This is a genomic window from Mesorhizobium sp. M0664, from assembly GCF_040320565.1.
Classification (GTDB): domain Bacteria; phylum Pseudomonadota; class Alphaproteobacteria; order Rhizobiales; family Rhizobiaceae; genus Mesorhizobium.
In genome coordinates, this window is sequence record NZ_JAMYPW010000011.1 from 1 (window position 1) to 54,060 (window position 54,060).

62 protein-coding genes and 1 pseudogene (1 of these 63 only partly in view) are annotated in these 54,060 nt (G+C 63.2%); 30 read left to right on the forward strand and 33 right to left on the reverse strand.

Annotated elements, in window-relative coordinates; translation table 11 throughout:
* Window positions 1-518: 518 nt before the first annotated feature.
* From NKI39_RS13520 to NKI39_RS13535, 4 genes are all read left to right on the forward strand, one after another.
* Window positions 519-902, forward strand: coding sequence for a RidA family protein (locus tag NKI39_RS13520; protein WP_352450222.1), 384 nt, complete (start codon window positions 519-521; stop codon window positions 900-902).
* Window positions 903-950: 48 nt separating this feature from the next.
* Window positions 951-1,304, forward strand: coding sequence for a VOC family protein (locus NKI39_RS13525; protein WP_352470852.1), 354 nt, complete (start codon window positions 951-953; stop codon window positions 1,302-1,304).
* A gap of 136 nt (window positions 1,305-1,440) precedes the next feature.
* Window positions 1,441-2,544, forward strand: coding sequence for a 3-isopropylmalate dehydrogenase (leuB, locus tag NKI39_RS13530; protein ID WP_352541965.1), 1,104 nt, complete (start codon window positions 1,441-1,443; stop codon window positions 2,542-2,544).
* A 7-nt stretch (window positions 2,545-2,551) separates the two neighbouring features.
* Window positions 2,552-2,908 (forward strand): hypothetical protein, encoded by a 357-nt coding sequence (locus tag NKI39_RS13535; protein ID WP_352832318.1) that lies wholly within the window; start codon window positions 2,552-2,554, stop codon window positions 2,906-2,908.
* A gap of 20 nt (window positions 2,909-2,928) precedes the next feature.
* Here NKI39_RS13535 and NKI39_RS13540 read toward each other — a convergent pair whose 3' ends face one another.
* Together NKI39_RS13540 and NKI39_RS13545 are read right to left on the reverse strand one after the other, a co-directional pair.
* Window positions 2,929-3,645 (reverse strand): DUF805 domain-containing protein, encoded by a 717-nt coding sequence (locus tag NKI39_RS13540; RefSeq protein WP_352832321.1) that lies wholly within the window; start codon window positions 3,643-3,645, stop codon window positions 2,929-2,931.
* An 88-nt stretch (window positions 3,646-3,733) separates the two neighbouring features.
* Window positions 3,734-5,566: a DEAD/DEAH box helicase gene (locus tag NKI39_RS13545; protein ID WP_352832323.1), complete on the reverse strand. Its 1,833-nt coding sequence runs from the start codon at window positions 5,564-5,566 to the stop codon at window positions 3,734-3,736.
* 202 nt (window positions 5,567-5,768) lie between these two features.
* Between NKI39_RS13545 and NKI39_RS13550 the strand changes: the two genes are divergently transcribed.
* Window positions 5,769-5,918: a hypothetical protein gene (locus NKI39_RS13550; protein WP_352450216.1), complete on the forward strand. Its 150-nt coding sequence runs from the start codon at window positions 5,769-5,771 to the stop codon at window positions 5,916-5,918.
* A 106-nt stretch (window positions 5,919-6,024) separates the two neighbouring features.
* The gene (locus NKI39_RS13555; protein ID WP_023680535.1) at window positions 6,025-7,059 is read left to right on the forward strand and encodes an aspartate-semialdehyde dehydrogenase; all 1,035 of its coding nucleotides are present in this window, start codon (window positions 6,025-6,027) and stop codon (window positions 7,057-7,059) included.
* Between the two features lie 282 nt (window positions 7,060-7,341).
* Here the strand turns inward: NKI39_RS13555 and NKI39_RS13560 are convergent, their stop codons facing one another.
* Window positions 7,342-7,749 carry an ACT domain-containing protein gene (locus tag NKI39_RS13560; protein WP_352832326.1) on the reverse strand — a complete coding sequence of 136 codons (408 nt, stop codon included), beginning with the start codon at window positions 7,747-7,749 and terminating at the stop codon, window positions 7,342-7,344.
* Window positions 7,750-8,008: 259 nt separating this feature from the next.
* Between NKI39_RS13560 and NKI39_RS13565 the strand changes: the two genes are divergently transcribed.
* Together NKI39_RS13565 and NKI39_RS13570 are read left to right on the forward strand one after the other, a co-directional pair.
* Window positions 8,009-8,419 (forward strand): DoxX family protein, encoded by a 411-nt coding sequence (locus tag NKI39_RS13565; RefSeq protein WP_023680735.1) that lies wholly within the window; start codon window positions 8,009-8,011, stop codon window positions 8,417-8,419.
* A 191-nt stretch (window positions 8,420-8,610) separates the two neighbouring features.
* A complete protein-coding gene (locus tag NKI39_RS13570; RefSeq protein WP_023680734.1) occupies window positions 8,611-8,874 on the forward strand; it encodes a YMGG-like glycine zipper-containing protein in 264 nt (87 codons plus the stop codon).
* Between the two features lie 72 nt (window positions 8,875-8,946).
* Here NKI39_RS13570 and rpsP read toward each other — a convergent pair whose 3' ends face one another.
* From rpsP to NKI39_RS13605, 7 genes are all read right to left on the reverse strand, one after another.
* Complete coding sequence (rpsP, locus tag NKI39_RS13575) at window positions 8,947-9,348, reverse strand: 30S ribosomal protein S16 (RefSeq protein ID WP_352450212.1); 402 nt, start codon at window positions 9,346-9,348, stop codon at window positions 8,947-8,949.
* Between the two features lie 50 nt (window positions 9,349-9,398).
* On the reverse strand, window positions 9,399-9,725 hold the full coding sequence (locus NKI39_RS13580; protein ID WP_352450211.1) for a chorismate mutase: 327 nt from the start codon (window positions 9,723-9,725) through the stop codon (window positions 9,399-9,401).
* A 7-nt stretch (window positions 9,726-9,732) separates the two neighbouring features.
* On the reverse strand, window positions 9,733-11,361 hold the full coding sequence (gene ffh / locus NKI39_RS13585) for a signal recognition particle protein (protein WP_352541973.1): 1,629 nt from the start codon (window positions 11,359-11,361) through the stop codon (window positions 9,733-9,735).
* A 409-nt stretch (window positions 11,362-11,770) separates the two neighbouring features.
* On the reverse strand, window positions 11,771-12,739 hold the full coding sequence (locus NKI39_RS13590) for a CPBP family intramembrane glutamic endopeptidase (RefSeq protein WP_352832330.1): 969 nt from the start codon (window positions 12,737-12,739) through the stop codon (window positions 11,771-11,773).
* A gap of 147 nt (window positions 12,740-12,886) precedes the next feature.
* Window positions 12,887-13,489, reverse strand: coding sequence for a DUF1236 domain-containing protein (locus NKI39_RS13595; RefSeq protein ID WP_292664090.1), 603 nt, complete (start codon window positions 13,487-13,489; stop codon window positions 12,887-12,889).
* Window positions 13,490-13,552: 63 nt separating this feature from the next.
* Window positions 13,553-14,647 (reverse strand): zinc-binding metallopeptidase family protein, encoded by a 1,095-nt coding sequence (locus NKI39_RS13600; protein WP_352832331.1) that lies wholly within the window; start codon window positions 14,645-14,647, stop codon window positions 13,553-13,555.
* Window positions 14,648-14,737: 90 nt separating this feature from the next.
* Window positions 14,738-14,974, reverse strand: a complete 237-nt coding sequence (locus NKI39_RS13605; protein WP_352832332.1) for a hypothetical protein — start codon at window positions 14,972-14,974, stop codon at window positions 14,738-14,740.
* Window positions 14,975-15,159: 185 nt separating this feature from the next.
* On the opposite strand from NKI39_RS13605, the gene NKI39_RS13610 reads away from it, so the two are divergent.
* The 3 genes and pseudogenes from NKI39_RS13610 (at window position 15,160) to NKI39_RS13620 (ending at window position 17,328) form a co-directional block, all read left to right on the forward strand.
* Entirely contained in the window at window positions 15,160-15,960 is an 801-nt protein-coding gene (locus tag NKI39_RS13610) for a lytic murein transglycosylase (protein WP_352470839.1), read from the forward strand.
* A gap of 113 nt (window positions 15,961-16,073) precedes the next feature.
* Window positions 16,074-16,496 (forward strand): DUF4279 domain-containing protein, encoded by a 423-nt coding sequence (locus tag NKI39_RS13615; RefSeq protein WP_352832335.1) that lies wholly within the window; start codon window positions 16,074-16,076, stop codon window positions 16,494-16,496.
* A 76-nt stretch (window positions 16,497-16,572) separates the two neighbouring features.
* A pseudogene (locus NKI39_RS13620) lies at window positions 16,573-17,328 on the forward strand (IS5 family transposase).
* Window positions 17,329-17,769: 441 nt separating this feature from the next.
* Here NKI39_RS13620 and NKI39_RS13625 read toward each other — a convergent pair.
* Together NKI39_RS13625 and NKI39_RS13630 are read right to left on the reverse strand one after the other, a co-directional pair.
* Entirely contained in the window at window positions 17,770-18,090 is a 321-nt protein-coding gene (locus NKI39_RS13625) for a hypothetical protein (RefSeq protein WP_352748999.1), read from the reverse strand.
* Window positions 18,091-18,253: 163 nt separating this feature from the next.
* Window positions 18,254-19,477, reverse strand: coding sequence for an argininosuccinate synthase (locus NKI39_RS13630; RefSeq protein ID WP_352770308.1), 1,224 nt, complete (start codon window positions 19,475-19,477; stop codon window positions 18,254-18,256).
* Between the two features lie 168 nt (window positions 19,478-19,645).
* Between NKI39_RS13630 and NKI39_RS13635 the strand changes: the two genes are divergently transcribed.
* Window positions 19,646-20,287, forward strand: a complete 642-nt coding sequence (locus tag NKI39_RS13635; protein ID WP_023679833.1) for a LysE family translocator — start codon at window positions 19,646-19,648, stop codon at window positions 20,285-20,287.
* Here the strand turns inward: NKI39_RS13635 and NKI39_RS13640 are convergent.
* From NKI39_RS13640 to NKI39_RS13655, 4 genes are all read right to left on the reverse strand, one after another.
* Window positions 20,259-20,738: a hypothetical protein gene (locus NKI39_RS13640; RefSeq protein WP_352540808.1), complete on the reverse strand. Its 480-nt coding sequence runs from the start codon at window positions 20,736-20,738 to the stop codon at window positions 20,259-20,261. The genes NKI39_RS13635 and NKI39_RS13640 overlap by 29 nt on opposite strands.
* Window positions 20,735-21,160, reverse strand: a complete 426-nt coding sequence (locus NKI39_RS13645) for a hypothetical protein (RefSeq protein ID WP_352470834.1) — start codon at window positions 21,158-21,160, stop codon at window positions 20,735-20,737. The genes NKI39_RS13640 and NKI39_RS13645 overlap by 4 nt, the downstream gene beginning before the upstream one ends.
* Entirely contained in the window at window positions 21,157-22,389 is a 1,233-nt protein-coding gene (gene rlmN / locus NKI39_RS13650) for a dual-specificity RNA methyltransferase RlmN (RefSeq protein ID WP_352767342.1), read from the reverse strand. Before rlmN ends, NKI39_RS13645 begins: the two co-directional genes overlap by 4 nt.
* Window positions 22,390-22,656: 267 nt before the next feature.
* Complete coding sequence (locus NKI39_RS13655) at window positions 22,657-23,163, reverse strand: invasion associated locus B family protein (RefSeq protein WP_352832338.1); 507 nt, start codon at window positions 23,161-23,163, stop codon at window positions 22,657-22,659.
* Between the two features lie 360 nt (window positions 23,164-23,523).
* On the opposite strand from NKI39_RS13655, the gene NKI39_RS13660 reads away from it, so the two are divergent.
* Window positions 23,524-24,132, forward strand: coding sequence for a methyltransferase family protein (locus NKI39_RS13660; RefSeq protein ID WP_352832341.1), 609 nt, complete (start codon window positions 23,524-23,526; stop codon window positions 24,130-24,132).
* A gap of 45 nt (window positions 24,133-24,177) precedes the next feature.
* On the opposite strand, the gene NKI39_RS13665 is transcribed toward NKI39_RS13660, so the two are convergent.
* From NKI39_RS13665 to NKI39_RS13680, 4 genes are all read right to left on the reverse strand, one after another.
* Entirely contained in the window at window positions 24,178-24,540 is a 363-nt protein-coding gene (locus tag NKI39_RS13665) for a YkvA family protein (RefSeq protein ID WP_031212728.1), read from the reverse strand.
* A 92-nt stretch (window positions 24,541-24,632) separates the two neighbouring features.
* A complete protein-coding gene (locus tag NKI39_RS13670; RefSeq protein ID WP_352470832.1) occupies window positions 24,633-24,929 on the reverse strand; it encodes a 4a-hydroxytetrahydrobiopterin dehydratase in 297 nt (98 codons plus the stop codon).
* Between the two features lie 6 nt (window positions 24,930-24,935).
* Complete coding sequence (gene thpR, locus NKI39_RS13675) at window positions 24,936-25,532, reverse strand: RNA 2',3'-cyclic phosphodiesterase (protein WP_352832344.1); 597 nt, start codon at window positions 25,530-25,532, stop codon at window positions 24,936-24,938.
* Window positions 25,533-25,669: 137 nt separating this feature from the next.
* On the reverse strand, window positions 25,670-26,314 hold the full coding sequence (locus NKI39_RS13680; RefSeq protein WP_352450197.1) for an arylesterase: 645 nt from the start codon (window positions 26,312-26,314) through the stop codon (window positions 25,670-25,672).
* Window positions 26,315-26,421: 107 nt separating this feature from the next.
* Here NKI39_RS13680 and NKI39_RS13685 point away from each other — a divergent pair, with 107 nt between their 5' ends.
* The 4 genes from NKI39_RS13685 (at window position 26,422) to NKI39_RS13700 (ending at window position 31,360) form a co-directional block, all read left to right on the forward strand.
* A complete protein-coding gene (locus tag NKI39_RS13685) occupies window positions 26,422-27,132 on the forward strand; it encodes an ABC transporter ATP-binding protein (protein ID WP_352832346.1) in 711 nt (236 codons plus the stop codon).
* Window positions 27,132-29,681, forward strand: a complete 2,550-nt coding sequence (locus NKI39_RS13690; RefSeq protein ID WP_352832428.1) for an ABC transporter permease — start codon at window positions 27,132-27,134, stop codon at window positions 29,679-29,681. The genes NKI39_RS13685 and NKI39_RS13690 overlap by 1 nt, the downstream gene beginning before the upstream one ends.
* A gap of 219 nt (window positions 29,682-29,900) precedes the next feature.
* On the forward strand, window positions 29,901-30,680 hold the full coding sequence (locus NKI39_RS13695) for a Bax inhibitor-1/YccA family protein (RefSeq protein WP_254817871.1): 780 nt from the start codon (window positions 29,901-29,903) through the stop codon (window positions 30,678-30,680).
* 110 nt (window positions 30,681-30,790) lie between these two features.
* A complete protein-coding gene (locus NKI39_RS13700) occupies window positions 30,791-31,360 on the forward strand; it encodes a GNAT family N-acetyltransferase (protein WP_352832349.1) in 570 nt (189 codons plus the stop codon).
* A 4-nt stretch (window positions 31,361-31,364) separates the two neighbouring features.
* Here NKI39_RS13700 and NKI39_RS13705 read toward each other — a convergent pair whose 3' ends face one another.
* Together NKI39_RS13705 and NKI39_RS13710 are read right to left on the reverse strand one after the other, a co-directional pair.
* On the reverse strand, window positions 31,365-31,751 hold the full coding sequence (locus NKI39_RS13705) for a DUF2794 domain-containing protein (protein ID WP_031212724.1): 387 nt from the start codon (window positions 31,749-31,751) through the stop codon (window positions 31,365-31,367).
* 580 nt (window positions 31,752-32,331) lie between these two features.
* Complete coding sequence (locus NKI39_RS13710) at window positions 32,332-33,081, reverse strand: DUF1223 domain-containing protein (protein WP_352470828.1); 750 nt, start codon at window positions 33,079-33,081, stop codon at window positions 32,332-32,334.
* A gap of 175 nt (window positions 33,082-33,256) precedes the next feature.
* Between NKI39_RS13710 and NKI39_RS13715 the strand changes: the two genes are divergently transcribed.
* A complete protein-coding gene (locus NKI39_RS13715; protein ID WP_352470827.1) occupies window positions 33,257-33,937 on the forward strand; it encodes a ceramidase domain-containing protein in 681 nt (226 codons plus the stop codon).
* Window positions 33,938-34,022: 85 nt separating this feature from the next.
* On the opposite strand, the gene acnA is transcribed toward NKI39_RS13715, so the two are convergent.
* A complete protein-coding gene (acnA, locus tag NKI39_RS13720; RefSeq protein WP_352832352.1) occupies window positions 34,023-36,713 on the reverse strand; it encodes an aconitate hydratase AcnA in 2,691 nt (896 codons plus the stop codon).
* Window positions 36,714-36,995: 282 nt separating this feature from the next.
* Between acnA and ccmA the strand changes: the two genes are divergently transcribed.
* The 6 genes from ccmA (at window position 36,996) to NKI39_RS13750 (ending at window position 40,744) form a co-directional block, all read left to right on the forward strand.
* Window positions 36,996-37,604: a heme ABC exporter ATP-binding protein CcmA gene (gene ccmA, locus NKI39_RS13725; RefSeq protein WP_352832355.1), complete on the forward strand. Its 609-nt coding sequence runs from the start codon at window positions 36,996-36,998 to the stop codon at window positions 37,602-37,604.
* 196 nt (window positions 37,605-37,800) lie between these two features.
* Window positions 37,801-38,466, forward strand: coding sequence for a heme exporter protein CcmB (ccmB, locus tag NKI39_RS13730; RefSeq protein WP_352470824.1), 666 nt, complete (start codon window positions 37,801-37,803; stop codon window positions 38,464-38,466).
* The gene (locus NKI39_RS13735) at window positions 38,466-38,843 is read left to right on the forward strand and encodes an Imm50 family immunity protein (protein ID WP_352832358.1); all 378 of its coding nucleotides are present in this window, start codon (window positions 38,466-38,468) and stop codon (window positions 38,841-38,843) included. The genes ccmB and NKI39_RS13735 overlap by 1 nt, the downstream gene beginning before the upstream one ends.
* Before the next feature lie 102 nt (window positions 38,844-38,945).
* Window positions 38,946-39,113, forward strand: a complete 168-nt coding sequence (ccmD, locus tag NKI39_RS13740) for a heme exporter protein CcmD (protein ID WP_352456348.1) — start codon at window positions 38,946-38,948, stop codon at window positions 39,111-39,113.
* Entirely contained in the window at window positions 39,110-39,685 is a 576-nt protein-coding gene (locus NKI39_RS13745; RefSeq protein WP_352491647.1) for a DsbE family thiol:disulfide interchange protein, read from the forward strand. The genes ccmD and NKI39_RS13745 overlap by 4 nt, the downstream gene beginning before the upstream one ends.
* A 15-nt stretch (window positions 39,686-39,700) precedes the next feature.
* Window positions 39,701-40,744, forward strand: coding sequence for a DUF2332 domain-containing protein (locus tag NKI39_RS13750; protein WP_352491646.1), 1,044 nt, complete (start codon window positions 39,701-39,703; stop codon window positions 40,742-40,744).
* Window positions 40,745-40,760: 16 nt separating this feature from the next.
* Here NKI39_RS13750 and NKI39_RS13755 read toward each other — a convergent pair whose 3' ends face one another.
* A complete protein-coding gene (locus tag NKI39_RS13755; protein WP_023721879.1) occupies window positions 40,761-40,928 on the reverse strand; it encodes a hypothetical protein in 168 nt (55 codons plus the stop codon).
* Window positions 40,929-41,192: 264 nt separating this feature from the next.
* On the opposite strand from NKI39_RS13755, the gene NKI39_RS13760 reads away from it, so the two are divergent.
* Both NKI39_RS13760 and NKI39_RS13765 read left to right on the forward strand, forming a co-directional pair.
* Window positions 41,193-42,110, forward strand: a complete 918-nt coding sequence (locus NKI39_RS13760; RefSeq protein WP_352767356.1) for an SMP-30/gluconolactonase/LRE family protein — start codon at window positions 41,193-41,195, stop codon at window positions 42,108-42,110.
* 32 nt (window positions 42,111-42,142) lie between these two features.
* Window positions 42,143-42,352 (forward strand): tautomerase family protein, encoded by a 210-nt coding sequence (locus NKI39_RS13765; protein WP_352540817.1) that lies wholly within the window; start codon window positions 42,143-42,145, stop codon window positions 42,350-42,352.
* Window positions 42,353-42,459: 107 nt separating this feature from the next.
* Here NKI39_RS13765 and NKI39_RS13770 read toward each other — a convergent pair whose 3' ends face one another.
* From NKI39_RS13770 to NKI39_RS13805, 8 genes are all read right to left on the reverse strand, one after another.
* A complete protein-coding gene (locus NKI39_RS13770) occupies window positions 42,460-42,993 on the reverse strand; it encodes an NADPH-dependent FMN reductase (RefSeq protein ID WP_352767671.1) in 534 nt (177 codons plus the stop codon).
* 40 nt (window positions 42,994-43,033) lie between these two features.
* Entirely contained in the window at window positions 43,034-43,654 is a 621-nt protein-coding gene (locus NKI39_RS13775) for a pyridoxamine 5'-phosphate oxidase family protein (RefSeq protein WP_352685342.1), read from the reverse strand.
* A gap of 88 nt (window positions 43,655-43,742) precedes the next feature.
* Window positions 43,743-44,408 carry a septation protein A gene (locus NKI39_RS13780; RefSeq protein ID WP_352493215.1) on the reverse strand — a complete coding sequence of 222 codons (666 nt, stop codon included), beginning with the start codon at window positions 44,406-44,408 and terminating at the stop codon, window positions 43,743-43,745.
* A gap of 60 nt (window positions 44,409-44,468) precedes the next feature.
* Complete coding sequence (gene ftsY, locus NKI39_RS13785) at window positions 44,469-46,052, reverse strand: signal recognition particle-docking protein FtsY (RefSeq protein ID WP_352832360.1); 1,584 nt, start codon at window positions 46,050-46,052, stop codon at window positions 44,469-44,471.
* 11 nt (window positions 46,053-46,063) lie between these two features.
* Window positions 46,064-47,365, reverse strand: coding sequence for a tRNA (N(6)-L-threonylcarbamoyladenosine(37)-C(2))-methylthiotransferase MtaB (gene mtaB / locus NKI39_RS13790; RefSeq protein ID WP_352832363.1), 1,302 nt, complete (start codon window positions 47,363-47,365; stop codon window positions 46,064-46,066).
* Window positions 47,365-48,249 carry a diaminopimelate epimerase gene (gene dapF, locus NKI39_RS13795; protein WP_352832365.1) on the reverse strand — a complete coding sequence of 295 codons (885 nt, stop codon included), beginning with the start codon at window positions 48,247-48,249 and terminating at the stop codon, window positions 47,365-47,367. Before dapF ends, mtaB begins: the two co-directional genes overlap by 1 nt.
* A 74-nt stretch (window positions 48,250-48,323) precedes the next feature.
* Entirely contained in the window at window positions 48,324-48,485 is a 162-nt protein-coding gene (locus NKI39_RS13800; RefSeq protein WP_031195454.1) for a DUF1328 family protein, read from the reverse strand.
* Between the two features lie 70 nt (window positions 48,486-48,555).
* Entirely contained in the window at window positions 48,556-49,566 is a 1,011-nt protein-coding gene (locus tag NKI39_RS13805) for an MBL fold metallo-hydrolase (protein WP_352832366.1), read from the reverse strand.
* Between the two features lie 305 nt (window positions 49,567-49,871).
* On the opposite strand from NKI39_RS13805, the gene NKI39_RS13810 reads away from it, so the two are divergent.
* A complete protein-coding gene (locus NKI39_RS13810; RefSeq protein ID WP_352450179.1) occupies window positions 49,872-50,411 on the forward strand; it encodes a protease inhibitor Inh/omp19 family protein in 540 nt (179 codons plus the stop codon).
* Between the two features lie 142 nt (window positions 50,412-50,553).
* A complete protein-coding gene (gene zapE, locus NKI39_RS13815; RefSeq protein WP_352832368.1) occupies window positions 50,554-51,756 on the forward strand; it encodes a cell division protein ZapE in 1,203 nt (400 codons plus the stop codon).
* Between the two features lie 34 nt (window positions 51,757-51,790).
* Here zapE and NKI39_RS13820 read toward each other — a convergent pair whose 3' ends face one another.
* Window positions 51,791-52,216, reverse strand: coding sequence for a GNAT family N-acetyltransferase (locus NKI39_RS13820; RefSeq protein WP_352832371.1), 426 nt, complete (start codon window positions 52,214-52,216; stop codon window positions 51,791-51,793).
* Between the two features lie 232 nt (window positions 52,217-52,448).
* Here NKI39_RS13820 and mdh point away from each other — a divergent pair, with 232 nt between their 5' ends.
* Window positions 52,449-53,417, forward strand: a complete 969-nt coding sequence (gene mdh, locus NKI39_RS13825; RefSeq protein WP_352456335.1) for a malate dehydrogenase — start codon at window positions 52,449-52,451, stop codon at window positions 53,415-53,417.
* Window positions 53,418-53,458: 41 nt separating this feature from the next.
* On the forward strand, window positions 53,459-54,060 hold the 5' portion of the coding sequence (gene sucC / locus NKI39_RS13830) for an ADP-forming succinate--CoA ligase subunit beta (protein ID WP_352832374.1). 592 nt of this gene lie beyond the right edge of the window; only the first 602 of its 1,194 coding nucleotides appear in the window; it begins with the start codon at window positions 53,459-53,461; its stop codon lies off the right edge, out of view.

A 54,060-nucleotide genomic window follows, 5' to 3' on the forward strand; every position in this document is an offset into this window, starting at 1 on the left:
CTCAAGGCCGCTTCGCGCCGCCTACGGCGGTGGCCTGCGGCCAGCCCTGACCGCGGCTCAGCACGGCGCTGACATGCCCGGATAGCCCGCAACGGAGGAACACCGAACACAAGCTCTTGCAACGGAAGGAAGATGGCGTGATCGATCGATCCGTGACGCGCGAAACTCCGAGGGATCCATTGGCCAACGAAACCGCTGGCATGATTGGAACGGGCGTCGCGAACCCCACCTTGGCCAGCGGCCGCAAGGACCGTGCTCAAAGGCCGGACATATGGACGCAAGCGATCGAAAACGACGCAAAACAACCGTTGCAGGCAGGGCGCCGTCCACATATGGATCCTGGGGTCTGCGCCGCGTCGCTTCGCTCCTTGCTTCGCCCCAGGATGACGGCTGGAGAGATGTTCTGGCCAATCTCCGAGGTCTGCGCTTTCCACGTCGTAACAACAATCGGTTGCCTCTGGCCCATGGCCGGGTGGACCCTATACCTTCAGGATGGCCGCAACCACTGCGAGGAAGCCATGCGAAAACTGATCTCCACCGGTTCGCCCTTCGAGAAGACCGCCGGCTATTCGCGCGCCGTGGTGCAGGGCGACTGGTGTTTCGTGTCCGGAACGACCGGCTACGATTATGCGACCATGTCGATGCCGGAGACCGTAGAGGCACAAACGCGCAATTGCTTGGCGACGATCGCCAAGGCGCTCGGGGACGGCGGCTTCGAGATGGCCGATGTGGTGCGGGCACATTACTATATTACCGATGCGGCTTTCGTGGATGTGGTGTTCCCGATCCTCGGCGAGGTCTTTGGCGAGATCAGGCCGGCGGCAACGATGATCGTGTGTCAGCTCAACAAGCCGGAGATGAAGATCGAGATCGAGGTGACGGCGCTGCGGCGCACAGCCTGATGCCTGTCACGGTTGCGACAACGACACGGTTAGCACGAGGATCGGCCCATGGCGAAGGTCAGGCGCATCGTTGCAAACATAGACACGCAGGATATCGCGGCGGCAAAACCCTTCTATCAGGATGTGCTCGGCCTCGATCTCAAGATGGATATGGGCTGGATCGCTACCTACGGCTCGCAAGAGACGATGTCCGTGCAGGTCAGTTTCATGGCCGAAGGGGGATCAGGAACGCCGGTGCCGGACATCTCTATCGAAGTCGACGACGTCGATGCCGCGCTTGAAAGCATGAGGACGGCCGGCTTTGCCATCGAATACGGTCCGGCGGACGAACCCTGGGGCGTGCGTCGCTTCTTCGTACGCGACCCGTTCGGCAGGCTGGTCAATATCCTTTCGCATCTCTAGGCATTTTGTCTTGAGCATCGGATTTTCCCAAAACCGGTTTCCACTTTTGGGTCCGATGCTCTGAACCGCAGGCTTGCGCGCCGGCCGCTTGGCGTTTAGCAAGGCCGCGGCTCACGACACAATCAGGACGGTTCTCATGGCTTCGAAAAATCTTCTCCTGCTTGCCGGCGACGGTATCGGCCCCGAGGCGATGGCCGAGGTGAAGAAATTGATCGCCGGCATGAACGACAGCCTCGGCAGCGATTTCGCCACCGACGAGGGCCTTGTCGGCGGTTGCGCTTACGACGCACATGGCGCGGCAATTTCCGATGCCGACATGGCCAAGGCAATGGCGGCTGACGCGGTGCTGTTCGGCGCCGTCGGCGGGCCGAAATGGGATGCCGTGCCTTACGAGGTGCGCCCGGAGGCGGGTCTGCTGCGGCTGCGCAAGGACATGGAGCTGTTTGCCAATCTCAGGCCGGCAATCTGCTATCCGGCACTGGCGGCGTCCTCCTCGCTCAAGCAGGAGGTGGTCGAAGGTCTCGATATCCTCATCGTGCGCGAGCTCACCGGCGGCGTCTATTTCGGCGAGCCGAAGCAGATCATCGATCTCGGCAACGGCCAGAAGCGCGGCATCGACACCCAAGTCTACGACACATTCGAGATCGAGCGCATTTCGGGCGTTGCCTTCGAGTTGGCACGCACGCGCAAGAACCACGTCACCTCGATGGAAAAGCGCAATGTGATGAAATCTGGCGTGCTGTGGAACGAGGTCGTCACCCAGACGCACAAGGCCAGGTATGCCGACGTCAAGCTCGATCACATGTTGGCCGATGCCGGCGGCATGCAGTTGGTGCGCTGGCCGAAGCAGTTCGACGTCATCGTCACCGACAATCTGTTCGGCGACATGCTGTCCGACATCGCCGCCATGCTGACCGGCTCGATCGGCATGCTGCCGTCGGCCTCGCTCGGCGCACCTGATGTCAAGACCAAGAAGCGCAAGGCGCTCTACGAGCCGGTGCACGGCTCGGCGCCCGACATCGCCGGCAAGGGCATCGCCAATCCGATCGCCATGATCGCCTCCTTCGCCATGTGCATGCGCTATTCCTTTGGCATGGTTGAAGAGGCCGACCGGCTGGAAGGCGCGATCGCCGCCGTGCTCGATCAGGGCTTGCGTACCAGGGATATTCATTCGCCGGGGATGACCGAGGTCGGCACGACCGAGATGGGCGACGCGATCATCGCCAAATTTTTGGGGTGACAGGTGTATGGGTGAGGTGCAGCGCGCCATTGAAAGGGATCTTCTCGGCGAGCACCAACGCCAGGCTGAGTTTCGCGGCGATCAACACCTCGCGCCATTGCTGCAGTTCATCTGCGACCGATATCAGGTCGAAAAGAGCGATTTCTACCTGCTAGAAGCCATTCCCGATCAATACGAGTTGTGTCTCTTGATCTGGCTTTGGCCGGATAGGGTGGTCGACTGCGAAATCGCCTATGAAGGGTCCACATTCGAGGTTGTCGGGACGGAAACGATCCAGACCCACAAGAAGACCCTTCGTGGTCATTCCGCGAAGGACTTCAAGATCATCGAACGCATCGCCTTGAGCGAACACAAGCAGCTTTAGCAGAACCAACTCAGGTGAGGTTATGCGGTCTTGATCCCCTCCGGCACCGGACCCCACTGGTTTACGCGCGGCTGCGTCGGGATCAGCGCAAAGATCAGGATGATCACGGTGCCGAAGGTCGGGATCAGGAAAAGCAGGAAGAGCCAGCCGGTCAGGCCGGTATCGTGCAGGCGACGCACGTTGAGCCCGAACCACGGCAGGGCTGTCGCCAGCAGGAAGAGACCGGAAAGGCCGACCGTCACTGCCGGCAATTCACTGTTGTCGAGATTGCCCATGGCGTCGTCGATAAAGACGCCGAGTCCTATGACCACGATCAGCGCGATCGTCCAGAACAGACAATAGCCCCAATACTCCTTGCGGCGGGCACGGCCGGCGAAGTTGAAGTAATTCTCGGTCAGACCCCACCAGAAGTAGCTCCACAGGCCAGCCGATTCAGCCGGACTTTGTTCAGCGGAACGGCCGAAATGTTGCGGCTGACGTGCCGCGGGCGCATTGCCGGCCTGAGTTGGGGCGGCGGTTGCAGTGGAGGCGTCGGCGGGCGCACTGGCAGGTTGGGCGCGGATCGAAAAAACATCGCGTGCCCGTCCGCCAGCCGGCTGGAATTCGACGGTCGTACCTCCGGCAACCGATGCTTCGCGGCGCAAATCTTCGCGCGCCAAAGTGTAGCGGTTGCCGTCGGCTCCGGTGATGAAGCCGAAACCCTGGTCTTCGTCGTAATGAAGAACTTCGCCGCGCATGTCCTGCCCACCCCCATTTCCCCGCCCCAGACTGTGCAAAGTTCCGGCAGACCGCAAGAGGCGTGCGGAAATGGAGAGTTCTGGCTATTTACCCCGGCCGTTTCTTCGATTTCTTGTGTTTCGCAGGTCCGCCTTCGAACTTCGCCTTGGCCGGTTTCCCGCCCCAGGGCTTCGCCTCGAATGCCGGGCGCTGGTCGGCCGGTGCGCGCTTCTCGAATTTGGGCGTGTTCTGATCGAAGGTGCGCTTGCCGCGGTGCGGCTTCTTGTCGGGTCGTGGTTCCTGATAGCCGGCCCGCGACAAATCCGGCGTGCCGTCCAACCGCTTGACCGCAATGTTGCCCTGCAGCTTCCGGTCGGGGCCGATCGCAGCGAGGAAACGCTCGGCCCAGTCCGCCGCGATCTGCACGAAGGTTTCCTCCTGCTGCATCTTGATGGCGCCGATCTCGCGCTTGGAAATGCCGCCTGTCCGGCACAGCATCGGGATCAGCCAGCGTGGCTCCGCATTCTGCAGGCGTCCGACCGACAGCGAGAACCAGACGCTGTCGCCGAAATCGTCGCGGCGGCTCGGTGCCTCGTCCCGGCGGGCAAATTTTTCGCCCGACGGCGTGAACGGTGCCACGTCGAGAAGATCTTCCGGCGCCGAGTGGCTGGAGCGGCACATCCGCACGAAGGCGGCGGCAACCCGTTCGGGCCCGTGCTGATCGAGAAGCGCCTCGACGAAGCCGCGCTCCTCATCCTTCATAGGCTCGCTGAAGACCGGATCAGCGAGAATGCGCTCATCGTCGCGCCGTATCACGTCGTCGGCCGACGGCGGGCTCGCCCAGGTTGCCGCAAGGCCGGCACTTTGCAGCAGCCGCTCGGTGCGCCTGCGGGCACTATTGGGCACGATCAGCGCGCTGACGCCCTTGCGTCCCGCACGACCCGTGCGTCCGCTTCGGTGCAGGAGCGTTTCCGGGTTGGTCGGCAGGTCGGCATGGATCACCAGCTCGAGATTGGGCAGGTCGATGCCGCGTGCCGCGACGTCGGTGGCGATGCAGACCTTGGCGCGGCCGTCGCGCATCGCCTGCAGCGCGTGGCTGCGCTCGTTCTGGCTAAGCTCGCCGGACAGCGCCACGACGGAAAAGTTGCGGTTGTTGAAGCGTGCCGTCAGATGGTTGACGGCGGCGCGCGTGTTGCAGAACACCAGCGCGTTCTTGGCCTCGTAATAGCGCAGCACGTTGATGATGGCGTTTTCGCGGTCCGCCTGGGCGACGCTCAGCGCCCGGTATTCGATGTCGAGATGCTGCTTTTCCTCGCCGGAGGCCGAGATGCGCACAGCATCGCGCTGGTAGCCCTTGGCCAGCGTGGCGATGGAGCGCGGCACGGTCGCGGAAAACATCAGCGTGCGGCGGTCGGCGGGCGCGGCATCGAGGATGAATTCCAGATCCTCGCGAAAGCCGAGATCGAGCATCTCGTCGGCCTCGTCGAGCACCACTGCCTTGAGCGCCGACATGTCGAGCGAATTGCGGGTGATGTGATCGCGCAGGCGGCCGGGCGTGCCCACGACGATATGGGCGCCGCGCTCCAGTGCGCGCCGTTCGGTGCGCATGTCCATGCCGCCGACGCAGGACGCCACCGTGGCGCCGGTCAGTTCGTAGAGCCATTCCAGCTCGCGCGTTACCTGCAGGGCCAACTCCCGCGTCGGCGCCACGGCCAGCGCCAGGGGTGCCGCCGCGTGGGAAAAGCGCTCCGCGCCATCGAGAAGGGTCGGCGCCAAAGCCAGACCGAAGGCGACGGTCTTGCCGGAGCCGGTCTGGGCCGAAACCAGCGCATCGGCCTGGCCAAGCTCGAGAACGGCGTTCTGCACCGGCGTCAGCTCGACATAGCCGCGTTTTTCCAGCGCCTTTGCCAGCGCGGGAACAATAGCTTCGAAGTTGGACATCTTGCTCTTTCGAAATTCGGATTCTGAATACCCGGCGACGGGTCAAATGTCGGCAAGCGCCCACAGACGGGCGCCACGAGCCAGACGATGCTCGTTCGTACTTGGTGCCGCCGTCATTGTACAGGGCGGGCGGGTCGGCCTGCTTGCGATTGACTCTAGACGTAAACCGCGTAAAAGCCGGCACCGAACGGGATAGTTTTCGATGCGCGGCCTTTTGATGGCGCTTTCTGCCTTCGACATCCCCGGCCCCAATGCGAACCATTGGGCCGGGCGCGTCGCTGCGTCTCCTCGTTCCAGCAAAATCACGTTCTTGCTCAAAAAAACCGGCAAAACGACCACCAAAACGGTCTGATTCCCTTGGCCTAACCACCCTCTCCCGGGTCCGGCCCGGGGGTTGAAACCCGCATCGGCCGGCGGGTTTTCTCCAGAAACCGAGCGGAGAGGGACAGGAGATTTCGATGAGTTTCAAGGTTGCGATCGTCGGCGCCACGGGCAATGTGGGCCGGGAAATGCTCAACATATTGGAGGAACGCGGCTTTCCGGTGAGCGAGGTGGTGGCGCTGGCCTCGCGGCGCAGCCAGGGCACGGAAGTGTCGTTCGGCGACCGCACGCTGAAGGTCAGGGCGCTCGACCAATATGATTTTTCCGACACCGACATCTGCATCATGTCGGCCGGCGGCAACGTCTCCAAGGAATGGTCGCCGAAGATCGGCAAGCAGGGCTGCGTCGTCATCGACAATTCGTCGGCCTTCCGCTACGACCAGGACGTGCCGCTGATCGTTCCGGAAGTGAACCCGGATGCGATCTCGCTGTTCACGCGCAAGAACATCATTGCCAACCCGAACTGCTCGACGGCGCAGCTGGTCGTGGCGCTGAAGCCGCTGCATGACGCGGCCACCATCAAGCGCGTCGTCGTCGCCACCTACCAGTCGGTCTCCGGCGCCGGCAAGGAAGGCATGGACGAATTGTTCACGCAGACGCGCGCGGTGTTTGTCGCAGACCAGGTCGACGTCAAGAAATTCACCAAGCGTATCGCCTTCAACGTCATCCCGCATATCGACGTCTTCCTCGACGACGGCTTCACCAAGGAAGAGTGGAAGATGGTGGCCGAGACCAAGAAGATGCTCGACCCGAAGATCAAGCTGACGGCGACCTGCGTGCGCGTGCCGGTGTTCATCGGCCATTCGGAAGCGGTCAACATCGAGTTCGAGAAGCCGATCACCGCCGATGAGGCGCGCGAGATCCTGCGCGAGGCGCCGGGCTGCCAGGTCATCGACAAGCGCGAGGACGGCGGCTACATCACGCCGCTGGAATCGGCCGGCGAGGACGCCACCTTCATCTCGCGCATCCGCGAGGACTCGACCATCGACAACGGCCTGTCGATGTGGATCGTCTCCGACAATCTGCGCAAGGGCGCGGCACTCAATGCGGTGCAGATCGCCGAGCTGCTGGTCGAGCGCGGGCTGATCCAGCCGAAGAAGAAGGCGGCATAGTTCGCTCACGGCCCTATCGCCGCTAGCGCGGCTGGCCTCCGCGGGGGCGCCGGACGACCGGCGGCCCGCAGTCGCGGGCTCGGCCTTCGGCGGTTGTTTCGCTCACGGCCGTATCGCCGCTACGCGGCTGGCCTCCGCGGGGGCGCCGGACGACCGGCGGCCTGCGGTCGCAGGCTCGGCCTTCGGCCGTTTTGCGCCCTTCTCGCCGTTCACGGGGGGAAGGTTCCGGCAGGCGTATGAGGGGCAGCGCAGGCGTCTCAAATAGGCAGCAAGGCGCCGGCGTCACAGCCGGTTCTCCTCCGCTAGGTCCAACAGCAACTCCAGCGCCTCCGCCGCCCGGTCGGCGGGCACGAACAGATGATCGTGGTAGAAGGCCGAGACCGGATTGACGCCGATGCCGGCGGTGGCCAGCCGCGCGGTGATGGCGGCGAGGAAGCCGACCGCTTCCAGCGACGAATGGATGTTCAGCGTCAGCATCCGGCAGCGGAACACGGTTTTCAGTCCAGCGGCCTTGGCATGGTCTTCAAGCACGATCAGCGTCGTGCCCTCGCGCTCGCGAAATAGCATCACCGGGTGGAGCCTGTCGGGAGCGGGCGCATCGGGTGGCAACGTGGTGAAGACATGAACGCCGGCAAGCAATTCCGGCGTCATTGCCGCCAGCAACTGTTTCAGGTCGGTCTCTCCGGCCATCGGTTGCTTTTCGTTGTGCGATCAGGCGGCGGCTGCCGTCGAGCGTCGGCAGACACCCCTACGGATTTTCAATAACGCCCTCCATCTCACCTCGCAAGGTGGACTTGACCAGGTTCGTTGCCGGCTGAACTTGTACATCCGAGGTCGCCGTCCCCCGGAGTGAAAAAGAGCTGGAGGCGTGTCGGATCGCCGTCATGGGCCGCGTCCTTGGTTCGAGCTGGCGAAGGAGCCAGTGCTCACAACGACCGGAGGGAACATAATGACCATGTCTCAGGCAGCACCCGTCTCACCGCGTGCCCTGTGGGCCGGCCGCGTGCTCAGCGCCGTCATCGTGCTGTTCATGATCTTCGACGGCGTCATCAAGCTACCGCCGCTCGAAATCGTCACCCAGACCATGGTGCAGCTCGGCTGGCCGGCCGATGCCAATGTCTCGCGCATGCTCGGCACCATTGGATTGGTCTCGACAGCGCTTTACGCGCTGCCACGCACCTCGGTGCTCGGCGCCATCCTGCTCACCGCTTATCTCGGCGGCGCCGTCGCCACGCATGTGCGTATCGGCAGCCCTTTGTTCTCGCACATACTGTTCGGCGTCTATCTCGGCGCCGTCCTCTGGGGTGGCCTGTATCTGCGCGATCCAAGGGTGCGCGCGTTGTTCCCGTTTAGCCAATAGCGGCGACATCGAAAGCCGTTCGATGGTGGCCACGCTGCCAGAGCGGGCGCGGTCTGCCGCCGCCTTTCTACTCTTTGGATCAAATTGAGCGCCGCCGGGCGGCAGCCGATCTTCTTCTTTGGATCAAATCGCCTGGTTGCGAGTTAGGGGGTGCAGCGGCGAGGACGGCACCCTGTTGGAGAGGAACGACAATGAAAAAGGTGATGATCTTGATGGCCTTGCTGGTCCCGCTCGGTGCCTGCTCCCGTACTGAGCAAGGCGCGGCAGTTGGTGGCCTGGGCGGTGCGGCGGTCGGCGCTGCTGTGGCCGGCAACCCGACCAAGGGCGCGGTGATCGGCGGTGCGGCCGGCGCTTTGGCCGGTGCACTGATCGGCCGTGCCAGCGAAAGCGGCCAATGCCGTTATCGCGATCGTAACGGTCGTGTCTACGTTGCGAGTTGCCCGGAAGGCTATTGATCGGGCCGCATCATATGGATGCAATAGCAAAACGGCGGGCAGGGCCCGCCGTTTCGCGGTTGTGGAGATGATTTATTCGGCGCTGGCGGCTTCCGCCTCGGCCGGCGCGGCTGCGGCGGCGGCAACGGCCGCGGCGGCATCTTCCTGCGCCTTCTTCAGCAAGGCTGCGCGCTCCTGCGCCTTCTTGCCGGGCTCGGCCTTTTTCGGGTTGGCGCGCGCTTCGCGCTTGGCGATGCCGGCTTCATCGAGGAAGCGCAGCACGCGGTCGGTCGGCTGGGCGCCATGCGACAGCCAATGCTTGACGCGCTCGGCGTCGACCTTGACGCGTTCGCCGTCCTTGGGCAGCAGCGGATTCCACGAGCCGAGCGACTCGATGAAACGGCCGTCGCGCGGCGAACGCGCGTCGGCGACGACGACATGGTAATAGGGACGCTTCTTCGAGCCCGCACGGGCCAATCGGATTTTCAGTGGCATTTCTTTTCTCCTAAAAGCTCTGATTTGGTTGATCGGTTGGTGGCTAATCCTCAGCCGGTTTTCGCTACGCCGTTGGATGCGGCGATCTGCTCGTGATGGCGGATCACTTCGCGGACGACGAAGTTCAGGAATTTCTCCGCGAAATCCGGGTCGAGATGGGCGTCCTTCGCCAGTTGGCGAAGACGGGCGATCTGCTCCTGCTCGCGCGCCGGGTCGGCAGGCGGCAGGCCATGTTCCGCCTTCAGCACGCCGACTGCCTTGGTGCAGCGGAAGCGCTCGGCCAGCATGTGGATCAGCGCCGCGTCGATATTGTCGATCGAGGCGCGATAATTGGCCAGCGCCGCACGCGCGTCCGCCATGTCCTTCTCTTCGTTCATGGCGCCCTCACTTCTTCTTGCCGAGGCCATTCTTGCCAAGCATTGGCAGCCCGCCACCGCCCGGCAGGCCGGGAAGTTTCATGCCGCCGGGCAGCCCAGGCAGGCCACCGCCACCGGGAAGACCACCGGGCAGGCCCTTCATGCCGCCGAGCCCGGCCGCCTGCGCCTGCTTCTGCAAGGCTTCGAGCTGCTTGGGGTCCATCTTGGAGAGGTCCGGCATGCCGCCGCCCATCATGCCGCCTCCGGGACCGCCTGGGCCGCCAGGCATCATGCCGCCGAGCCCCATCTTGGAAGCGAGGCCGCCCATCATGCCGCGCATCAGGCCGCCGCCTTTGCCCTTGCCGCCCATCGCCTTCATCATGTCGGCCATGCCGCGATGCATCTTCAACAGTTTGTTGATTTCGGCCGCGTCGGTACCCGAGCCGGCGGCGATGCGCTTCTTGCGCGAGTGCTTCAGAATATCGGGGTTGGCACGCTCGGCCTTGGTCATCGACGAGATGATGGCGAGCTGGCGACCGAACATCTTGTCGTCGAGCCCGGCGGCGGCCATCTGGTCCTTCATCTTGCCCATGCCGGGCATCATGCCCATGATGCCACCCATGCCACCCATTTTCGACATTTGCTGAAGCTGGCCGGCGAGGTCGTTCAGGTCGAACTTGCCCGACTGCATCTTCCTGGCCATCGCCGCGGCCTGTTCGGCGTCGATGTTCTCGGCCGCTTTTTCGACGAGGCTGACGATGTCGCCCATGCCGAGGATGCGGTCGGCGATGCGCTTGGGGTGGAATTCCTCCAGCGCGTCCATTTTTTCGCCGGTGCCGATCAGCTTGATCGGCTTACCGGTGACGGCGCGCATCGAGAGCGCCGCACCACCGCGGCCGTCGCCGTCCATGCGGGTCAGCACGAGGCCGGTGATGCCGACGCGCTCGTCGAAGCTTTTTGCCAGATTGACGGCGTCCTGGCCGGTCAGCGAATCGGCGACCAGCAGGATCTCGTGCGGCGACGACATCTTCTTGATGTCGGCCATCTCGACCATCAACGGCTCGTCGATATGGGTGCGGCCGGCGGTGTCGAGGATGACGACGTCATGGCCGCCGAGCTTGGCCGCCTGCACGGCGCGGCGGGCGATATCGACCGGCGTCTGGCCGGCGACGATCGGCAATGTGGCGACCTTGACCTGCTCGCCGAGCTGGCGGAGCTGCTCTTGCGCGGCGGGACGCCGCGTGTCGAGCGAGGCCATCAAGACTTTCTTGTTTTGACGGTCGGCGAGGCGCCTGGCGATCTTGGCCGAGGTCGTCGTCTTGCCGGAACCCTGCAAGCCGACCATCATGATGACGACCGGAGCCGGTGCATTGAGGTCGATGGCGACGCCCTCGGCGCCGAGCATCTCGACCAGCTCGTCATGGACGATCTTGACGACCATCTGGCCGGGCTTGATCGACTTGACCACGGCGGCGCCGACGGCCTTCTCGCGCACCTTGTCGGTGAAGGAACGCACCACTTCCAGCGCCACGTCGGCCTCGAGCAACGCACGGCGCACCTCGCGCAGCGCCGCCGAGACATCAGCCTCCGACAAGGCGCCGCGGCCGGTGAGGCCGTTCAGGATCGAACCAAGGCGCTCTTGCAGGGACTCAAACATTGGTCAACCCGCCGCGCGACAGCGCCTTGGATTCATTTTGACCCCTGTCGGGCCGAAGGCCCTCCACGCCTCTTGTGCGTTCCTGTAGCGATTCAAACATTCTTTTTCCTTTTCCCTGGCACCTGGATGATGCCCGAGAGGTAATGCGTTCGCGCCAACTGTCCAAGCAAAAGCCGGTCCGGGCAAAGCCCAAAGCCAAAAAGCACCCGGGGGCGCACAGCGCTGCCGGGTGTTGGCCTCCGGGATCGATTTACGGCACTTCACCTCAAAGAGGTTTCGGCGTCCCGGTCGGTTTGCTCGGAGGAATACTCGTCGCGGAATTCGCGGCGTGTAGACAGGAAATCGGCCGCAGAGTCAAGCTTTGGTCAAGCTTTGCGTCAAATAGCTCAGGACGACCAGGCAATGCACATCAGCGCACGCTGCCGGCGCGCGCCATATCCGGCTCGACCTTCAGCGGTGAGCGCGGATGTAAAAGCAGCAGAACGGTCAACAGGCTGCTGACGATGCCGATCGAAGCGATGAGGACGGCGTCTGAAGTCGTCCAGCCCGCGGCTTCGAGCGGCTTGGCGTTGAACAGGGCGAAGGAATTATAGCTTTGCTGGTGCGAAATCAGCAGGAAGCCGGTCAGATTGTTGCCGAGATGGGCGCCAAAGCCGGCACCGAGATTGCCGGTTGCATAGACCAGAAGCGTCAGCAGCAGCGCAAAGGCAGCGATCGAGGCCAGCACGCAGGCATTGATGGCAGCGCTTGAACCTGGGCTCCAGTGCAGGGAGGTGAACAGCAATCCCGGCAGCAGCGCCCAGATGAAAGAGTTCCGGAACCGGCTCGCCAGGCCCCTGAGCAGATAACCGCGAAACAGCATCTCCTCCGACGAGGTCTGCAGAAAGGTCAGGGCGGCGATCGGGATCAGGAACAAAAGCCACGCGGACAGGCCGATCGCGCCGCGCGCGATGTCGGGCTGCAAACCATAAAGCAGGATCTCGGAAAGCAGCGAGGTGATCAGCACCGCGGTCAGTCCTTTCAGGAACCCCGACCAAGAAATGCGCCGGCTGACGCCAATCAGGGCTGTCAGCTTCTCTTGATGGATCCAGCGCATGGCAGCCCAAAGGCCGAGCCAGATTCCGGCAAATGAAGCCAGCGCCGCAAGGATGCCTGCAGGAGAGGCCATGAAATCCTGCACCGCTCCCCCACCTGGCGGGGCGGTGCCAGACGATGCCTGCCAAACGGCAAAGGCATAGGTGCCGCCGAACAGCACGGCGGCAGTGGTTCCGAGCCAGAACAGGATGACGACCACCGCTCCAAGCAGAAGCCGCGGCAAAGTGGTCTTGTTGTTGGCGGTGTGCCGGTACTGTTGGAAGGCGGTTGGGTCGATCGTCACGCGGGCTCGCTGGCTGGTGCTTCGGCTCGCAAGGTCTAGAACATCGGCCCCAATGTGGAAACCGGTATTGCAGCGGCAATGCCGGCTTGTGGCAATGTCGGGAGTGCGAGCGGCCGCCATTACAGGGCGACCGCCCTGTTTGTATCGTCAGCGCACGACGTACACGATACGCCGGCTGCCCGGATCGACCAGTGCCGGCTGGCCGTTCACATAGACGTAACGGTAATCATAGTCCGGAATCTCGCGCAGCTCGACGGTGTCAGGCAACGTCGCGCCCGTCACCACCTCACCCTCGAGATAGACCGGATCGAGCCGATGCGTACGTACATAGGTACGGATCTCGGCCGGCGGTCTCCGGATAGGCTCGATCGCCTCGCCGGCGACGATTGCTCCGGTATAGCTGTCGGAATACTCGACGCTATCGGCGGGCGGCGTCACGACGGCAATGTCGGCGCTGGCCGGACGCTGTGTCAGGACCACACGGCTGCCGCCGAAATCGGCCGTCACATAGTCGGAATAGACCCAGCCCTGGCCGTTGGCCTCGGCGATGGTGCACCATTTGCTGTTGGCGATGCAGCCGTCGAGCGTCGCCGACTGGCCGGCCGCAAGCACGCCGATCACCGGATATTGCGGGCCGGGGCCGGCGCGTACATTGAGATCAGTGATGGCCGAGACGGCGGTGTCGGCCAAAGCAGAGCCCGACATCGCTATGAGCGCTCCGGCCACCGCCGGAAACAATATGCGTTTCATGGTCTTCTCTCCGTTTCACAGTCCCTTGGCACGGAAAACGAAGCAAAGCCGCATGCGTTCCGGCTAAAAGGCTTCGGCCGGCTCACGATTTGTTCCAGTCGTTTTCGGCAGGTCGGTCAAAAGCTCGTGAACAAAAGCAAGTTTTTGCGCCGCCACGTCCGAGATGACGAAGGGATAGAGATCGGGCAGGCCCATGCAGCGGTTGATCGAGTTGGACGCCTCCGACAGCACCAGCCAGCGGTCGAGAATCCTTTCGAAGGGCTCTGGGCTGGCGGCGGGTTCCGATGGTGCCGGCTGCAACTTGCCGCCGGTATCGGCGCGCGGCAGCTCGTTGGCTTCAACGGTTTCCAGCCGGCCGAGCGGGAAATTCAGGGCATGCACCATCTCCAGTGTGTCGGTGATGTGCATGTGATGCGCCCATGTCTCGGCCCAGTCCTCCCATGGGTGCGACGTCGCATAGGCCGAGATATGGCGCTGCTGCCAGTCGGGCGGCGCGCCATCGGCATAATAGGTCTTCAGCGCCTGTTCGTAGCCGGCGCGCTCGTCGCCGAACAAAGCGCGAAAACCGGCAAGCTTTTGCGAATCGTCGCGGATCAGGCGGTCCCAGTAATAATGGCCGAGCTCATGGCGGAAATGGCCGAGCAGCGTGCGGTAGTTCTCGCCCATCTCGACGCGCCGCCGTTCGCGCTCTGCCGAATCCGCCTCGGCGACGTTGAGCGTGATCCGGCCGTTGTCATGACCGGTCAGGATACGTTCGCCGCCCGGACCGCCGCCGATCGGATCGGCAAGAAAATCGAAAGCGAGACCGATCTCGTCGCCAACGTCCTGCTTGGGTGCGACCGGCAGGCCGAAGGCGAGCAGCGAATAGACGGCACGCTTCTTTGCCGCCTCGACACGGATCCAGCGGCGGCGGTTGCCGTCGACCGACAGATCCGGGATCAGCTGGTTCAGCGCACAGGCGCGGCAGAAGGCGTGGCCGGGCTCCGCCATCCAGTTGCAGGCGCATTCGTCGGCATTGGTGCAATAGAAGACCTCGGCGCCGGACAGCGCGAAGCGCGCATGCTCGGGATCGTAGAGCACGAGGCTGGCGCAGTTCAGGCATTGCGCGTTCTCGAAATAGAGACGGTGGTCGCAATGCGGGCAGTCGAAAAGCTTCATTGGCGTCTCAAATCATTCGAAATGCGGAGGACGATACGAGCAGGAGAACGCCAAACGCCTGTCAGCTGCCGACGTTCCTGCCGGCTGATGCTATTTTGCCGCAAGCTGGGCGACGACCTCCTCCTTGGCCACTGCCTCGCCCGACAATCTGGCGCCGCCGCAGGTCTGCATCAGCGGACCGGCCAAATGCTCGCCGGCGAAGAAGATCTTTTCCGCCACGGGCTGCATCAGCGTGGCGCGCACTTGCGAGCGGCCGGGCCGCCGCCGCCGCATAGCACACAAACCGCTCAGCGCCCCGCCGATGATCACGACATCAACGTCTTCCATGCTTATTCTGTCCCCGCCACAATAATTACTTGATCGTAGGCAAATTCCCGGGCGTCCGCCAGTGTGGTGGATTTGAGGTTCCTGCTGTATTGAGTGCATCGGCGTGGCGCCGGGGCAGTGACAAGCAGGTGTTTCGCAGGCAAGTTCGCAATAGGGAACGTGATTCAGGCAACCAGGAGAGCAGCATGGCATTTCTTGCCAAGGGGAAGATGTTTGTAGTGGCCACGGTGGTGGCGGTGCTTGCGCTGGCGACGGGCGCGCAGGCGGCGGCCAGCTGTGGCAAGAGCGGCGCCGGCTTCGAGGCATGGAAACCGGAGTTCGCCGCGGAGGCGAAGGCCGACGGTGTCGGCTCGAAGGGTCTGGCCGCTCTGGCTCGCGCAACCTACGCGACAAAGACGATCTCCGTCGACCGCGCCATCCATAAGGCTTTCAGCGGCTCGGTGGAAGCTTTCATGAAGCGCCGTGGCGCGTCCGCGATCATTGCCAGGGGCCGTGCGCTGAAGAAGGCCAATGCTGCGCTGTTCGACAAGATCGAACGGAATTACGGCGTGTCGCCGGGCGTGTTGCTCGCCATCTGGGGCATGGAGACCGGCTTCGGTTCCGCCATGGGCAACCAGAATACGGTCTCCGCCATTTTAACGCTGGCCTATGACTGTCGCCGTCCGGAGTTCTTCTACCCGCATGCCATTGCGGCCCTGAAGCTGGTTGATCGCGGAGCGTTGAGCGCCTCGTCGGTCGGTGCCGCGCACGGCGAGATTGGCCACACGCAGTTCCTGCCCGGAAATGTTTTGACGTATGGTGTCGGAAACAAAAATCTGCGCGACAAGAGCACTGCGTTGGCTTCCACCGCCAACTTCCTCAAGAGTCATGGTTGGCGGGCCGGCGCGAGTGCGCAGGCGAATATGGGCGCAATCGCTGGCTGGAATTCCGCGAGCGTCTATCAACAGGCCATCGCCCGCATGGCCACGGCGATCGATGCCGACTGACAGGATATAAACGCAAAAATGACTGGGCTCGGTTGGAAGCGCGAGGCGAGCATGAAGAGTCTCGCAACAGCGCAGGGCTTGCCTTGCCCTTTGGAACCTAGCTAGGACAGGCGATGATCTCGCTCTCGATCGTTGATTTCGATGCGGACCCCGAGGGGGTGACTGCGATCCTAAGCCTCGAACCGACACGCATAGTCCGCAAGGGCGACCCGATGCGTAACGGTTCCCCGCGCAAGAAGAATGGATGGAGCCTCGATGGTCCGCGGCAAAGGCTCCGGAGTGGGGCCGAGCACGAGAATGCGGTCAACTACCTGATCGAGCAGATGCGAGGTCGGGAGGAGGCCTTCGCACGGCTGTGGCAGGAAGTGCGGCCAAAGCAGATAACTATCTACGGCGGGTTCTATCAGCCCTACGACGTACAGTGCGGCATTTGGCTTGAGCCGTCCGCGATGAGGGTGCTCGCGGATTGCGGTGTTGGCTGGGGCCTCGACCTTTTCGTTGAGGACGAAGCTCACCAACATGGAAGTGAGGTGTGAGCAGCCGTCCTGTCCGCATTGGGTCGTTTGCCGACTGGCTGGTTCCAAACTTGAGCGGGGTCTGATTCATAAGGGCATGAGCCGATACGATCTGACCGACTTCGAATGGCGGGCGATCGAGCCGCTGTTGCCCAACAAGCCGCGAGGCGTGCCGCGCGTAGACGACCGCCGGGTGCTGAACGGCATCTTCTGGGTGCTGCGATCGGGTGCGCCATGGCGCGATCTGCCCGAGCGCTACGGGCCTCGCACCACTGGCTACAACCGCTTCGTTCGATGGCGGATAGCAGGTGTCTGGGATCGGCTGATGGACGCCATTACCGAGGCCCATGACGGCACGGTGCAGATGATCGACACCTCTATTGTTCGCGTCCATCAGCAGGGTGCGACGGCAAAAAGGGGAATCGAGATCATTGTCTCGGTCGTTCCCGAGGCGGGCTGACGACCAAAATCCATGCTCTTGTCGACGCCGAAGGCAGGCCGATCAAGCTGACGCTCACGGCAGGTCAAATGAGTGACATCGCCTACGCAGCGGACTTATCAAGGATTTGCCCGAGGGTGCCATGCTGCTCGCCGACAAGGGCTATGATGCCAACGCGTTGCGCAATGCCGTCACCGAGCAAAAGGCATGGGCCAACATCCCGCCCAAGGCCAACCGCAAGGACCCGATGTGCTTCAGCCCCTTCCTCTACAAGGCCCGCAACCTCGTCGAACGCTTCTTCAACCAGGCCAAGCAGTTCCGTCGCATCGCAACTCGATATGACAAAACTACCTCGCTGCCCTCAAACTCGTCTCCGTCCGTATCTGGCTACGCGGTAACGAGTCTACGTCCTAGTCTAGAGCTTTGTTTTAACGCAATCCCGGACGGAAAACCGTTTCACGCTTTTCCTGGAATTGCGCTATTCGACCGAAAGTCCGGCCAAGCCCCGGGCGTGGAAACTTCGTCAAACACCGCCATCGGCCCGGTCGCGGTAAGGACGACGGACGCCGTTTCGCGCCCGAATACGCGAAGCGGGGCCGGCAATTCATATTGCTTGAGGAAAGGATTGCCGGAAGAAACGTCGTTCCAGCCGAGCTTTGCGGGCGCATCGGGGCGGTCGGTCAGCCAAAGGGCAAAACCACTATATGTCGGAACGTCAGCCCTGCACTCGACCAGCGCGGGAAGGTCGAGGGAGGGGGGTCATCGTTGGCTTTGGCGACGGCCAAGTTCGCCAGGACAGCCAACGCGGGCAGGAAACCAGCTCCAAGCGTGGCCAAGCGCCTGGGCACATCACGCTCAATAATGCACGTAGCCGCTCAACGGGCATTTCTGGGAAATGGGAATCTGGAAGGGGCCGTCAAAACTTTTGCAGGTACGGAATTTGGAATTCCGCGGCGCCGGGGTAGCCGCTTTTGGCTTGTCCCCGATGACCGTCGGGACTCTGGGACCCTGCGCGTAGCCGCTCAACGGGCATTTCTGGGAAGCGGGAATCTGGAAGGGGCCGTCAAAACTTTTGCAAGTATGGACCTTGGATGTTTGCCCCGCCGGCACTTGCGTGGACTGACCCGCGGTAAAGACGGCCACCGCCGCAAGCAGAAGAAAAAGTCTGTTTTTCACTGTCAAAGCCCTCCGACCCGCACGAGAAGTAAGATCAAATCACGGAAAGGTCAAACAGGAAACGATCTGAAATCGCGGCTTCTATTATATTAGAGACGCCAAATAAAACCCGGTGTCCTCACCGGGTTCCTAACTCATCTAAGCATTGGGCCTGTTGGGAATATCAACCCTTGCGATTGCGCGCCGCCAGTGTCCGCAGCCTCAGCGCGTTGAGGCGGATGAAACCTTCTGCATCCTTCTGGTCGTAGGCGCCGCGGTCGTCCTCGAAGGTGACCAGCGCGTCGGAATAGAGCGTCTTCCTCGACTTGCGGCCGCTGACCATGACGTTGCCCTTGTAGAGCTTCAGCCGCACGGTGCCTTCGACGTCTTCCTGGCTCTTGTCGATCATCGCCTGCAACATCAGCCGCTCGGGCGCGAACCAGAAGCCATTGTAGATGAGCTCGGCATAGCGCGGCATGAACTCGTCCTTGAGATGGGCGGCACCGCGGTCGAGCGTGATCGATTCGATCGCCCGGTGGGCGGCGATCAGGATGGTGCCGCCGGGGGTCTCGTAGACACCGCGCGATTTCATGCCGACGAAACGGTTCTCGACCAGGTCGAGCCGGCCGATGCCATTGTCACGGCCGAGATCGTTCAGCGCCGCCAACATCGTCGCCGGCGACAGCTTCTTGCCGTTGAGCGCGATCGGATCGCCCTTGAGGAATTCGATCTCGATCTCGGTGACCTTGTCCGGCGCGTCCATCGGCGAGATGGTGCGCTGGTGGACGAATTCCGGCGGTTCCGTCCACGGGTCCTCCAGCACCTTGCCCTCGGAAGACGAATGCAGCAGGTTAGCGTCGACCGAGAAAGGCGCATCGCCCTTCTTGTCCTTCGGCACCGGGATCTGGTGCTGCTCGGCGAAGTTGATGAGATCGGTCCGCGACTTGAACGACCAATCGCGCCACGGCGCGATCACCTTGATGTCGGGGTTGAGCGCATAGGCCGACAGCTCGAAACGCACCTGGTCGTTGCCTTTGCCGGTGGCGCCATGCGCGATCGCATCGGCGCCGGTCTCCCTGGCGATCTCGACAAGATGTTTCGAGATCAGTGGCCGGGCGATCGAGGTGCCGAGCAGATATGTGCCTTCATAGACAGCGTTGGCGCGGAACATCGGAAAGACGAAATCGGATACGAACTCCTCGCGGACATCGACGATGCGGATGTCCTTGATGCCCATCATCTCGGCCTTGCGCCTGGCCGGCTCCAGTTCGCCACCCTGGCCGAGATCGGCGGTGAAGGTCACGACCTCGGCGCCGAGCTCGGTCTGCAGCCATTTCAGGATGATCGAGGTATCAAGGCCGCCGGAATAGGCGAGCACGACTTTCTTGACGGCTTTTGCTTTCGACATGGTGGGCAGTTCCGCGACAGGGGTTCTTCGCGGGCGAGGTATCACGGCGTTTTAGGCCAGCGCAAGGGACGAACGATGCCTGGACCAGATGCTTCATCTCCAAGAGGCTGGCGAGGACACGGCTCTTGCGCTATGGCTGCGCCGTCTTTTGCCGCTACGAGACGAGCCATGTCCTTCATCCCCGACAGTACGACGCTTATCCAGTTCTCCATCGCCACCTTCATCCTGGCGATCACGCCCGGGCCTGACATGACGCTGTTCGTGTCGCGCACGCTGAGCCAGGGCCGTGCCACCGGCTTTGCCTCGATGGCCGGCGCCTTGTGCGGCACGCTGATCCACACCACGCTGGTGGTGGTCGGCGTCTCGGCGCTGATCGTCGCCTCGCCGATGGCGTTCTTCGTGCTGAAGATTTTCGGCGCCGGCTATCTGGTCTTCCTGGCATGGCAGGCGATCACAAAAGGGTCGGCGTTTTCACCGGAGAAGAAGAGCGGGCCGCAGATCTCGCTGTTCCGCAGCTGGGCGGCGGGGCTCGGGGTCAATCTGCTCAACCCGAAGATCATCCTGTTCTTCATGACCTTCCTGCCGCAATTCGTCTCCGCGCATGATCCCGACGCGCCGGGAAAGCTGTTCTTCCTCGGCGCGATGTTCGTCGTGCTGGCGATCCCGGTGACGGCGCCGATGGTGCTGGCGGCGGAAAAATTCTCGGCCGCGATGAAATCCAGCCCGCGTGTGACCCGCGTCGTCGACTATCTGTTTGCCGGAGTTTTTTCGGCCTTCGCGCTCAAGATCCTGACGGCCCAGGCGAAATAGGGCGTCCGATCTGACGCCAGCTTCCGGCCGAGCGGCCGGCGCTCAGCCAGTAGAAAATACCGCCGACCATGCCGCAGCCGATCACCGCCAGCATGACGCTGGTATTGGTAACCTCGAAATTGGCATCGGCCGTCTGGTGGACGAAGCCAAGGAAGACCGCCGCCACCGCTGCGCCCGCCAGCGCATAGAACAGCCAGTCACGCCGGCCAAGGATCTCGGAGACGAGGATGGCGATGGCGGCCGGCATGAAGGCGAAATAGGCGACGAACAGCGCGACGAAGGGGATTGAAAACCACAGCGACGCCTGCGCCGCCGGTTGCGTCTCGTCCGTTATCAGCCCAAGAGACGCCAGGAACATGACGTTAAGGAAGGCGCTTGCCGCCAGCGAAGCAACGCCGTAGCCGACAAGGATGACGGCGAAGCGGATCAGATAGGCGACGAGGCGGTTCACGCGAATTGTCCGGGCATTTGCAGGAACCGGCTCTCGACCAGGCGATAGACGGCTCCTGCCAAGCTTCCCGCAATGATTAGGGCCACCAACACGTCAACGTCCGGTGGCCTCTGTGCCGACGGATGCAGTTTCCAGACCGCAAATACGCACGTCCCAACGAAAGCTCCCCCGACGACAAAAAGAATCCAGCGTCTCGCCTCGAGAACTTGGGAAGCAATGACCATCGGGATTGCCAGCGGTGCGCCAAAGATGCCTGCGATCATCGCTCCAAGCAGCAACAGCGACCAACTATCTCGAGTGGACAGGAAAGCGGGAACACGCCACCACATCAGTGCATCGAGCAGGAAAAAGACCAGAGACATGGTGAAGGCAGCCAGGGCGTAGCAGAGCAAAGTCACTGCCAATCGCCTGAGGTATTTCACGCCTCGCCATGCCCCGCGATCATCATCGCTTCCAGCGCCAGCCGGTCGACCTTGCGCATGCGCTCGGAGTCCGACTTGAGCTGGCCGCAGGCGGCCAGGATGTCGCGGCCGCGCGGCGTGCGGATCGGCGAGGCATAGCCGGCATTGTTGATGTAGTCGGCGAATTTCTCGATCGTCTCCCAGTCCGAGCACTGGTAGTTGGTGCCCGGCCACGGATTGAACGGGATCAGATTGATCTTGGCGGGGATGCCCTTGAGCAGCTTGACCAGCGCCTTGGCGTCCTCGATCGAATCGTTGACGTCCTTCAGCATGACATATTCGAAGGTGATCCGCTTGGCGTTGGACAGGCCGGGATAGGCACGGCAGGCAGCGATCAGTTCGTTCAGCGGATACTTCTTGTTGATAGGCACCAAAAGGTCGCGCAGATCGTCGTTGGTGGCGTGCAGCGAGATCGCCAGCATGACGCCGATCTCCTCACCGGTGCGGAAGATCTCGGGCACCACGCCGGACGTCGAGAGCGTGATCCGCCTCTTCGACAGGGAAAGCCCGTCGCCGTCGGATGCGATAAGCAGGGCCTTCTTCACCGCCTCGAAATTGTAGAGCGGCTCGCCCATGCCCATCATGACGACGTTGGACACTTTCCGCCCCTCGGCCGGCACGATGGCGCCGTCGGGCGTGTCGCGGTCGGGGAAATCGCCAAGCCGGTCCCGGGCGGTCAAGAGCTGGGCGAGGATTTCCTCGGCGGTCAGGTTGCGCACCAGTTTCTGCGTGCCGGTGTGGCAGAAGGAGCAGGTCAGGGTGCAGCCGACTTGCGAAGAGATGCAGAGCGTGCCGCGGCCTTCTTCGGGAATGTAGACGGTCTCGATCTCGACCGGCCGGCCGGCGCCGCGCGGCGGAAAGCGGAACAGCCATTTGCGGGTTCCGTCGGAGGAAATCTGCTCCTCGACGATCTCGGGCCTGGCGACGGTGAAATGCCTGTCGAGCGCGGCGCGCAGATCCTTGGAGATGTTGAACATGCCGGCGAAGTCGGAAACGCCGCGCACATAGATCCAATGCCAGAGCTGTTGGGCGCGCATTTTCGCCTGGCGCTCCGGCACGATGCCGGCGGCGACGAGGGCGGCCCCGAGTTCGGCGCGCGTCAAGCCGATCAGCGACGGTTTTTCAGGCGTCGTGCGGGTGCGCAACGCGTCACGCGCGCCTTCGGCGGTAAGATCGAATGAAAGGGTCATTGTTGCGCCAATATAAGCGATTTGCGGCCGAATACAGCATCGTGCCCGAAATGAAGCGCGGCGCATAGCACAGGTTAGCGGCGGAGTCATGCCGGGGTTCTTCCTTCTCCCCTTGTGGGAGAAGGTGGCCGAGCGAAGCTCGGTCGGATGAGGGGTGTTCCAGCTTGGCGCCGACGGCGTTCCGTCCAACACCCCTCTTCCGTCTCGGCGCTGCGCGCCGATCCACCTTCTCCCACAAGGGGAGAAGGGAAGACCGCGCCTAACCGCCTACTTGCACTTCGCGATCGAGGCCAGCGCCGCCGAGATGCCCTTCAGCGAGAAGACGTAGGTGGTGGTGTTGCCGCGGCCGGACTTGGCCGACACCTTCATGTCGGTGCCGGTCTTCATCGCGGCGATCAGCACCGGCTCCTCGGCGGCGTTCTCGACCCAGGCCGACTTGCCGCGCGTGAACATCGAAAAAGACTTCTTGTCGATGGTGACGGTGGCCTTGGAACCTTCCTTGAAGGTATAGCCGGCGATGAATTGCGGCTCGTAGGACACTTGCTGCCCCGGCCGCTGGCTGACGAAGAAGAACATGTCGCCGTGATCGAGCGTCGGCGGCTGCTTGTCGGTTGGCACCGTCAGGACATAGCAGACCTTGCCGCCGCCCGACGCCTGATAACTGTAGGTGCCCCAGGCATTATGCTGGCCGATCTTGGTTGCCGACTGCGCCAGCGCGGGCGCCGTCAAGGCCACCAGGGCCAGGCTGGAAACTATAGCAATCAATCCGCGCATCGCTTTTCCCGTATTCCACTGGTGCGGCGGCAGGCCGGCTCGGCGTCCTGCCCGTCGCTTCATTTTGATTTAATCTGGGTTACCAAACGGTGAATTTCTCCTTAGAAAAGGATGTTCACGCCAGGAAACCGCCGCCGTCTTCGCGCTGCCGCTGGAAAAAGCGGCTGGCGCAATGTCCCTGCCGCGACTTGGAGGCCACGAAAACGGCAAGAGTTTGACTTTTCAAGCAGCTAGGTCTTGCGGCGATTCTCGCTTTTTGAGGTGCGTGACGAATTTCCCTGCAGGCGGTACCATGTCTGCGTTCGCCGCCACGGCGCTCGGCCGGGGTGCCCTCCCCGGCGGCTCACGGGAGATTTGGCCATGGCCATTTCCGAGACAGTTCTGATCCTGGCGGGCGGCACATTCGTCCTGGCGATCGTGTTCGGCGTTCGTGTCGCCGTCCGCGTGGCGGCCGGTGGCGCGGTGCCCCGGTCGGATGGCGGGGAGGCGGCGGGCGGATCGGGCGCCCCCGACTTGGCCGGGGTCATTGCGTTGCCACCTTTGATCTTCCTCGGCTTCCTGGTGGCGGCAACCGTGCTCGAGGTGCTCGTGCCGCTCCCGGTTATGGCCGGGCAGGCGTTCGCCCGCTATCTGACCGGCGCCGTGCTCGCGGTGTGCGGCTTCGTGTTCATCTTTATGGCAGCGGGCCGCTTTCAGGCCGCTGGAACCAACATACCACCGACCTTGCCGACGACGGCGCTGGTCGTCGACGGTATCTATCGGCGCACTAGGAATCCGTTCTATCTGGGAACGACCCTCATCTATTTGGGCCTCGGCGTCGCGGCCGGAAGTCTTTGGGCTATTGCGCTCGTCGTCCCGCTGCTGTGGGTGATCAATACCGGCGTTATCGCGCCGGAAGAGCGCTATCTCGAGCGGAAGTTCGGAGATGCCTATCGCGCCTACAAGGCGCGGGTGCGGCGGTGGGTTTGACGGCCGGAAAATCGGTTCTCACGCGATTTTTTGCGCCGCACCGGCTCAGCTCTTGTCGGCGATGGCCTGCCTGGCGGCGAGCCGGTGCGCCGGCGTGATGTGGGCGCTGACGGCGGTAATCGCGGCGGTCAGCACGGCGATGTCGTCGGTGAAGCCTAGCCCAAGGATGAAATCGGGGATGACGTCCGTCGGCAGCACGAAATAGCCGAGCGCAGCAAGCAAGGTGCCCTTGGCGCGAAGCGGCGTCTTCTTGTCCATGGCACAGTAATAGGCGGCGACCACCTCTTCCATGAACGGGATCTGCCGGGCGGCCTTCTTCGCCGTACGCCAGAACTTTTCGCGCACTTCGCTCTCGTTGCCCGGCTTGCTGCCGAGGCCGAAGAAATCAAAACCGGATTTTTGCGCCATCAACCTCTCCTTGCGGCCGTCGCGTGGCTTCACGCGTGACCGCGAGGCAAAATGTGGTGAAAGCCGAACCTCGCTGCAAGGTGCAGACAGGCTCAGCCGCCGAAATAGCGGTTCATTTTCCTGGCCAGATCGAAATCCAGCGCGGTCAGGCCGCCGGCGTCGTGCGTGCTGAGCGTCACGTTTACCGTCTTATAGACGTTCGACCAGTCGGGATGGTGGTCCATCTTCTCCGCGGCCAGGGCGACGCGGGCCATGAAGGCAAAGGCTTCGGAGAAATTCTTGAAGGTGAAGGTGCGGGTGATCGAGCCGCCATCCTTGGCCAGCGACCAGCCGTCGAGGCCGGCAAGTTCGGCGCGGATCGCCTCTTTTGCTAGTTTCTCCCTGGCCATGTCCGTCTACCGCATGATCCGCGAAGCGTCGGCGGCGCCGACCAAACGGCTGGCGACGCGGTTGTCAGCACCTGAAAGCCGCCAGGCCTCCTCGACGACGTAAGGGCCGCCGCCGACCGAATCGCGCGACGACATCAGCACGAAGCGGCCGACCCGGAACGGCAGCGTCGAAAAATTGCCGCGCGCCGACAGATACTGGGCGACATCGAGTGGGCTCGAATTGCGCAGGCGGGCCAGCGTCACATGCGGCATGAACTTGCGCGGGTCGGCCGGGATGCCGAGCCGCTGGCAGATGCGCTCGATCTCGGCCTGCAATGCGGAAAGATCGGGCGAAGCGGCGACCCCGGCCCACACCGCATGCGGCTTCTTCTGGCCGAAGGCGCCGACGCCGGACAGCGTCAGCGGGAAGGACGGGCGGTGAACACGGTCAAGCGCATTGGCGATGTCGTCGGCGACATGGCCCTCGACATCGCCGATGAAGCGCAGCGTCAGATGATAGTTTTCGACGTCGATCCAGCGGGCTCCCGGCAGGCCGCCCCTGAGCAGGGACAGCGAAAGAGCGGCATCACGCGGTATCTCGAGGGCGGTAAAAAGACGCGGCATGGGAAGCCTCCTGTCCTCGAATCGAACTCTTGCCCCTAGCGAATCATCGATATCCAAACGGGGCAAGGGGTTTGTTGGTCGCAGGCCTGCCTAAAAGCTTCCCCTGCGGAAGGTGTTGCGACGGCGAACCCTCGCCTTCAGGAATTGCCCCGGACCGCTTCAATGGTCTTCTCCACACTGGGCAGGATACCCTCGACGATGCGGTCGACGCCTCGGGCGTTTGGATGAAGGCCGTCCTCGAGTTGCAGGACGGATTGACCGGCGATGCCCTCGAGAAAGAAAGGATAGAGCGGCACGCCATATTTTTCAGCCAGTCGCGGAAAGGTCGCGTCGAAGGCGTTCTGGTAGTCGGCGCCGAGATTGGGCGCCGCGCGCATTCCGGCAAGCAAAACGGCGATCTTGCGCTGCTTCAGCTTTGCCAGCATGGCGTCCAGGTTCTTTTCCGCTATGGCGGGCGAAACGCCGCGCAGCATGTCGTTGGCGCCGAGCTCCAGGATGACCAGTTGCGTGCCGTCCGGCACCGACCAGTCGAGCCGCGACAGACCGCCGCTCGTCGTATCGCCGGAGACGCCGGCGTTGGCGACCGTGACATCGTAGCCCTTGGCGCGCAGCGCCGCCTGCAGCTTCTCGGTGAAGCCCTGACCTGGCCCGAGGCCATAACCCGCCATCAGGCTGTCGCCGAAACCGACAATGGTGAATGGTTCAGCACGCGCCGACGAAATGGCGCCGCAAATGGCGAGGAAAAGGGCGAACGCTGCGGCAAAGGTATGTTTGAAAGCCATGCGGCAGGCCCCATATGACCAGGAACATCTGTTGGCGAAGGCAGGTTTTCGTCTTTGTCGAGCATCGGATGCACTAGCCTTCATCCCCCATATAGGACGATTTGATTTTGGAAGAAGCCGTCATTTCGCTGAAAGACGTATCGCTGACGCTCGGCGAAGGTGCATCCTCGGTCCATGTGCTGAAGGGCGTCAGCCTCGATGTTGCGGGCGGCGAAGCGACCGGCATCGTTGGACCTTCAGGTTCGGGAAAGTCGACATTGCTGATGGTTTTGGCCGGACTTGAAAGGGTCGATTCGGGTACGGTCCGAATTGCCGGCGAGCAGCTCAACGGCAAAAGCGAAGACGAGATCGCATCGTTTCGAGGACGAAACATCGGCATCGTGTTCCAGTCGTTCCATCTCATCCCCAATATGACGGCGCTGGAAAACGTTGCCGTCCCGCTGGAGCTTGCCGGCCATGTCGATCCATTCGGCGTGGCGGCACGCGAGCTGGCGGCGGTGGGCTTGAGCGATCGCGTCACCCATTACCCCGGCGAATTGTCTGGCGGCGAGCAGCAGCGCGTGGCGATCGCCCGGGCGCTGGCGCCGTCGCCGCGCATCCTGATCGCCGACGAGCCGACCGGCAATCTCGACCAGGCAACGGGGCGGCACGTCGCCGACCTGCTGTTTGCCAAGGCGGCCGAACGCGGCATGACGCTGGTGCTGGTCACGCATGACCCGGTACTCGCGGCGCGCTGCTCGCGCCAGGTGTCGATGCGGTCGGGGCGGATCGAAGACGCGCCTAAGCCGGCCACCAGGGCTGGCAGGGTGACCGCATGATGCCGCTGGCGCGCACGCTGAGGCTCGCCTTTCGGTTTTCGCTGCGAGAAATGCGTGGCGGGCTGTCCGGCTTCCTGATCTTCCTTGCCTGCATCGCGCTCGGCGTCGCTGCGATCGGCGGCGTCAATTCGGTGGCGCAAGCGATTTCCGCCGGTGTTGCCGACCAGGGCCAGACGCTGCTCGGCGGCGATCTCCGCTTCCAGCTCAACCAGCGCGATCCGACCAGATCGGAACGCAGCTTCCTCGACCAGCTTGGCACGGTTTCGCACAGTGCCAATATGCGCTCGATGGCGAGGCTCGAGGACGGCTCCGACCAGGCGCTGGTCGAGGCCAAGGCGGTCGACGGCGCCTATCCGCTCTACGGCGCGCTGGAGACCGAGCCGGTGCTGTCGCGAGAAGATCTGTTCGGCGAAAAATCCGGGGTCTTCGGCGCCGCCGCGCCGGACCTCTTGTTCGAGCGGCTGAACCTTGGCATCGGTGACCGGCTGAAGCTCGGCAGCGCGACGTTCGAGCTGCGTGCCAGGCTGGTCAACGAGCCGGATGCAGTGTCGGATGGCTTCGGTTTTGCGCCGCGGCTGATGGTGTCGACCGACGGGCTTGCCGCTTCCGGCCTGATCCAGCCGGGCAGCCTGGTCGAGAACGCCTATAAGGTCCGCCTGCCCGGCGGCACCGGCGAGGCACTGATCAAGGCGATCCAGGACCAGGCGGCAAAAGAGTTCCCGCAGGCCGGCTGGTCGATCCGCACCCGCAGCAACGCAGCACCGGCGCTGTCCTCGAATATCGAACGGTTTTCGCAATTCCTGACGCTGGTTGGGTTGACGGCGCTGGTGGTCGGCGGCGTCGGCGTGGCCAATGCGGTGCGTGCCTATCTCGACGGCAAGCGCGGCGTCATCGCCACCTTCAAGAGCCTGGGGGCTTCGGGCGGCTTCGTCTTTGCCGTCTATCTGGTGCAGATCCTGATGATCGCCGCCCTCGGCATCACGCTAGGCCTTGTGCTTGGCGCGCTGATGCCGTTCGCGGCCAGCGCGGCACTCCAATCGGTCATTCCAGTGCCGGCGGAAGGTGGGTTCTATCCCGGCGCCCTCGGCATGGCAGCGCTGTTCGGGCTGCTGGTGACGCTGGCTTTCGCCTTGCTGCCGCTCGGCCGCGCCCGCGACGTGCCGGCAACGGCGCTGTTTCGCGAAATGGGATTCGAGGGCCGCGGTTTTCCCCGCCCGCTCTATATCGCCGCGGCATTGGGCATCGCGCTGCTGCTCGCGGTACTGGCGATCCTGTTTTCCGGCGACCGCCGTATTGCCTCGATCTTCGTTGGCGCCACGATCTTTTCGTTCCTGGTGCTGCGTGTGGTCGGCTCGCTGGTGCAGTGGGCGGCGAAGAAAAGCCCGCGCGTGCGCTCGACCGCGCTCAGGCTCGCCATCGGCAACATCCATCGGCCTGGCGCCTTGACGCCGTCCGTGGTGCTGTCGTTGGGACTCGGGCTGACGCTGCTGGTGACGCTGGCGCTGATCGACGGCAATCTCAGGCGGCAGATCTCGGGCAGCCTGCCGGAAAGGGCACCGAACTTCTTCTTCGTCGATATCCAGAGCAGTGACGTCGATGCCTTCTCCGCGCTGGTCGGCAAAGAGGCACCGCAAGGCAGGCTGATCAAGGTGCCGATGCTGCGCGGCCGGGTGATGGCGCTCAACGGCGTCGATGTCGACAAGGTCAAGGTTCCGGCCGAAGGCGCCTGGGTACTGCGCGGCGATCGCGGCCTGACCTATGACGCAAAGCTGCCGGAGAATGCGACGCTGACCGAGGGCAGCTGGTGGCCGGAGAACTATGCCGGCGAGCCGCTGGTCTCGTTTTCCGCCGAGGAAGGCAAAGAGATCGGGCTGAAGCTCGGCGACACCATCACCGTCAACGTGCTCGGCCGCAACATCACGGCCAAGATCGCCAATTTCCGCCAGGTCGAATGGGAAACCATGGGCATCAATTTCGTCATGGTGTTCTCGCCCAACACGTTCGCCGGTGCGCCGCATGGCTGGTTGGCGACGCTGACCGAGACGAATGCGTCGGCAGCCGACGATGCGCATCTTCTCAACGCCGTCACGCGTGCCTTTCCCGCAGTGACGACGGTCAGGGTCAAGGACGCGCTCGAAATCATCAACCGGCTGGTGGCGCAACTCGGCACAGCAATCAGGGCAGCAGCGGGGGTGGCATTGATCGCCTCGGTGCTGGTGCTGGCCGGGGCGCTCGCCGCCGGCAACCGGGCTCGCATTCACGACGCGGTGGTGCTGAAGACCCTGGGTGCGACCAGAAAAACGCTGATCGCCGCGTTTTCGCTGGAATATATGCTGATCGGCCTTGCTACCGCGATCTTCGCGCTGGCGGCGGGCGCTGTGGCGGCATGGTTCGTCGTCGCGCGCATCATGACGCTGCCATCGCACTTCATGCCCGAGGTGGCGGTGGCGACCATCGGCTTTTCGCTGGTGGTCACGGTCGGCATCGGCCTTGCCGGCACGTGGCGGGTGCTGGGCCACAAGGCGGCGCCGGTGCTGCGGAATCTTTGAGCCAGAGCCGGTTTCGATTAAATCTCGGTAATGTTCCGGGCGGGAAGGCCAATAAAACCGTATCTCCGGCACTTCACGGAGCATTACGCTTGGTTACGGTCTTGTCCTTTACGCCAAGAACCATCATATTTCGGCGCAGGCATGCTGGAGCCCCGCCAGCGGCGCCTGGGTTCAAAAGGACCTGACACCGGACGGGGCAGAAGCAATATGAGGATTTCCATGGCTGATCCCGTTCGCAATTATCAGACGCGCGCCGTGCCCGGCGCCGGCGTCGATGCTGCCATCGACCAGGGCCTGCGGGCCTACATGATCAAGGTCTACAATCTGATGGGGCTTGGCCTCCTCATCACCGGTCTTGCCGCGGTCGGCACAATCATGCTGGCCACTACCAGCGATCCCGCCTCGGCGGTCGCGACGTTGCCAAGCGGCGAGATGCTGACCTCGTTCGGCTACGCGATCTTCGGCTCGCCACTGAAATGGCTGGTGATCTTCGCCCCGCTGGCAGCGGTGATGTTCCTGTCGTTCCGCGTCCAGTCGATGAGCGTTTCGGCCGCGCAGACGACATTCTGGGTCTACGCCGGCCTCGTCGGCCTGTCGCTGTCGTCGATCTTCCTGGTCTACACCACCGCCAGCATCTCGCAGACCTTCTTCGCCACCGCCGCCGCCTTTGGCGGGCTGTCGCTCTACGGCTACACGACCAAGCGCGATCTCTCGGCGTTCGGGTCGTTCCTGGTCATGGGCCTGGTCGGCCTGATCATCGCGATGGTAATCAACATCTTCCTGCAGTCATCGGCGCTTTCCTTCGCCGTTTCGGCGATCGGCGTGCTGATCTTCGCGGGCCTCACCGCCTACGACACGCAGAACATCAAGGAGATGTACTTCGAGGGCGACGAGACTGATGTCGCCGGCCGCAAGGCGATTATGGGCGCATTGAGGCTCTATCTCGACTTCATCAACCTGTTTATGTTTCTGCTGCAGTTCATGGGCGACCGTCGCTAAATACGGTTTTCCTGGACCAGCGAGTTCGAAAAGGGCGGCCCAATGGCCGCCCTTTTCTTTTGTACCGGCTTTTGCTGTGATATAGGGCAGATGAACGACGTGCCTAAATTATGAGCTGCATCACCTTGCGGGCCGCGACGTCGGCCGATCTCGACCGGATCACGGAAATCTATGCCGACGCGGTGACGAATGGCACGGCGAGCTATGAACTCGAACCGCCGAGCCGCGCCGAGATGGGCACGCGCTTCGACACTCTGATGGCGGGCGGCTTTCCCTATCTCGTTGCGGAAAAGGCCGGCGGCGTGCTCGGCTATGCCTATGCCGGGGCGTTCCGGCCGCGCCCGGCCTACCGCTTCGTCGTCGAGGATTCCGTCTATGTCGCGCCCGAGGCCAAAGGGCAAGGCGTCGGGCTGCTCTTGATGCAAGGGCTGATCGAAGCGGCCAAGGCGGCGGGTTTTCGCCAGATCATCGCGGTGATCGGCGACGGCCGGCCCGACAGCGCCTCGGTACGGTTGCACGAGAAGCTCGGCTTTCGTCATTCCGGCCGCCTGGAAGGCTCAGGCTATAAGCACGGACGCTGGCTGGACACGGTTTTCATGCAGCTGCCGATCAACGGCGGGGCGTCCATCCCGCCTGATCCGCAATCGCTGCCCGAGCGCAAGTTCCGCCTGCAAAAATAAAGGGTTACGCCTCGACCAGCTTCAGTGTTCGGTCGAACACGCCAAGCACCCGGCCGAGTTCCTGGCCGCGCTTGAGGATGCGCCCGCCGGCGGCGATGACGGCGAACGCGCCTTGCCGGCGCGCCAGCTTCGGATCCTTGACGATCTGGAAAAGCGGCACTTCGCTGGTGCGGCGGAAGACGGAAAAAACGGCGCGGTCGGCGAGATGGTCGATGGCATAGTCGCGCCACTCATTGGCGGCAACCATACGGCCGTAGAGCCTGAGGATCTGGTCCAGTTCGCGCCGGTCGAACCGCACCGGCTGGTCGAGGCGTTCGCGTCTTGCCTCATGCAGCGGGATCAATATTGCGGATGCGTCCCCATCCTCCGTCCCGCTGCTGCGATCAGTCATGCCTGGATCCTCGCAATGAATCGTACGCCGACCAAAGTTGGCGCTTTCGTTGCCGAATTGCAAGGCCCGGCCGGGCAACGGCAGCACCGCGCGGTTTCTCCAGCGTCCAGTCACGTTTGCGAAACGCCTGTTGAAATTGGTGATGCTTTGCCACAATCCTGCCTTTTTTTATCCGTGCTCATGCCCCAATGTCCGACGAATTTACCGGCGTTGCCTGAGACGGTTCGGTCCGGCACCGGCTCGTAAACCCCAAGCCCCCCGCCCACGGGTCTGCGTCGGATCGAACCAACCTCGGTTTTTCCTTGGAAAGATCGGGTGCGACGATCCCAAAACCTAAATGACCGGCGTCAGAAGCAAGCTGACGCCGGTTCTTTATTAGCCGTGGCGATGCGATCCATCCAGATAGGCTGTCGTCGGAGGCTTGAGCGCGGTTATCGCCGAAGGCGACGGATGAGGGGTGTTCCAGCTTGGCAATTTCCTTGAAATCGCCGCCGCCTCAATTCTTCCAGCACCCCTCAACCGTCTCGGCGCTGCGCGCCGATCCACCTTCTCCCACAAGGGGAGAAGGAGAGGTCCCCGCTTAAGGCTTGCGGATAAAGGCCGCGCCCAGGATCGGCCCGGGCATGCCGTCCTTGCCGACCGACTGCAGCAGCACGGCGCAGCCGCCCTTCTTGGCGATCTCGCTCATCGGCAGTTCGTAGCGCTGCGCCTTGCCGTGCCACATGCCGGCGGTCTGGATGCTGGAGACGGCGTTCCAGTAGGTCATGCTGCGGCCGCTGTTTTCGCCCTTGCCGATCTTTATCGTCTGCGGCGGATTGAAATAGACGATGACGACATGCGCGTCGGTTGGGCCGGTCACAGCGTCGCCGGCATCGATCATGACGCGATCGCTGGTCCGGCTGACCTTGATGCCGACGCGCATGCCTTCGCCGACCCTCTCCATGCGGGCCAGCGCGCCGTCGACTTCCTTGCGGCTGGCGCCGTTGACATGGCTGCGGCCGTTTATGACGGCTTGCGGGGTGTAGACGGAACGACTGCCGAAGGCGCGCATATACTCGTATTGCCGCTCGGTATTTTCCTTGCGGCTCAGCGTGTCCTGCCAGCCGAGGTAATCCCAATAATCGACATGATAGGCGAGCGCGACGATGTCCTCTTTGGCGGCGAGCTCGGCGAAGAATTCATCTGCCGGCGGACAGGAGTTGCATCCCTGGCTGGTGAAGAGCTCGACGACGCCTAATGGCTTGTCGGTTGGCTCGGCAAGGGCCCTGCCGGCAAACGCCGAGAGGGCCAGCGCAAGGGCCGCAAGCCGCAATGGTCTTCGAGATGGCATAGCCGTTCCGATCCCGCCGGTGACGCCGGCTTTGTTCTGGTTGTCGAAATATGTGGCAGAAGCGGCAGTCAACGGGAAGTCACGTTGCGGTGAAATTTTGCCGTTGCAACCGCTGGCAAGGGCGCAATAGGTGGACTTGCACTTTACGATGGAAGCGATTCGGGCGGCAATCAGCATGTGGCAATCTCTCCTGGCGCCGGTCGACCTCTATTGCGAACGGACGGGGCCGGAATTCTGGGCCGAACCGCTAAATGCGCTGAGCAATCTGGCTTTTTTTGCCGCCGGGCTATGGGGTGTCTGGCAGGTGCGCAAGCGCGGCACCGGCACCTTCGCCGAAGTGCTGGCCTGGTGGGTGGTGGCGATCGGCGTCGGCTCGTCGCTGTTCCACACCTTTGCCAACCGTGGCACGGTCTGGGCCGACGTGCTGCCGATCGCCGGGTTCACGCTGGCCTACACGCTGTTCAACCTGCGGCGTTTTCTCGGCATGAAATGGGGCAAGGCGATCGCCATTTTCGTCGCCTTCTATGCCGTCGCCGGGCTGGTGACCTTTGCCGTGCCCGACTGGCTGCGCCAGGCGTCGAACGGGACGACCGGCTATCTGCCGCCCTTCCTGGCGCTCGCCTTCTTCGGCGCCATGGTGGCGGCCAGCGGCAACCGTGCCGGCTGGTACAATCTGGCGGGCTCGGCGATCTTCGTCGTGTCGGTCATCTGCCGGATGATCGATCCGCTGGTCTGCGGCGGCTTTCCGCTCGGCACGCATTTCCTGTGGCACATATTCAACGGGCTGATGCTCGGCGTGCTGCTGGCGGCGACAGCGCGGTTTGGAAAGCCGGGAATTAGGGCAGTAGGGCAGTAGGGCAGTAGGGCAGTAGGGCAGTAGGGGAATAAGTCGCTTCTCCTTGCTTCACCCTACTGCCCTACTCCCTTATTGCCCTACTCCCTTAAGCGGCCAGATCGCGCAGCACGTATTGCAGGATGCCGCCATTCTTGAAGTAGTCGAGCTCGTCCAGCGTATCGATGCGGCAGATGATCGGAACCTCTTTGACGCTGCCGTCGCCGTAGGTGATCCTGGCGATCATCTTCTGCCGCGGCTTGATGTTGCCCAGTCCGTCGATCTCGACCAGTTCGTCGCCCTTGAGGTTGAGCGAGGCCCATGAGGTGCCTTCCTCGAAGACGAAGGGGATCACGCCCATGCCTACCAAATTGGAGCGGTGGATGCGCTCGAAGGACTGGGCGATGACCGCGCGGACGCCCAGCAAATTGGTGCCCTTGGCCGCCCAGTCGCGCGACGAGCCGTTGCCATATTCGACGCCGGCGAAGATGACCAGCGGCACGCCTTCCTTCTTGTACCGCATGGCGGCGTCGTAGATCGATTCCTCTTCTTTCGACGGGTAATGGATGGTGTAGCCGCCCTCGCGGCCGTTCTCGCCCAGCATATGGTTGCGGATGCGGATATTGGCGAAGGTGCCGCGCATCATTACCTCATGATTGCCGCGGCGTGTGCCGTACTGGTTGAAATCGGCGACGCCGACGCCGTGGTCGGTGAGATACTTGCCGGCCGGCGAGGCCGCCTTGATCGAACCGGCCGGCGAAATGTGGTCGGTGGTGATCTTGTCGCCGAACAGACCGAGCACACGCGCGCCCTTGATATCGCCGATCTTGCCGAAGCCCGACGTCATGCCGGCGAAATAGGGCGGGTTCTGCACATAGGTGGAATTGTCGTCCCAGGCATAGGTCTGGCCTTCCGGCGCCTTGACGTTCTGCCAGTACTCGTCGCCCTTGAAGACGTCGGCATACTTGCGGGCGAACAATTCGCGCGTGACGTTCTTCTCGATGAATTCCTGGATCTCGACCGAACTCGGCCAGATATCCTTGAGATAGACCGGATTGCCGTTGCGATCCTCGCCGAGCGGCTCGGTGGTCAGATCCTTGGTCACTGTCCCGGCCAGCGCGTGGGCGACGACCAGTGGCGGCGAGGCGAGATAGTTCGCTTGCACGTCGGGCGAGACGCGGCCTTCGAAATTGCGGTTGCCGGACAAGACTGCCGCAGCAATCAAGCCCTTATCGTTGATGGTCTTGGAGATCGGCGCCGGCAATGGGCCGGAATTGCCGATGCAGGTGGTGCAGCCGAAGCCGACCAGGTTGAAGCCGATCTGGTCGAGCTCCTTCTGCAGGCCGGATTTCTCGAGATATTCGGCGACGACCTGGCTGCCCGGCGCCAATGAGGTCTTGACCCACGGCTTCTGCTTGAGGCCGAGCCGGTTGGCATTGCGCGCCAACAGCCCGGCGCCGATCAGCACGCTCGGGTTCGAGGTGTTGGTGCAGGAGGTGATGGCGGCGATGACCACATCGCCATGGCCAAGATCGTAGCTCGTGCCCTCGACGGCATAGCGCTTGTCGATTTCGGCGGCCTTCCTGTATTCGGACTCCATGGCCTTGGCGAAGCCAGCCGGAATGTCTTCAAGTGCGACCCGGCCTTCCGGCCGCTTCGGGCCGGCCATCGACGGGACGACACTGCCGAGATCGAGCTCCAGCAGGTCGGTGAAGACCGGATCGGCCGAGCCGGCATCGCGCCACAAGCCTTGCGCCTTCGAATAAGCCTCGACCAGGGCGATGCGGCTTTCGTCGCGACCGGACATTGTCAGATAGCGGATGGTTTCGCTGTCGACCGGGAAGAAGCCGCAGGTGGCGCCATATTCCGGCGCCATGTTGCCGATGGTGGCGCGGTCGGCCAGCGTCATGTTGGACAGGCCCGGCCCGAAGAATTCGACGAACTTGCCGACGACGCCCTTCTTGCGCAGCATCTGGGTGACGGTGAGCACCAGGTCGGTGGCGGTGACGCCTTCCCTCAGCCTGCCGGTGAGCCGGAAGCCGATGACTTCAGGCAGCAGCATGGAGACCGGCTGGCCAAGCATCGCGGCCTCCGCCTCGATGCCGCCGACACCCCAGCCGAGCACGCCGAGGCCGTTGATCATCGTGGTATGTGAATCGGTGCCGACGCAGGTGTCGGGATAGGCGGTGGTCTCGCCGTCTTCGCTGTTGGTCCACACGACCTGACCGAGATATTCGAGATTGACCTGATGGCAGATGCCGGTGCCGGGCGGCACGACGCGGAAATTGCGGAACGCCTGCTGGCCCCATTTCAGGAACTTGTAGCGTTCCTCGTTGCGCTCATATTCAAGCTCGACATTGCGGGCGAAAGCCAGTGGCGTGCCGAATTCGTCGACGATGACCGAGTGGTCGATGACCAGATCGACCGGCACCAGCGGATTGATGCTTTGCGGATCGCCGCCGAGCGAGGCCATGGCGTCGCGCATAGCGGCAAGGTCGACCACGGCTGGAACGCCGGTGAAATCCTGCATCAGCACGCGAGCCGGGCGATAGGCGATCTCGACGCCGGCGGTGCCCCGGTCAGTCAGCCAGCCGGCGACCGCCTGGATGCTCTCCTTGGTAACGGAACGGCCGTCCTCGTTGCGCAGCAGATTCTCCAGCAGCACCTTCATCGAATAGGGCAATTGGGCAATACCGGTGAGGCCGTTCTTTTCGGCCTCGACAAGGTCATAGTAGATGTACTCGGTGCCGCTGGCGGTCAGCGTGCGGCGGCAATTGAAGCTGTCGAGTGATTTGGACACGTGCGATCCCTAACTGTCGGTTGCCGGAAGGGAACGGACGCCAGTGGGCATGCAAATCACGCGCAAAGGTGCGGGTACGGCCATTTCCGCTATCCGTTCCCAAGCGTCCGGGCCGTTCAAGGCGGCACGCGCGCTGGTTCGGCGCAAATTCGGTTCCCGTGCCGACCGCTGGCACGGATGATGCGGATATAGAGAATTTTCTGGAATAGTTCTAGACACGGAATCGCCATTTTTGGTGCGGCGCACCGAAGCCGCGCCTGAACTTTCGGCGAAGGGGGACGGATGCGGCTGATCGCCGAAAATCTGGGCGGCGAACGCGGCGGCGAGACGGTATTTTCCGGCATCGAATTCGCGCTGGGGGATGGCCAGGCGCTGGTCGTCACCGGGCCGAACGGCGCCGGCAAATCGACGCTGCTCAGGATCGTCGCCGGACTATTGCCAGTGGCGGCAGGCCGTGTGCGGTTCGAAGGTGGTGGCGAGGACTTTCCGTCGGCCGCCTCGGCCTGTCACTATCTCGGCCACCTCAACGCGATGAAGACGGCGCTGAGCGTTACGGAAAACCTGTGCTTCTGGCGCGATTTTTCGGGCGCCGGTTCCGCGGCTGTTGAAGAGGCGCTGGAAACCGTCGGGCTGGGCGGCATCGGCCATCTGCCGTTCGGCTATCTCTCGACCGGGCAACGCCGCCGCGCGGCGATTGCAAAACTGCTGGTAAGCCACCGGCCATTGTGGCTGCTCGATGAGCCGACGGCAGGACTGGACAAGGCTTCCGAGGAGAGATTCGGCGAATTGATGGGGAAGCACCTCGAGAGGGGCGGGATCGTGGTTGCGGCGACGCATTTGCCGCTGGGGATCGAGGGGGCACAAGGGCTGGTGATGGGCGAGGCCGTTTGATGTTGGTGCTCTACGGCGCCCCCCTCTGTCCTGCCGGACATCTCCCCCACGAGGGGGGAGATTGGCAGCTTCGTCGCTGCGCTCAACTCTCAACGATCGAGATTGGCGAAGGCAGTCGTGACAGCCAATCTCCGCCCTTGAGGGGGAGATGTCCGGCAGGACAGAGGGGGGTGCCCAGGCGAAAGCATCTCACATCATGCTAGCCCTCTTCCTGCGCGACATCCGCCTGAGTATCCGCGCCGGCGGCGGGGCGCTTACCGGCGTGATTTTCTTTCTCGCCGTTATCGCGACCATCCCCTTCGGCGTCGGTCCCGAGCTGAAGCTGCTGGCCCGCATCGGCCCGGCGATCCTGTGGATCGCCGCATTGCTGGCCTGCCTGCTCGGCCTCGACCGGCTGTTCCAGGCCGACCGCGAGGACGGCTCGCTCGATCTTCTGGTGCTTGGCAACGACCGGCACATGCTGGCCTTGACCGTTCTGACGAAATGCCTGGCGCATTGGGCGGGAAGCGTGCTGCCGCTGGTCATCGCCGCTCCCTTGCTCGGCCTGTTCATGAACATGGAGCCCATCGGCATCGGTGCGACGGCGCTGACGCTTCTGGTCGGTACGCCGGCGATCACCTTCATCGGTGCCGCCGGTGCCGCGGTGGCGGTGGCGCTGCCGCGCGGGGGCCTGCTGATCTCGGTGCTGGTGCTGCCGCTAACCATTCCCGTGCTGATCTTCGGCGTATCAGCAAGCTATGGCGCGGTGGCGAACCCCGATCCTTTTCTGCAGCCCTTCCTCATTCTCGCCGCGCTGACCCTGTTCCTTGCCGTGCTCGGGCCGGTGGCGGCGGCGCTGGCGCTTCGGCACGGAACGGATTGATGTGGCCGCTGCGCATAGAGAACCCGATCTTTCTCCAGACAATCTACGGCAACTATCCGGACCTGTCTTCCGTCCAGGTAACCAAGGCCGAAATCAATCGTGAAGGGCCTAGCATGTACCTTTCCTTCATCTCGACCGTCCTCCCCTACCGGCCCCCCGCCAAATGGGCGGCGTTCAATGCCGTGTCTTTCGGGCTTGAGTTCATCGCGGTCGAATCGATTAGCCTTCGCAAGTTCCGGAGCCATGGCTGGAGTGCAATCAGGATGTGGGATGACGCCGGTAGAATCCTGCTTACCTGCGAAGGGGCTGTCAGGCTGTCTCTGACGTGCCAATACATGCGTATCAAAAACATATCAGGTGTTTTGCGTTCGCAGTGACCTTCGGCTTGCGATAACCGCAAATCTGCCGCAGACCCGTTCATTGCGACAAACAGCCGGTGAGGCTATGAATTCCGCCGTGAGAAGCCTTGGATCGGGAAAATGAGCGTTCACGCCCTTTATGTCACCGCCGCCTATGCGATCACGGCCGTGGTGCTGGGTGGGCTGATCGGCTGGATTCTGCTCGACCAGCGCGGCCGCAAGCGAGAGCTTGCCGAGCTGGAGGCATCCGGCGTGCGCCGGCGCTCCGATAAGGCAGTAAAATCATGAGCACGGAAACCCAAACACCGGCGCGCCGCCGCCTGATCGTGCTGCTGCCGCTGGTGGTCTTTCTCGGGCTGGCGGGATTGTTCCTGGCGCAGCTTTTGTCCGGGCGCGACGTGTCGGAAGTGCCGTCAGCGCTGATCGGCCTGCCGGCGCCGCAGACCAACCTGCCGGCGCTCGAAGGCACCAATTTGCCGGGCCTCGATTCAAAACAGTTCGCCGGCAAGGTGACGCTGGTCAACGTCTTCGCGTCCTGGTGCGCGCCGTGCCGCGAAGAGCATCCGGTGCTGCTGGCGCTGTCGCAGGACAGACGCTTCGTCATGGCGGCGCTGAACTACAAGGACCAGCCGGAAAACGCCCGTCGGTTCCTTGGCGATCTCGGCAATCCATTCCAGGCGATCGGCGTCGACCAAGCCGGACGCACGGCGATCGACTGGGGTGTCTACGGCGTGCCGGAAACCTTCGTCATCGGCAAGGATGGCAAGATCGCCTATAAGCATGTAGGGCCGCTGACGCCGGACTCGGCGCGGACGCTGCTGTTACCCGAAATCGAGAAGGCGCTCGCGGCTCCGGGCTGAGACACCTGAAACGCGATGGACGAACGAGACATCCGCGATCATTTTCTGGCACAGGCGAAAGCCTGCGATGGACTTGGCTCGCCTTTCACCGCGAATTTATGCCGTGCGCTCGCTAAGGTTCTCGACGCAAACACCAGGACCGGGCAGGCGGTGCTCGGTTGGCCGGGCGACGCGCGCGCCGACGCCCTCGCATTGCGGCTTTGCGGCGCGCTGCATGGGTTGGTCCTGACGGGTGCCAATGAGCGATTGGCACTGATCTATCCGCCCAACCAGACAAGCGAATCCGAGATCGCGGCGGTGCTGCCGGAGGCAATTGCGCGATCCGACGAGCGGATCGTCGCCGGCCTCGCCGGTGCGCCGCAGACCAATGAAATCGCCCGGTCGGCGATGCTGCTGCCTGGATTTCTGACAGTCGCGCGGGAAACCGGCCTGCCGCTGGACTTGTGCGAGATTGGCGCCAGCGCTGGGCTCAATCTCCTGTTCGACAGCTTTCACTACCGCTACGGCGATGCCGAGTGGGGCGACCGGACCTCCACCGTTCGGTTGGCGCCGGAGGTGCGCGGACTCGCTGTTCCGCTTGGTGGAGCGATCGACGTCCGCCACCGCGCCGGCTGTGACATCGCGCCGGTAGATGTCGCCGACGCAGCCACACGGTTACGGCTTCGGTCTTACGTCTGGGCCGATCAGGCTACGCGGCTGGCCCGGCTCGACGCTGCGCTGTCACTTGCCGAAAAGTTTCGACCGCCACTTGTCAAAGCGGACGCGGCGGATTTTGTCGGGAAGGCGCTGGCCGCGCGGCAGGAGGGTGGCGCTTTTGTGCTCTATCATTCGATCATGTGGCAATACCTGCCGCGGGCGACCAAGGACGCGATCATCGTCGCCCTGGAGCAGGCGGGCAGACAGGCCACGGCCGCTGCGCCTATCGCAAGGCTGAGGATGGAGCCGCGCGATCCCACAAACAATTGGGCGGTACTCAGCCTGACTTTATGGCCGGGCGGCGAGACGCACCGCCTGGCCCATTGCGATTACCACGGCCGCTGGATCGAATGGGTGGGCTAAGCCCGATCCCATTCACTCAGCCGTAGATCTGCTTGTGGACCTGGTAGAGCATTTCTGAGCGGTCGGCGCGCATGTCGGCGAGGTCGCGGCTGCTGAAGCTGTCGATTTCGGCGACGAGGCGGTTGTAATGCCGGCGCTTGGCGATGCTGGCGCGAGCGCGGCTCATGAGGCTGTCGATGATCATAGCGAGTTTCCTTTTGCGCCGCATTTCGCGGCCAGTTGTTCCTCCCTTGATCGATACGGAGCATGACATAGTTATGGTGCATTGCAAAAATAAGATGTTGCAATGCACCATTGCGCTGGGCGCATAGCCGGTTAACGGGATGTGACCTGCCGTCCGGGCCAGCATTCGCATTCCATAATGCTCTGACGCATCATCGATCTTGCCATATCGATCGCAGGCTGGCTTGATCGCGCCCTTGCCAAGCGACTGCTACCGGGAGGAACCATGGCCAGCGAATTCTACGAAGTTCTCGATCCGCGCTTTTCGCGGCTTTTCAACGGCAATGCACAGGTGGACAGGCTGTTTACCGGCTGCCGATGGGCGGAAGGACCGGCCTGGTTTGCAGCCGGGCGCTATGTGGTTTGGTCCGACATCCCGAACAATCGCATGCTGCGTTACGACGAGACCGACGGCAGCGTCAGCGTGTTCCGTCAGCCGTCCGGCAATTCCAACGGCAACACCGTCGACCGGCAAGGCCGGCTGGTTACTTGCGAGCATTCCGGCCGCCGCGTCAGCCGCACCGAGCATGACGGCTCGGTCATCACCATCACCGACAAATGGCGCGGCAAGCGGCTGAACTCGCCCAATGACGCGGTGGTCAAGTCCGATGGCTCGATCTGGTTCACCGATCCGAGCTACGGCATCGATACCGATTACGAGGGCGACAAGGCCGAAAGCGAAATCGGCGCCTGCCATGTCTACCGGGTCGATCCCGGCACCGGCGAGACCGAGGCGGTGATCACCGACATGGTCAGGCCCAACGGGCTCGCCTTCTCGCTCGACGAGCGCCAACTCTATGTCGCGGATACCGGCCGCACGCATGGTGCGCAAAATCCGGCACACATCCGGGTGTTCAATGTCGGCCAGGGCGGCAAGACGGTCTCAGGCGAAAAGGTCTTTGCCGACTGCACCGCCGGCCTGTTCGACGGTTTCAGGCTGGATGCGGACGGCCGCATCTGGACCAGTGCCGCCGACGGGGTCCATTGCTACGATCCAGACGGGACGCTGATCGGCAAGGTCAAGGTACCGGAAGTCGTTGCTAATTGCGTGTTCGGCGGCAACAAGCTGAACTGCCTCTACATCGCCGGCACGACCTCGCTCTACATGGTCCGGCTCATGGTCAACGGCGCCAAAACCTACTGAGCGGCCGCCAAGCATATGCAAGGGAGGGAACCATGCCATTCGTGAATATCCGCCTGGTCAAGGAGGTGATTGCCGACGACCCGGCCGGCAAAAAGGCCGCGATCGCCGCCCAGGTGACGGCGGCCATCACCGGCGTCACCGGCCTGACCAACAACGATGTCTGGGTGGTTTTCGAGGAGGTCGCTGCACGCGACTGGTTCGTCGGCGGGACCGACGTCGAGACGCGGAGGAGCAAGGGATAGTTCCCGGCACAGATTGGCCGCAGCTCCTAGCGTCGTCATCCCGGGGGCGGAGCAGGAGCGAAACTCCGTCGCGGAGACCCTGGGATGGCGAAAGCACGGTCCGGCGTTCACCGCGAGCGGATGAACTCCGCGAAGGCGGATAGGGCATCGCGCATCGTCAGCCGGTTTTCCGGCTGCGACAAGATATCCTCCACCTCCGGCGGCTTCTTGCCGAGCAGCGCTATTTCGAGCGCTGCTTCCTCATGGAGCGCAAAAGACATTGTCCGCATGATCTCGACCAGTGCGGCGCGGGCAAACAGCGAGCGCGGCGAGGCATGCACCAGCATGGCTGGCTTGCCAACGGCGGCATCGCGCGACACCAGCCAGTCAAGCGCGTTCTTCAGGCCGCCTGGCACACCGTGGGCATATTCCGGGCAGGAGACGATGACGCCGTCAGCGGCGGTGACCGCATCGATCAGCACTGCTGCTTGCGGCGGCGTCCGCTCGCCTTCGTCGTCGGGGTTGAAGATCGGCAGCCGGCCAAGTCCATCGTAGACGAAGACGTGACAGTCCGGCGGCGCGTTTTGCGCGAGTGCCGCGACCAGGGCCGAATTGGTCGAGGCGGCGCGCAGGCTGCCGGAGATGGCGAGGATGTTCAGCAAAGGAATGGAGACCGGCTTGGGCGATTCGTTGCCGGGCACGCTACCACATGGTCTCCCTGTATTCCTCATCCAGCCAGCGGTCGGTCGCCTCGGCCGAATCGGCGAGCGCCAGCTGGTCGCGCAGGATCTGGCCGAGCGTCGGCAGCGTCGCGCGGTCGTACCAGCTCTCCGGCTTCCACAGTTCGGAGCGCATGAAGGCCTTGGCGCAATGCATATAGGCGGCCTTGACCGTCACCACGACGACGCTTTGCGGCGCCTTGCCGTCGACCGCCAGCCGCTCGCGTAACGCCGCATCGACGGTGATGCGGGCATCGCCGTTGACACGCAGCGTCTCGTTCATGCCGGGAATGAGGAAGAGCAGCCCGACCGAGCGATTGAGAAGGATGTTCTCCAGCGTGTCGAGCCGGTTGTTGCCCGGCCGGTCGGGGATGGCGATGGTCTTCTCGTCGAGCACTGCCACAAAACCCGGCCTGTCGCCCTTGGGCGTCACATCGGCATTGCCGGCGCCGTCGGACGAGCCGATCAGCACGAACGGGCTCTTGCCGATGAATGAACGGCAGTGGCCGTCCAATGTCTTCAATTCCTTGCGGATCGAGCCGTCGGTCAGCCGAGGCGTCTTGTAGATCGTCCTCAACTCGTCGCGAGTGGTGATGAATTCCATGCCCTCTCCCCTTATTCTGATGCAATTCCCTAGGGAAAACGCTACGCGCTTTCCCGGGAAAACCGCTACACACTTTCCTGGAATTGCTCTATTTGCCGGCCTTCTCTTCCTTGCCGGCCTTGTCCTCGAGCGAATGGCGCAGGATCAACGGCATTTGGCTTAACGTGAAGACAAGGGTAATGGGAATCGTGCCCCAGACCTTGAAATAAAGCCAGGCTTCCTCAGAAAAGTTGCGCCACACGATCTCGTTCAGCGCAGCCAGAAAAAGGAAGAAGAGTCCCCATCGGAAAGTGAGCTTGCGCCAGCCTTCGGCGTCGAGATTGAAGGCGGAATCAAAGACATAGCCCAACAGCGATCTGCCAAACGCCAACCCGCCAAGCAACGTGATGCCGAACAGGCTGTTGATGATTGTCGGCTTCATGAAAGCGAAGGTCTTGTCCTGCAGCCACAGCGCCAGCGCGCCAAACACAAACACCACGATGGCCGAGACCAACGGCATGATCGGCCAGCTTCGCGTCAAAATCCACGAAACGCTGAGCGATAGCGCCGTCGCCACCATAAAGAACGCTGTGGCAATCAGGATAGGCTCGCCGATATGGCCGAGGATCGGAAACTTCCCGACAAGCCACGCGCCGCGGATGGTGGTGAAAAAGAACACCAGGCCAGGCCCGAGTTCGAGCAGGAATTTCAGGCCGGGGTTCAACGCCCTGCGTCGCGGATCGGACGGGTCGCCTTCGAGGATGGGTGGGTTCATAGCGTCCTTCTTACGCATGATCCAATCCAAAGAGCCTGCAACTTTTCGGAATCATGCTCGTCAAGCCACTCCAGCGATCGCCCTGGCGAATTCGCTTGCGGAAAAGGGTTCGAGGTCGTCGACCTGTTCGCCGACGCCGATGAAATAGACCGGCAATTTGTGCTTTGCCGCGATCGCCACCAGAATACCGCCGCGCGCCGTGCCGTCCAGCTTGGTCATTACCAGGCCGTTGACGCCGGCGACATTGCGGAAGATCTCGACCTGGTTGAGCGCATTCTGGCCGGTGGTGGCATCGACCGTCTGCAGCACGGTGTGCGGCGCTTCCGGATCGAGCTTGCCCAGCACCCGGACGATCTTTTCCAGTTCCGCCATCAGTTCGGTCTTGTTCTGCAGCCGCCCGGCGGTGTCGATGATCAGCACGTCGGAGCCGGCCTCCTTCGCGCGCTCGAATGCATCGTAGGCGAGGCCGGCGGCATCGGCGCCGAGCTTCGAGGCAATGACCGGCGAGTTGGTACGCTCGCCCCAGATCTTCAGCTGCTCGATCGCGGCGGCGCGAAAAGTGTCGCCGGCGGCGAGCATCACCGAGAGGCCGCCATCGGTCAGCTTTGCCGCCAGCTTGCCGATGGTTGTGGTCTTGCCGGTTCCGTTGACACCGACGACCAGGATGACATGCGGCTTGTGGCTGAGATCGAGTTCTAGCGGCATGGCGACATGGGTTAGTACCTTCTCCACCTCGGCCGCCATGATGGCGCGGACTTCGGTGTCGGAGACGTCCTTGCCGTAGCGGCTGGCGGAGAGCGCGTCGGTAACGCGCAAAGCCGTCTCCATGCCGAGATCGGCGCGGATCAGCACATCCTCCAGGTCCTGCAGCGTGTCCTCGTCAAGCTTCCGCTTGGTGAAGACGCCGGCGATGTTGCCCGACAACTCCTTGGAAGAGCGGGCAAGCCCGTCTCGCATGCGCTGGAACCAGGAGCGCCTCGGCGCCGGTTCGGGCGCCTTCTGCGGCTCGGCTTTCTGCTCGACCTTCTTGGTTACGGTGACTTTGCCGGGGGCGGGCTTTGGCTCAGGTTGCGGAACGGCTTCCGGCTCGGGCTTTACCTCCCCCTCGATGGGAGGGTGGGGCGCCGGCACGACCTCCGGTTCGGGCGCGATCTCGGTCAAGATCGGTTTCGTCTCGGCCGGCGCTGGCTGGCGGATCGGGGGCGGTATTTCGGCGGGCGGGACTTCGTGCACTGGCGCTGCTGAGGGAGCCTCGGTGGGCACTACCGGCACTTCGACGGGTGCAGGTTCCGGCTGGGAGGGGACGATTTCTGGCTGCTGCGGCTCGGCCCGGATCTCCTCCGGTTCCTCAGTAGGCGTTTCCGGCTCGGGTGGAATGGTCGGCGGCGGCTCAGGCTTCTGCTCTTCCGGCGCCGGTTGCGGTGCCGGAGGCAACTCTGGTTCGACTGGCGGTGGAGGTACGGCTTCGACTTCGGGCCGCGATTCTTCGCGTTTCAAAAACTCCGGGACGGCCTGCTCGGCGGCCGGTTTCAGCGCCTCCAGTTCGTCCCATTTGATCGGCGGCAGCGGCGCGGCCTCGTCTGGCCGCTCCTCGACGACTTCCTTCTTGCCGAACGAAAATATCTTCTTGAAAAACCCAGCCATGTCTTGCGCTCTCAGGCGGCGCGGGCGGCAAGCGGCGCGGCGATCAGTCGGATACCGTCATGGCCGGCGATATCAGCCTCGACAATGTCGCCCGGAGCGCCGGCAGAGACCGCGGCCAGCGTAAACCCTTCGGTGCGGCCAAGGCCGTCACGCTCGATCAGGATCGACTGATGCGTTCCAGCGAGCGAGGCAAGATGGCGGCGATAGGCGGCCTCGCCGGCGGCGCGCAGGCGTGCCGCGCGTTGCTTGACGACGACGCGGCGGAGCTGCGGCATGCGCGCGGCGGGCGTGCCCTGGCGCGGCGAAAACGGGAAGACGTGGAGATGCGTCAGGCCGCATTCCTCGACGATCTCCAGCGAGTTTTCGAACATGGCGTCCGTCTCGGTCGGGAAGCCGGCGATGATGTCGGCGCCGAAAACAATGCCGGGGCGCAGTTTGCGCACATCCTCGCAAAAGCGGATCGACTGGTCGCGGCTGTGCCGGCGCTTCATCCGCTTCAGGATCATGTCGTCACCCGATTGCAGCGACAGATGCAGATGCGGCATCAGCCTCGGCTCGGTGGCGATGGCGTCCAGCAGATCGTCGTCGGCTTCGATCGAGTCGATCGAGGAAAGCCGCAGGCGTTTCACGTCTGGCACCTGCTTCAGGATGGTCTTGACCAATTTGCCGAGCTTCGGTGCGCCCGGCAGATCGGCGCCAAAACTGGTCATGTCGACGCCCGTCAGCACGATCTCGGCATAATCATTGCCGACGAGTCGCTTGATCTGCTCGACCACGGCGCCCATCGGCACCGAGCGCGAATTGCCGCGACCGTACGGAATGATGCAGAAGGTGCAGCGGTGGTCGCAGCCGTTCTGCACCTGGACAAAAGCGCGCGCCCGGCCCTCGATGGCGTCGACCATGTGGGCGGCCGTCTCGCGCACCGAAAAGATATCGTTGACGCGCGCCTTCTCAGTGTCGTTGATGCCGAAATCCGGCAGCGCGCGATAGGAATGCGCCTTCAGCTTTTCCTCATTGCCGAGGACGAGATCGACCTCGTCCATGGCGACGAAATCCTGCGGGCCGGTCTGCGCGGCGCAGCCGGTGACGATGATGCGGGCGGCCGGGTTCTCACGGCGGGCTTTTCTGATCGACTGCTTGGCCTGGCGTACAGCCTCGCCGGTGACGGCGCAGGTGTTGAAGATGATGGCACCGCCTTCGAGGCCGCCGAGGCCCGCACTTTCGGCTTCACGCCGCATCACCTCGGATTCATAGGTGTTCAGCCGGCAGCCGAAGGTGACGACCTCGATACCCTTGTTGCCAAGAGGAGCCATCAGGCGGCGCTTTCGGTGTCGCGCGCCCACGCCCCGGTCGACGGATCGAAGCTGCCGGAAAATTCCCATTCGGCGGCACCGGTGAGGATGACGTGGTCGTCGTCGCGCCACAAAACATGCAGCGAGCCGCCGCCGGGCGTCATCAGCGTGACGCCGCGGCCGGTACGCCGGGTGCGGGACGCGGCGACCACAGCGGCGCAAGCAGCCGTGCCGCAGGCCTTGGTCAGGCCGGCGCCACGCTCCCAGGTGCGGATGGCCATGGTCTCCGGCGAGGTCACCTGCGCGATGGTGATGTTGGCGCGCTCGGGGAAGATCGGATGGTTTTCGAGCAGCGGGCCGAAGCGCTCGAGCTCGTACGACCAGACTTCGCGGTCGACCCAGAAGATGGCGTGCGGATTGCCCATCGAGACGACCGACGGCGAATGCAGCACCGGGGCATCGATCGGGCCGATCTGCAGCTCGATCATGCGGGTGTCGCGGAATTCCTCGGCCAGCGGGATGTCCTGCCAGCCAAAGCGCGGCCTGCCCATGTCGACCGAGATCATTCCGTCGGCATGTTCCTCGGCATTGAGGATGCCGGCGACTGTTTCAAAGGCAAATGTCTTCTGGCCGGTCTCGGCGGCGAGCGCCTGGACGACACAACGCATGCCGTTGCCGCAGGCTTGCGCCCTGGTTCCGTCGGAATTCAAGATGTCGATGAAAAAGGCGGTGCCCGGCGTCCTGGGGTCGTGGATCGCCATGATCTGGTCGAACCTGGTCGCCGCATCGGCATTAAGCGCGACGGCTGCCGCAGGCGCCACGCGATCGGCACGGCCACGCATATCGGCAACGATGATTTCGTTGCCGATGCCGTTCATCTTGGCGAAAGGGGCCGCGCTTGCCATCGATCGAAAGGTCTCTTGCCGGTTTGGCGCCTATATGGCGGATAGCGGCAGAAATTACCAGCGCGGCGTGATTTTCAAGTCACCGCGAAGACGCCAAGCACGATCAGCAGGAAGATGATCAGCACGATGCCGATGAGGATGCGCGCGCCGGTGGCGGCGGCTCCGGCCAGTGCCGGCATGCCGAGCAGGCTCGCCGCGGCCGCGATAATCAAAAGAATGATGATCCACCTGATCATGAGAGACACCTCGCAGCCGACAGGTTTGAACACCTACAAACGTCTATGTGATGCCTTAGGTTCCGCCGCGCTAGACCGCCGGCACGTCCCAGACTTCGCCCGGCCGCAAGGCGCGAAAACGTTGCCGCGGCAGGCCGGCAGCATCGAGCGCTTCGCCGAGCTTTCTGGGCGGCTCGTCGATCGGCTCGTTGGTGAGCCGGAACGTGCCCCAGTGACAGCCGGCTGCATAGGCGGCGTTGCACAAAAGCATGCCTTGCACCGCCTCCTCCGGATCCTGGTGATGTGGCGCCATGAACCAGCGTGGCTCGTAGGCGCCGATCGGCAGGATGGCGAGGCGGAAGCCGCCGTGCTTTTGCGCCATCAGCCGGTAATTGATGCCACCGTGGAAGCCGGTATCGCCGGCGAAATAGATCTTTGCGTCGGGCGTCTCGACGACGAAACCCGCCCACAGCGCCATGCGCCGGTCGCGAGTACCGCGGGCCGACCAGTGGTGCACCGGCTCGACATGGACGGCGACGCCATCGCCGATATCGACCCGGTCGCCCCAGTCATGCGCGGAAAGCCTCATACGGGGCACGGCAGCGCCGATGATCGTGTCGTTGCCGAGCGGCGTCAGCAGCAGCGGGTCGTGTCTTGTCGTCAGGCGCTTCAGCGTGGCGAGGTCGAGATGGTCGTAATGGTTGTGGCTGACCAGCACGAGGTCGATCGGCGGCAAATGCGAAAACGCGATGCCCGGCGGATTGACGCGTTTCGGACCGGCGAAGGAGAGCGGCGAGACGCGTCGCGACCAGACTGGGTCGGTCAGGATGTTCAGGCCGGCTGTCTGGACGAGCAGCGAGGAATGACCGACCATGGTGAGGCGCAGCGCAGAACCATCGATGCGCTCGACCGGTCTTGCCGGTGGAAACGGGCTCGGATCCGCCGCCGGCCATTTCGAGCGCTCGCGGCTCAATTGCCATTTCAACAGATCGGCAAAGCGACCCGGCGGCCGTCCGTCGGGATTGAAGAACAAGGTGCCGTCGAAATGATCGCTGGGCGGCCCGCTGTAATAGCGGTTGGCGGCTCTCTTTCTCGCGGCCAAGAAATCGGCTCCCTGCAGTTTGCTGATCGCCAAGAGATAATGCCGGCGCCGGCCCGCACAAGCATTTGAGGTGAACGCCAGGGATTTGGCGCCAGCGCGCCGTATCGAATCAACCGGAGGTGTCGGCCAAACGGCCAAGGCGTAACGCAATTTCAGACAATGTGCATTTTGCGACAAATTTGCAACATTACCGGCGCAAACCGTATTTTAACCATATCGGGTTGAAATTTCGCCACCTTCTCCATCTTGGTGAGGGGGACATTGCGCGGACGGCACCCCCAGCCCGATCCGACGGAGGTTGAAGAATGAAATTTTCGAAAACCGGCCTGCTGGCCGTATCGCTGGCCGCGCTCGTTGCGAGCGGCTGTTCAACCTCACGGTTCACATCGATGGACGAGCAGCAGCCGGCGCCGCTGGAAGCTGCGCCCGCCGGCAAGGTGACCGCAAACCAGCTGCCGCCGCCGGCGACACCCGGCCCGGCCGATCCGTCGAAATTTCCTACCGCGCCGCAGAACACCCAGGTCGCCTCGCTGCCGCCGGACGGGACGGCGCCTGCCGGTGCGGCCGACCTTACCGCGTCCAGCGTCGCCGGCGTGTGGAAGGCAAGCGTGTCCGGCCAGAGCTGTCAGGTGGCGACGCCGCAGACCAAATTCGGTTCGGGCTACCGCGCCGGACCGCTGCATTGCCCGGCGCCGCTCGATGGCATCAAATCGTGGAACGTCGCCGGCAAACAGCTGACGCTCTTTGACGAGAATGGCGGCACGCTGGCACGGCTCTATTCTTCGGGCGGCGAGAAATTCGACGGCCAGACTTCCAACGGCCTGCCGATCTCGCTTACAAGGTAAGAGAACGGCCCCCATTGTTACGCAATTCCGGACGGAAAACCGTTACACACTTTTCCTGGAATTGCCTCTTTTGTTTTTACGCAATTCCGGACAGAAAACCGCTGCACACTTTTCTTGGAATTGCTCCGGAACGACGTGACCAATGCATCTGCGTGACGGCCTCCAGACCCATGCGACCGTCAAGCAGCGCTGTGACCATCTGGTCGAGACGGGCGCCATCGGGCGCGATCCGGCGCAGGAGCGGATCGCCGCTGCGCTCGACCGGCTGATCGAAGAGATATCGGCAAAGCGGCTGGCGCAGAAATCAAGCGCGCTGGGGTGGTTGTTCGCCCGCAAGCGCGAGGTGCACGAGGCGGTCAAGGGCCTTTATATCCATGGCGGCGTCGGCCGCGGCAAGACCATGCTGATGGACATGTTTTTCGAGCTGCTGCCGGTGCGGCGCAAGCGCCGGGTGCATTTCAACGACTTCATGGCCGACGTGCAGGACCGCATCCAGAAGCACCGACAGGCTCGCAAGAACGGCACGGCCAAGGAGGACGATCCGATCCCGCCGGTGGCGCGCGCGCTGGCCGAGGAAGCCTGGGTGCTATGCTTCGACGAGTTCTCCGTCACCGACATCGCCGATGCGATGATCCTGTCAAGGTTGTTTTCGGCGTTGTTTGCCAATGGCGTGGTGCTGGTTGCCACTTCCAATGTTGCGCCGCAGGATCTCTACCGCGACGGCCTGAACCGTCAGTTGTTTTTGCCGTTTGTCGCTATCCTGGAGCGCCACGCGCAGGTGCTGGCGCTTGACGCCGACAAGGATTACCGCCTCGACAAGCTCAGCCGCATGCCGGTCTACGTCACCCCGGCCGATGCCGCCGCCGACCATGCGCTCGACGACGCGTGGGCGGTGATGACACATGGCAGGCCGACGGCCGAGACGATGCTGACGGTGAAGGGCCGGCACGTCATGGTGCCGCGGGCTGCAGGGGAGGCTGCGCGGTTTTCCTTCGCCGATCTCTGCGAGAGGCCGCTCGGCGCCCGCGACTATCTTGCCATTGCCGCCCGCTTCTCGACCATCTTCATCGACCATGTGCCGGTGCTCGGCGAAGGCAAGCGCAACGAAGCCAAGCGCTTCATCCTGCTGGTCGATACGCTCTACGATCATCATGTACGGCTGGTGATGAGCGCCGCGGCACCGCCGGCGCAGCTCTATACGGCCAAGCGCGGCAACGAAGTCTTCGAGTTCGAGCGCACCGCATCGCGGCTGATCGAGATGCAGAGCCACGACTGGCTGGAGGACTGGGCGAAGAGGCAGAGGGCGCAGGGATCATCGACGGAGGCACGGCAGGCACAGGCGTGAGGGATAGTACCGAAGGGGGCGCTGCCGCCGGCGCCTATAATCGATAAACATACATGACGAACCCCTCCGCCGGCCCATGCGGCTCTTTTCGCGACTCGTAAAGTGCGCGAGCAGCAACATTGTCCGGCTCGGTGCCGACCCACGCCTCCTCACAATGCTCGCGACCGAGTGCGAACATGGCGCCGAGCATCCTCGTCGCAATGCCCTGGCGTTGAAAGGCCGGCGCCACGCCGACCTCGTCTACGTAGAGTTCGCTCACCTTGTCCGGGTGGCGGTGGATGACGGCTGCGCATTGGCCAACGACGATGCCGTCGGCGAGGGCCACGACCATGAAATGACCGGGCTCCGCGAGATAGGCGGAGAGCCGATCCGGCCTGACCGGCTCGTCGAAGACTTCGTCGGCAACCCGCATCACAAGGGCGTCATCGCCAGGAAACAGCCTTCTGATTTCCAGTGCCATTGTGTAGAATTCCTCTAGTCGGCTTCAGAATTTTGACGTTTACGTAAGTCCCATTGTTTCTAACCGATTGAAATTACTCACTCCAAAATAATCGTTTGAATTTTTGTGCGGCCGGGGCTATTGCGTGCGGCGAATTTCGCGGTTCCGCAGCATTCCGGCCTCTTCCTCCGACGCCGTCATCAAATCGTCAAGGATTTGGGCGCCGTCATAGTCAAAGGGAAAACATCCTGACATGGCACGCAACAAGATAGCGCTCATCGGCTCGGGCATGATCGGCGGCACCCTCGCCCACATGGTCGGCCTCAAGGATCTCGGCGACGTCGTGCTGTTCGATATCGCCGAAGGCATCCCCCAAGGCAAGGGACTGGACATCGCGCAGTCGTCGCCGGTCGATGGGTTCGACTCGAGGCTGACCGGCGTCAACGACTATGCCGGCATCGAGGGCGCCGATGTCTGCATCGTCACCGCCGGCGTGCCGCGTAAGCCCGGCATGAGCCGCGACGATCTTCTAGGCATCAATCTGAAGGTGATGGAGCAGGTCGGCGCCGGCCTCAAGAAATACGCGCCGAAAGCCTTCGTCATCTGCATCACCAATCCGCTCGACGCCATGGTCTGGGCGCTGCAGAAGTTTTCCGGCCTGCCCAAGAGCCATGTCGTCGGCATGGCCGGCGTGCTCGACAGTTCGCGCTTTCGTTATTTCCTGGCCGAGGAATTCAAGGTCTCGGTCGAGGACGTCACCGCCTTCGTGCTCGGCGGCCATGGCGATTCCATGGTGCCGATGATCCGCTATTCGACGGTTGCCGGCATCCCGCTGCCCGACCTCATCAAGATGGGCTGGACCTCGAAAGAGCGGCTCGACCAGATCGTGCAGCGCACCCGCGACGGCGGCGCCGAGATCGTCGGCCTGCTCAAGACCGGCTCTGCCTTTTATGCGCCGGCCGCCTCGGCCATCGCCATGGCCGAAGCCTATCTCAAGGACAAGAAGCGGGTGCTGCCCTGTGCGGCGTACCTCTCCGGCCAATATGGCGTCAAGAACACCTATGTCGGCGTTCCCGTGGTAATCGGCGCCGGCGGCGTCGAGCGGATCATCGAGATCGAGCTCGCGAAGAGCGAGCAGAAGATGTTCGACAATTCGGTCGCGGCGGTGCAGGGCCTGTGCGACGCCTGCGTCAAGATCGCTCCGCATCTCGCGGCCAAGTAAGCCGGTAACCAAGCCCGCCAAGCAAGCTGGAGACATAGCGCATGAACATCCATGAGTATCAGGGCAAGGCGCTGCTGAAAGGCTTTGGCGCACCCGTGGCCGAGGGCGTGCCGGTGTTCAAGGCGAGCGAGGCGGAAGCTGCCGCCAAGGCGCTGCCCGGCCCACTCTATGTGGTCAAGAGCCAGATCCATGCCGGCGGCCGCGGCAAGGGCAAGTTCAGGGAGCTCGGGCCCGATGCCAAGGGCGGCGTCAGGCTGGCGAAGTCGGTGGCCGAGGTCGTCGCCAACGCCGAGGAGATGCTCGGCCATACGCTGGTCACCAAGCAGACCGGCCCGGCCGGCAAGCAGGTCAACCGGCTCTACGTCGAGGACGGCGCCGACATCGACCGCGAGCTCTATCTGTCGATCCTGGTCGACCGCTCGGTCGGGCGCGTCGCCTTCGTCGTCTCGACCGAGGGCGGCATGGACATCGAGGCGGTCGCCCACGACACGCCGGAAAAGATCATTACCGTCGCCATCGACCCGGAAAAGGGCGTGACGGCCGACGATGTGAAGAAACTCAACGCGGCGCTGAAGCTCGACGGCGACGCCGCCAGGGATGGCGCGACCCTGTTTCCGATCCTCTACAAGGCGTTTGTCGAGAA

Bases quoted from the DNA above. Each gene is read 5' to 3' on its own strand.
- NKI39_RS13605 (WP_352832332.1), bottom strand. From the start codon at position 14,974: ATGGAAGACGTTGATGTCGTGATCATCGGCGGGGCGCTGAGCGGTTTG.
- NKI39_RS13820 (WP_352832371.1), bottom strand. From the start codon at position 52,216: ATGGCACTGGAAATCAGAAGGCTGTTTCCTGGCGATGACGCCCTTGTG.
- NKI39_RS13810 (WP_352450179.1), top strand. From the start codon at position 49,872: ATGAAATTTTCGAAAACCGGCCTGCTGGCCGTATCGCTGGCCGCGCTC.
- NKI39_RS13580 (WP_352450211.1), bottom strand. From the start codon at position 9,725: ATGAACGAAGAGAAGGACATGGCGGACGCGCGTGCGGCGCTGGCCAAT.
- NKI39_RS13550 (WP_352450216.1), top strand. From the start codon at position 5,769: ATGCGCGGCCTTTTGATGGCGCTTTCTGCCTTCGACATCCCCGGCCCC.
- NKI39_RS13780 (WP_352493215.1), bottom strand. From the start codon at position 44,408: ATGAACCCACCCATCCTCGAAGGCGACCCGTCCGATCCGCGACGCAGG.
- NKI39_RS13560 (WP_352832326.1), bottom strand. From the start codon at position 7,749: ATGGCCGGAGAGACCGACCTGAAACAGTTGCTGGCGGCAATGACGCCG.
- NKI39_RS13665 (WP_031212728.1), bottom strand. From the start codon at position 24,540: ATGGCGCAAAAATCCGGTTTTGATTTCTTCGGCCTCGGCAGCAAGCCG.
- NKI39_RS13705 (WP_031212724.1), bottom strand. From the start codon at position 31,751: ATGACTGATCGCAGCAGCGGGACGGAGGATGGGGACGCATCCGCAATA.
- NKI39_RS13690 (WP_352832428.1), top strand. From the start codon at position 27,132: ATGCCGCTGGCGCGCACGCTGAGGCTCGCCTTTCGGTTTTCGCTGCGA.
- NKI39_RS13520 (WP_352450222.1), top strand. From the start codon at position 519: ATGCGAAAACTGATCTCCACCGGTTCGCCCTTCGAGAAGACCGCCGGC.
- NKI39_RS13695 (WP_254817871.1), top strand. From the start codon at position 29,901: ATGGCTGATCCCGTTCGCAATTATCAGACGCGCGCCGTGCCCGGCGCC.
- NKI39_RS13595 (WP_292664090.1), bottom strand. From the start codon at position 13,489: ATGAAACGCATATTGTTTCCGGCGGTGGCCGGAGCGCTCATAGCGATG.
- NKI39_RS13710 (WP_352470828.1), bottom strand. From the start codon at position 33,081: ATGCCATCTCGAAGACCATTGCGGCTTGCGGCCCTTGCGCTGGCCCTC.
- NKI39_RS13565 (WP_023680735.1), top strand. From the start codon at position 8,009: ATGACCATGTCTCAGGCAGCACCCGTCTCACCGCGTGCCCTGTGGGCC.
- NKI39_RS13635 (WP_023679833.1), top strand. From the start codon at position 19,646: ATGTCCTTCATCCCCGACAGTACGACGCTTATCCAGTTCTCCATCGCC.
- rpsP (WP_352450212.1), bottom strand. From the start codon at position 9,348: ATGCCACTGAAAATCCGATTGGCCCGTGCGGGCTCGAAGAAGCGTCCC.
- rlmN (WP_352767342.1), bottom strand. From the start codon at position 22,389: ATGACCCTTTCATTCGATCTTACCGCCGAAGGCGCGCGTGACGCGTTG.
- NKI39_RS13745 (WP_352491647.1), top strand. From the start codon at position 39,110: ATGAGCACGGAAACCCAAACACCGGCGCGCCGCCGCCTGATCGTGCTG.
- NKI39_RS13760 (WP_352767356.1), top strand. From the start codon at position 41,193: ATGGCCAGCGAATTCTACGAAGTTCTCGATCCGCGCTTTTCGCGGCTT.
- NKI39_RS13600 (WP_352832331.1), bottom strand. From the start codon at position 14,647: ATGAAGCTTTTCGACTGCCCGCATTGCGACCACCGTCTCTATTTCGAG.
- ccmD (WP_352456348.1), top strand. From the start codon at position 38,946: ATGAGCGTTCACGCCCTTTATGTCACCGCCGCCTATGCGATCACGGCC.
- NKI39_RS13615 (WP_352832335.1), top strand. From the start codon at position 16,074: ATGATCTCGCTCTCGATCGTTGATTTCGATGCGGACCCCGAGGGGGTG.
- NKI39_RS13570 (WP_023680734.1), top strand. From the start codon at position 8,611: ATGAAAAAGGTGATGATCTTGATGGCCTTGCTGGTCCCGCTCGGTGCC.
- NKI39_RS13610 (WP_352470839.1), top strand. From the start codon at position 15,160: ATGGCATTTCTTGCCAAGGGGAAGATGTTTGTAGTGGCCACGGTGGTG.
- NKI39_RS13660 (WP_352832341.1), top strand. From the start codon at position 23,524: ATGGCCATTTCCGAGACAGTTCTGATCCTGGCGGGCGGCACATTCGTC.
- ccmA (WP_352832355.1), top strand. From the start codon at position 36,996: ATGCGGCTGATCGCCGAAAATCTGGGCGGCGAACGCGGCGGCGAGACG.
- NKI39_RS13545 (WP_352832323.1), bottom strand. From the start codon at position 5,566: ATGTCCAACTTCGAAGCTATTGTTCCCGCGCTGGCAAAGGCGCTGGAA.
- NKI39_RS13700 (WP_352832349.1), top strand. From the start codon at position 30,791: ATGAGCTGCATCACCTTGCGGGCCGCGACGTCGGCCGATCTCGACCGG.
- mtaB (WP_352832363.1), bottom strand. From the start codon at position 47,365: ATGGCTCCTCTTGGCAACAAGGGTATCGAGGTCGTCACCTTCGGCTGC.
- NKI39_RS13735 (WP_352832358.1), top strand. From the start codon at position 38,466: ATGTGGCCGCTGCGCATAGAGAACCCGATCTTTCTCCAGACAATCTAC.
- NKI39_RS13535 (WP_352832318.1), top strand. From the start codon at position 2,552: ATGGGTGAGGTGCAGCGCGCCATTGAAAGGGATCTTCTCGGCGAGCAC.
- NKI39_RS13670 (WP_352470832.1), bottom strand. From the start codon at position 24,929: ATGGCCAGGGAGAAACTAGCAAAAGAGGCGATCCGCGCCGAACTTGCC.
- ccmB (WP_352470824.1), top strand. From the start codon at position 37,801: ATGCTAGCCCTCTTCCTGCGCGACATCCGCCTGAGTATCCGCGCCGGC.
- thpR (WP_352832344.1), bottom strand. From the start codon at position 25,532: ATGCCGCGTCTTTTTACCGCCCTCGAGATACCGCGTGATGCCGCTCTT.
- NKI39_RS13655 (WP_352832338.1), bottom strand. From the start codon at position 23,163: ATGCGCGGATTGATTGCTATAGTTTCCAGCCTGGCCCTGGTGGCCTTG.
- NKI39_RS13680 (WP_352450197.1), bottom strand. From the start codon at position 26,314: ATGGCTTTCAAACATACCTTTGCCGCAGCGTTCGCCCTTTTCCTCGCC.
- ftsY (WP_352832360.1), bottom strand. From the start codon at position 46,052: ATGGCTGGGTTTTTCAAGAAGATATTTTCGTTCGGCAAGAAGGAAGTC.
- NKI39_RS13630 (WP_352770308.1), bottom strand. From the start codon at position 19,477: ATGTCGAAAGCAAAAGCCGTCAAGAAAGTCGTGCTCGCCTATTCCGGC.
- leuB (WP_352541965.1), top strand. From the start codon at position 1,441: ATGGCTTCGAAAAATCTTCTCCTGCTTGCCGGCGACGGTATCGGCCCC.
- zapE (WP_352832368.1), top strand. From the start codon at position 50,554: ATGCATCTGCGTGACGGCCTCCAGACCCATGCGACCGTCAAGCAGCGC.
- mdh (WP_352456335.1), top strand. From the start codon at position 52,449: ATGGCACGCAACAAGATAGCGCTCATCGGCTCGGGCATGATCGGCGGC.
- NKI39_RS13800 (WP_031195454.1), bottom strand. From the start codon at position 48,485: ATGATCAGGTGGATCATCATTCTTTTGATTATCGCGGCCGCGGCGAGC.
- NKI39_RS13540 (WP_352832321.1), bottom strand. From the start codon at position 3,645: ATGCGCGGCGAAGTTCTTCATTACGACGAAGACCAGGGTTTCGGCTTC.
- NKI39_RS13755 (WP_023721879.1), bottom strand. From the start codon at position 40,928: ATGATCATCGACAGCCTCATGAGCCGCGCTCGCGCCAGCATCGCCAAG.
- dapF (WP_352832365.1), bottom strand. From the start codon at position 48,249: ATGGCAAGCGCGGCCCCTTTCGCCAAGATGAACGGCATCGGCAACGAA.
- NKI39_RS13765 (WP_352540817.1), top strand. From the start codon at position 42,143: ATGCCATTCGTGAATATCCGCCTGGTCAAGGAGGTGATTGCCGACGAC.
- NKI39_RS13715 (WP_352470827.1), top strand. From the start codon at position 33,257: ATGTGGCAATCTCTCCTGGCGCCGGTCGACCTCTATTGCGAACGGACG.
- NKI39_RS13555 (WP_023680535.1), top strand. From the start codon at position 6,025: ATGAGTTTCAAGGTTGCGATCGTCGGCGCCACGGGCAATGTGGGCCGG.
- NKI39_RS13750 (WP_352491646.1), top strand. From the start codon at position 39,701: ATGGACGAACGAGACATCCGCGATCATTTTCTGGCACAGGCGAAAGCC.
- ffh (WP_352541973.1), bottom strand. From the start codon at position 11,361: ATGTTTGAGTCCCTGCAAGAGCGCCTTGGTTCGATCCTGAACGGCCTC.
- NKI39_RS13775 (WP_352685342.1), bottom strand. From the start codon at position 43,654: ATGGAATTCATCACCACTCGCGACGAGTTGAGGACGATCTACAAGACG.
- NKI39_RS13525 (WP_352470852.1), top strand. From the start codon at position 951: ATGGCGAAGGTCAGGCGCATCGTTGCAAACATAGACACGCAGGATATC.